Source organism: Olleya sediminilitoris, assembly GCF_016785945.1.
In the GTDB taxonomy this organism is placed as follows: Bacteria; Bacteroidota; Bacteroidia; order Flavobacteriales; family Flavobacteriaceae; genus Olleya; species Olleya sediminilitoris.
In genome coordinates this window covers 1-57,671 of record NZ_JAEMEF010000007.1, presented here as the reverse complement: position 1 = coordinate 57,671, position 57,671 = coordinate 1, and the positions used below count along the sequence as shown (strand labels likewise).

Here is a 57,671-nt window from a genome sequence, read left to right as displayed (position 1 = left end):
TGGCTAGAAGTGCTGGTGCTTTTGCTCAATTAATGGCAAGAGATGGTAAATTTGCAACAATTAAATTACCTTCAGGTGAGACTAGATTAATTTTAGTGACTTGTATGGCAACTATTGGAGCTGTATCAAACTCTGATCATCAATTATTAGTTTCTGGTAAAGCAGGACGTAGTAGATGGTTAGGAAGAAGACCAAGAACAAGACCAGTTGTTATGAATCCAGTTGATCACCCAATGGGAGGTGGTGAAGGAAAATCATCAGGTGGACATCCACGTTCTAGAAACGGTATACCTGCTAAAGGATATAGAACACGTTCTAAAACTAAAGCGAGTAATAAATATATTGTAGAACGTAGAAAGAAATAATAAATCATGGCAAGATCATTAAAAAAAGGACCTTACGTTCACTATAAATTAGAGAAAAAAGTAGCTGCTAATGTAGAATCTAACAAAAAAACCGTTATTAAAACTTGGTCAAGAGCAAGTATGATAACTCCAGATTTTGTTGGACAAACTATTGCAGTGCATAACGGTCGTCAGTTTGTTCCAGTTTATGTTACAGAAAACATGGTTGGACATAAATTAGGAGAATTTTCACCAACAAGATCTTTTAGAGGTCACGCTGGTGCTAAAAATAAAGGTAAAAAGTAAGCTATGGGAAGTCGTAAAAAACAAATGGCAGACGCTATCAAGGAAGGTAAAAAGCAAATCGCTTTTGCTAAACTTAATAACTGTCCTACGTCACCAAGAAAAATGCGTTTAGTAGCCGATTTAGTAAGAGGTGAACGCGTAGAAAAGGCACTTAATATTTTGAAGTTTAGCCAAAAAGAAGCATCTAATCGTTTAGAAAAGTTATTACTTTCTGCGATCGCTAATTGGCAAGCTAAAAACGAAGACGCTAGCATTGAAGATGCAGAGTTATTTGTTAAAGAAATAAGAGTAGATGGTGGATCTATGTTAAAAAGATTACGTCCAGCTCCACAAGGACGTGCTCACAGAATAAGAAAACGCTCAAACCACGTAACAATCGTAGTAGCAGCTAACAATAATACACAAAGCTAAGATAGATATGGGACAAAAGACAAATCCAATCGGAAATCGCTTAGGAATTATCAGAGGATGGGAATCTAACTGGTACGGAGGAAACGATTATGGTGATAAACTTGCCGAAGACGATAAGATCAGAAAATACGTTCACGCGCGTTTATCTAAAGCTAGTGTATCTCGTGTAATAATTGAAAGAACTTTAAAACTTGTAACCGTTACTATCACTACTGCTAGACCTGGTATTATTATCGGAAAAGGTGGTCAAGAGGTAGACAAGTTAAAAGAAGAGCTTAAGAAGATTACAGGAAAAGAAGTTCAGATCAACATTTTTGAAATAAAAAGACCTGAATTAGACGCATTTTTAGTAGCATCTAGTATTGCTCGTCAAATTGAAAATAGAATTTCATACAGACGTGCTATTAAAATGGCTATTGCTGCAACAATGCGTATGAACGCTGAAGGAATAAAGATCCAAATTAGTGGTCGTTTAAATGGTGCTGAAATGGCACGTTCTGAACACTACAAAGAAGGACGTATTCCTTTATCAACTTTCAGAGCCGATATTGATTATGCTTTAGTTGAATCTCATACTACTTATGGTAGATTAGGGGTTAAAGTATGGATCATGAAAGGTGAAGTATATGGTAAAAGAGAGCTTTCTCCTCTTGTTGGCTTAGCTAAGAAGCAAGGAAAAGGTGGACGTCAAGGTGGAAAACCACAACAACGTCGTAGAAAGTAATTTTTTAAAGAACAGAAAAAATGTTACAGCCTAAAAGAACAAAATTTAGAAAAATGCAAAAGGGACGTATGAAAGGGAACTCTGGTAGAGGTCACCAACTTTCAAACGGAACTTTTGGAATAAAATCATTAGATTCTAACTTTTTAACATCACGTCAAATTGAAGCAGCACGTATTGCAGCTACTCGTTACATGAAAAGAGAAGGTCAACTTTGGATTAAAATATTTCCAGATAAACCTATTACAAAAAAGCCTCTTGAAGTACGTATGGGTAAAGGTAAAGGTGCAGTCGAGTATTGGGCAGCAGTTGTTAAACCAGGAAGAATCCTTTTTGAAGTTGGAGGAGTGCCTTTAGATGTTGCTAAAGAAGCATTAAGACTTGCAGCTCAAAAATTACCAGTAAAAACTAAGTTTGTAATCGCTAGAGATTACCAAGCATAATTTATTTGATATTATGAAACAATCAGAAATTAAAGAATTATCTGTAGCTGAGTTACAAGAGAAACTTAGTGAAACAAAGAGAAGCTATTTAGATTTAAAAATGGCTCATGCAGTTTCTCCTTTAGATAATCCAATACAAATACGTCAAGTAAGACGTACGGTTGCAAAAATTGCAACAGAATTAACTAAAAGAGATTTAAAATAATTCTGCTTACAAGATGGAAAAAAGAAACTTAAGAAAAGAGCGTATAGGGATAGTTACTAGCAACAAAATGCAAAAATCAATTGTAGTTGCCGAAGTAAAAAAAGTAAAACACCCTATGTACGGAAAGTTCGTGTTAAAAACTAAAAAATACGTTGCACACGACGAAACAAACGATTGTAATATTGGAGATACTGTAAAGATCATGGAAACTAGACCTTTAAGTAAATCTAAATGTTGGAGATTAGTTGAAATAATTGAAAGAGCGAAGTAATTATGGTACAACAAGAATCAAGACTAAGAGTAGCAGATAACACTGGAGCAAAAGAAGTATTAACAATACGTGTTCTAGGTGGTACTAAAAGAAGATATGCATCTGTAGGTGACAAAATTGTTGTTACTGTAAAAGACGCAACTCCTAATGGAAACATTAAAAAAGGAGCTGTATCTACAGCAGTTGTTGTTCGTACTAAGAAAGAAGTTAGACGTCCAGATGGATCTTATATAAGATTTGATGATAACGCTTGTGTACTTTTAAACCCAACGGGTGAAATGAGAGGTACACGTGTTTTTGGACCTGTAGCTAGAGAACTTCGTGATAAACAATTCATGAAAATTGTATCATTAGCACCAGAGGTGCTTTAATTGATAAAAAGATGACAAAGCTAAAAATTAAAACAGGAGATACCGTAAAGGTTATTGCTGGAGACCATAAAGGTTCTGAAGGATTAGTACAAAAAGTATTTATCGAAAAGAACAAAGCTATAGTTGAAGGTGTAAACATGGTTAAGAAACATACTAAACCAAGTGCACAAAACCCTCAAGGAGGTATCGTAGAAAAAGAGGCTCCTATTAACCTTTCTAACTTATCATTGTTAACTTCTAAAGGAGAAACAACAAGAGTAGGTTACAGAGTAGAAGGTGATAAGAAAGTCAGATTTTCTAAAAAATCTAATGAAGTAATATAGTTATGGAATATTCACCGAGACTAAAAGAAGAGTATAAAAGCAAAGTAATTGCTGCTCTTACAGAAGAATTTGGATACAATAATGTAATGCAAGTTCCTAAACTAGAAAAGATTGTACTTTCTAGAGGAGTTGGAGCTGCTGTTGCTGATAAAAAATTAGTTGATTACGCTGTTGATGAACTAACGACTATAACAGGACAAAAAGCAGTATCAACTTTATCTAAAAAGGATGTTGCTACATTTAAATTACGTAAAGGAATGCCTATTGGTGCAAAAGTTACTTTACGTGGTGAAAGAATGTACGAATTTTTAGATCGTTTAATCACTTCAGCACTTCCACGTGTTAGAGATTTTAACGGTATAAAAGCTACAGGATTTGACGGAAGAGGTAACTACAACCTAGGAGTTACTGAGCAAATAATATTCCCTGAAATAAATATTGACAAAGTTAATAAAATTGACGGAATGGATATTACATTTGTAACATCTGCTCAAACAGATAAAGAAGCTAAATCATTATTAACAGAATTAGGGTTACCTTTTCAAAAAAACTAAGTTATGGCTAAAGAATCAATGAAAGCCCGCGAGGTTAAGAGAGCAAAAACAGTTGCTAAATATGCTGAAAAACGTAAAGCTTTGAAAAAAGCTGGAGATTATGAAGCATTACAAAAGCTTCCAAAAAATGCTTCACCTGTACGTCAACATAATAGATGTAAATTAACTGGTAGACCAAAAGGTTACATGCGTACTTTTGGTATTTCTCGTGTAATGTTTAGAGAAATGGCTAACCAAGGGTTAATACCTGGTGTTAAAAAAGCAAGTTGGTAAAATTTTAATTGGTCTTAGGTTCGATATATTTCGAAAACCAAGCCCGCAAATCAATACATATGTATACAGATCCAATAGCAGATTATTTAACTAGAATTAGAAACGCAGTGCGTGCTAATCACAGAGTAGTTGAAATACCTGCTTCAAATTTAAAAAAGAACATTACTAAAATATTATTCGATCAAGGATATATTTTAAGTTATAAGTTCGACGATTCTACTGTTCAAGGTACAATCAAAATTGCCTTAAAATATAATAAGGAAACAAAAGAACCAGTAATTAGAAAGTTACAAAGAATCAGTAAGCCTGGTTTACGTAAATATTCTAGTTCTACAGAATTACCACGTATCCTTAATGGATTAGGTATTGCTATAGTTTCTACTTCTCATGGAGTAATGACAGGAAAGCAAGCACAACGTGAAAACGTTGGTGGTGAAGTTTTATGTTACGTTTACTAATTTTTAAATCCAGAAGAAAATGTCAAGAATAGGAAATAATCCAGTTGCCATTCCAGAAGGAGTAACTGTAACAGTAGATAATAGCGTAATAACAGTAAAAGGAAAATTAGGAGAACTTAATCAACCTTTTGATACTGTTGACGTAAAAGTTGAAGATGGAAATGTATTAGTTACACGTTCTGCAGATACCAAAGATCAAAAAGCTAAACATGGTTTATACCGTTCATTAGTTTTTAACATGATTGAAGGTGTATCTAAAGGGTGGACTAAAGAATTAGAACTAGTAGGTGTTGGATATAGAGCATCAAATCAAGGTAATGTCCTTGATTTAGCTTTAGGTTTTTCTCATAATATAGTGTTAAGTTTAGCTCCTGAAGTTAAAGTTGAAACAGTTTCTGATAAAGGAAAAAATCCAATAATCAAATTAACTTCTCATGATAAACAATTAGTAGGACAAGTTGCTGCTAAAATTAGAGGATTTAGAAGACCTGAACCATACAAAGGAAAAGGTATTAAATTTGTAGGAGAAATATTAAGAAGAAAAGCAGGTAAATCAGCATAATAATTAGTTATGGCGTTAACAAAAAACGAAAGACGAATAAGAATTAAAAACAGAATCCGTAAGGTTGTTTCTGGTACAGAAACTAGACCTAGATTAGCTGTTTTTAGAAGTAATAAAGAAATTTATGCTCAAATAGTAGATGATGTTAATGGTAAAACATTAGTTGCTTCATCTTCTAGAGATAAAGATATTGCTGCAAAAGGAAACAAAGTAGAAGTAGCTGCATTAGTAGGTAAGTCTATAGCAGAAAAAGCCTTAAAGGCTGGTGTTGAAACTATCGCTTTTGATAGAGGTGGTTACTTATATCATGGTAGAATAAAATCATTAGCTGAAGGAGCTAGAGAAGGAGGACTTAAATTCTAAGAAATTATGTATCAAAAATACAAAAGCGCAGAGTTAGTAAAACCAAGTGGATTAGATCTTAAAGATCGTTTAGTTGGTGTACAGAGAGTTACTAAAGTAACAAAAGGTGGTAGAGCATTTGGTTTTTCAGCAATCGTAGTGGTTGGTGATGAAGCTGGTGTTGTAGGACATGGTTTAGGAAAATCTAAAGATGTTGCTAGTGCTATCGCAAAAGCAATTGAAGATGCTAAGAAAAATTTAGTACGCATTCCTATCATGAAAGGTACATTGCCACATGAACAAAAAGGTAAATTTGGTGGAGCAAGAGTAAACATTATACCTGCAGCTCCTGGTACAGGAGTTATTGCTGGTGGAGCTGTAAGAACAGTTTTAGAAGCAGTTGGTGTACATGACGTATTATCTAAATCTCAAGGATCATCAAATCCTCATAACGTTGTAAAAGCAACTTTTGATGCTTTATTACAATTAAGAGATCCAAAGACGATTGCTCGTGAAAGAGGTATCTCTTTAGAAAAAGTTTTTAACGGTTAATCACAACAGCAATGTCTAAGATAAAAGTAACAAAAGTTAAAAGCGCAATCAACAGAACACAAAGACAAAAGAGAACTTTATTAGCTCTTGGTCTTAAAAAGATTGGGCAAACTATAGAACATGAGGCTACTCCTAATATTTTAGGTATGGTAGCAAAAGTAAATCACTTAGTTTCTGTTGAAGAAACTAAATAACAATACTGAAAATGGATTTAAGTAATTTAAAACCTGCACAAGGTTCAGTTAAAAGTCAAGGTAAAAGAATAGGTAGAGGACAAGGTTCTGGTAAAGGTGGTACTGCTACACGTGGTCACAAAGGTGCCAAGTCTAGATCTGGTTATTCTAAGAAAGTAGGTTTCGAGGGAGGGCAAATGCCACTTCAACGTAGAGTACCTAAATTTGGCTTTACTAATATAAATCGTAAAGAATATCAAGGTGTTAACCTTGATGTTATTCAACAATTAGTTGACGATAAAATTATTAATGACACTTTAGATTTTGATACTCTAGTAGAGTTAGGATTAGCTGGTAAAAACGAGCTAGTTAAAATTTTAGGAAGAGGAGAATTAAAAACTAAACTAAGTGTAACAGCTCATAAATTTACCGCTACTGCAAAGGCTGCAATTGAAGCAGCAGGAGGTGAAGCTGTAACTTTATAAGAACAATTGATCGCATGAAATTTATAGAGACATTAAAAAATGTTTGGAAAATTGAAGAACTGAGAAACAGAATCCTAGTCACTCTAGCTTTGTTATTAGTTTATCGTTTTGGAGCACAAGTAGTATTACCTGGTATTGATGCAACACAATTAGAAAGTTTACAATCTGGAACATCAGAAGGTATCTTTGGAATTTTAAATGCATTCACAGGAGGAGCATTTGCAAATGCTTCAGTATTTGCACTTGGTATTATGCCATATATTTCTGCTTCTATTGTAGTACAATTAATGGGAATTGCTATTCCTTATTTACAAAAACTGCAAAAAGAAGGTGCTAGTGGTCAGAAAAAAATCACTCAAATAACTAGATGGTTAACTATTGCAATTTGCTTAGTACAAGCACCAGGTTATTTAGCCAGTTTACAACCGATGTTTGGTATTCCAAGCTCTGCGTTTTTATTAGGACAAGGAGGAATGTTTTATTTTTCATCAATTGTTATTTTAGTTACAGGTTGTATCTTTGCAATGTGGTTAGGGGAAAAAATTACCGATAAAGGTATTGGTAATGGAATCTCATTATTAATTATGGTAGGTATTATTGCTACTTTACCTAAATCTTTTTTACAAAATGCTGCTTCTAGATTAGAAACAGGTAATAATGTAATGATGATTTTATTTGAAATCGTTATTTGGTTTGTTATTATCTTATTATCAATCTTATTGGTAATGGCTGTTCGTAAAATTGCGGTACAATATGCAAGAAGATCTGCAACTGGTGGATATGAAAAAAATGTTTTTGGTTCAAGACAATATATTCCTTTAAAGCTTAATGCTTCGGGAGTTATGCCAATCATATTTGCTCAAGCAATCATGTTTGTACCTGGTCTAATAGGTGGTTCATCTTTATTAAAAGATACTGCTTCAGGATTATGGTTACAATCTAATTTTTCAGATATCTTCGGATTCTGGTATAATTTAGTATTTGCTTTATTAATTATAATATTTACATATTTCTATACAGCAATCACAGTACCAACTAATAAGATGGCTGATGATTTAAAAAGAAGTGGAGGTTTCATTCCAGGCATTAGACCAGGATCTGAAACATCAGAATATTTAGATAAAATCATGTCACAAATAACTTTACCTGGTTCAATATTTTTAGCATTAATTGCTATCTTTCCTGCCTTTATTGTTAAGTTATTAAATGTACAACAAGGTTGGGCCTTATTTTTTGGAGGGACATCTTTATTAATTATGGTTGGAGTTGCAATAGATACTATGCAACAAGTAAATTCTTACTTGTTAAATAGACATTATGATGGCTTGATGAAAACAGGTAAAAACAGAAAAGCAGTAGCTTAATTTTTTCACTATGGCAAAACAAGCAGCAATAGAACAAGACGGAACAATAATTGAAGCATTATCAAATGCTATGTTCCGTGTAGAATTAGAAAATGGTCATATTGTGACCGCACATATTTCGGGTAAGATGCGTATGCATTACATTAAGTTATTACCTGGAGATAAAGTAAAATTAGAAATGAGCCCTTACGATTTAAGTAAGGCTCGAATAACCTATAGATACTAATACGATGAAAGTAAGAGCATCAGTTAAAAAAAGAAGTGCAGATTGTAAAATTGTACGCAGAAAAGGTAGACTTTACGTCATTAACAAAAAGAATCCTAGATTCAAACAAAGACAAGGGTAATTATGGCAAGAATAGCAGGTGTAGACATACCAAAACAAAAAAGAGGAGTTATTTCTTTAACTTATATCTACGGTGTAGGTAGAAGTAGAGCTCAAGAAATTTTAGCAACAGCTAAAGTTGACGAAAGCATTAAAGTACAAGATTGGACAGATGATCAAATAGGAGCAATCCGTGACGCTGTTGGAACTTTTACTATTGAAGGTGAATTACGTTCTGAAACACAATTAAACATTAAGCGATTAATGGATATTGGATGTTACAGAGGTATTCGTCACAGAGCTGGTTTACCTTTAAGAGGTCAACGTACTAAAAACAACTCTAGAACAAGAAAAGGTAGAAGAAAAACTGTTGCTAACAAGAAAAAAGCAACTAAATAATAATTTGGTCTTTAGTATTTAGACGTTGGAAGGAATCTGTTTGAAATTATAATGGTTTAGGATTCTAACGACTATCAACTAAAACAAAGAACAATAAGAATATGGCAAAGACAAACGCTAAAAGTACAAAAAAACGTAAAGTTATTATTGATGCGGTTGGTGAAGCACACATTACAGCTTCATTTAACAACATCATTATTTCTCTTACCAACAAAAAAGGTGACGTAATTTCATGGTCATCTGCTGGTAAAATGGGATTTAGAGGATCTAAGAAAAACACTCCTTATGCAGCTCAATTAGCAGCAGAAGATGCTTCTGAAGTTGCAAAAGAAGCTGGATTGAAAAAAGTGAAAGTTTACGTTAAAGGACCAGGAAATGGTAGAGAATCTGCTATCCGTTCTATTCATAATGCAGGAATTGAAGTAACAGAAATTATTGATGTTACTCCATTACCACACAATGGATGTCGTCCTCCTAAAAGAAGAAGAGTTTAATCACGTTATAACGTAATTAAGTCTAAGCTCAGCATTTAAAATTAATATCATCTGTATTCAGATGATATTAATTTTTTGTGTATATTTGCAAACTGAATTTAAAAACAAGTATCAACAAGAGATTAACGATTATCGAAGGATAAGATTAAGACCTTAATTCATAATCACTCTTAAAACAAATTAAAAATGGCAAGATATACTGGTCCTAAAACTAAAATAGCTCGTAAATTTGGAGAAGCTATCTTCGGAGATGATAAGTCTTTCGAAAAAAGAAATTACCCACCAGGTCAACATGGAAACAACAGAAGACGTGGTAAAAAATCTGAATATGCAATCCAGTTAATGGAGAAGCAAAAAGCTAAGTATACTTACGGTGTATTAGAGCGTCAATTCAGAAACATGTTCAAAAGAGCTACAGCTGCACCAGGAATTACAGGTGAAGTTTTATTACAATTATGTGAGTCTAGATTAGATAATGTAGTTTATAGAATGGGAATCTCTCCTTCTAGAAGTGGAGCAAGACAATTAGTATCTCACAGACATATTACTGTAAATGGTGAGTTAGTAAACGTACCATCTTACCAACTTAAAGCTGGTGATGTAGTTGCTGTAAGAGAAAAGTCTAAGTCATTAGAGGCTATTGATAGATCTTTATCTAACTCTAGCAATGTTTTTGAATGGATTACATGGAATAGCGAGAAAAAAGAAGGAACTTATGTTTCTGTTCCTGCTAGAATCCAGATTCCGGAAAACATTAATGAGCAATTCATCGTAGAATTATACTCTAAATAATATATATTAATCACATTGGTATTTAGCCAAAGGGTTTATTTGTGATCTTCAAGCTTATAAACCGCGCAACTAAATAACAATTAAAACGAAGACATATGGCAGTATTTAATTTTCAGAAGCCCGACAAAGTAATCATGATTGATTCTACTGATTTCGAAGGTAAATTCGAATTCAGACCATTAGAACCAGGTTACGGTCTAACAGTAGGAAATGCTTTAAGAAGAGTTTTATTATCTTCTTTAGAAGGATTTGCTATCACATCTGTTAGAGTAGAAGGTGTAGATCACGAATTTTCAGCAATCGCAGGTGTTGTTGAAGATATGACAGAAATAATTTTAAACTTAAAACAAGTTCGTTTTAAGCGTCAAATAGAAGATGTTGACAATGAGTCAATTTCTATTTCTATTTCTGGTCAAGACAAAATTGTAGCAGGTGACTTTCAGAAGTTTATATCTGGATTTCAAGTTTTAAATACAGATCAAGTTATCTGTAATCTTGATTCTAAGGTTAACATTAACATGGAAATCACTATTGAAAGAGGAAGAGGTTACGTTCCTGCAGAAGAAAATAAAAAAGCTTCAGCACCTATTGGAACAATCTTTACTGATTCAATTTACACACCAATCAAAAATGTTAAGTATAGCATTGAAAATTACCGTGTAGAGCAAAAAACTGACTATGAAAAATTAGTTTTTGAAATTCAAACTGACGGATCAATTAGTCCTCAAGATGCCTTAACAGAAGCTGCTAAGACTTTAATACACCACTTTATGTTATTCTCTGATGAGCGTATAACATTAGAGGCTGATGAAATTGCACAAACTGAAACTTATGATGAAGAATCTCTTCATATGAGACAGTTACTTAAAACTAAATTAGTTGATATGGACCTATCTGTTCGTGCTCTTAATTGTTTAAAGGCTGCAGAAGTAGATACTTTAGGAGACTTAGTATCTTTTAATAAAAATGATTTAATGAAGTTCCGTAACTTCGGTAAAAAATCTTTAACTGAGCTAGAAGAATTAGTAAATGTTAAAGGTCTTAATTTCGGAATGGACTTATCAAAATATAAACTAGATAAAGACTAATACATCATATTTTGCTCCTCAAAAGAGTAGAAGCAAGATGATGATTAAATTTTAAATGTCATGAGACACGGAAAAAAAATTAACCACTTAGGTAGAAAAACAGCTCACAGAAAATCAATGTTAGCTAACATGGCTTGTTCTTTAATAGAGCACAAACGTATTAATACTACGGTTGCAAAAGCTAAAGCATTACAAGGATTTATTGAGCCAATGATTACTAAGTCAAAAGATGATACTACTCATAATAGACGTATCGTTTTTTCAAAGTTACGTCAAAAAGAAGCTGTAACTGAATTATTCAGAGACGTAGCTGCTAAAATTGGTGATCGTCCAGGTGGATATACAAGAATTATCAAGTTAGGTAACCGTCTAGGTGATAACGCTGATATGGCTATGATCGAATTAGTAGACTACAACGAAATCTACAATGCTGATAAAAAAGCTAAAAAATCGACTCGTAGAAGTAGAAGAGGAGGAAGTAATAAAACAGTTACTCCACCTGTAGCAACTAACGAAGAAGAATAAATGTTAATAAGCATTTAATATAAAAAGGATAATCTATTTTAGATTATCCTTTTTTTTATGCAATTTTGCTAAACTTTTTTAAAGACTATGAAGTATCAAAAATTAAAAAAAGCATTAATCTTATTAGAAGATGGTACCATTTTTCATGGTAAAGCTGTAGGTAGAGAGGGATCTGCATTTGGAGAAGTCTGTTTCAATACAGGTATGACTGGTTATCAAGAAATTTTTACTGATCCATCTTATTTTGGTCAGTTAATGGTAACGACCAATGCACACATAGGTAACTATGGTGTTAATGATGAAGAAGTAGAATCTGATTCAATTAAAATAGCTGGTTTGATTTGTAAAAATTTCAGTTATGATTATTCTAGAGAAGACTCTAATGGTTCATTAGAAGATTTCTTAAATGAAAATAACCTATTAGCTATTTCAGATGTTGATACGCGTGCATTAGTAAGCTATATTAGAGATAATGGAGCCATGAATGCTGTTATTACAACTGAAGTTGATGACGTTGATTCTCTTAAAAAACAATTATCAGAGATACCATCTATGAATGGTTTAGAGCTTGCCTCTAAAGTATCTACTAAAACGCCTTATTTTGTTGGTGACGAAAACGCTTCAATTAAAATAGCAGCTTTGGATATTGGAATCAAAAAAAATATACTACGTAACCTTGTTAAACGTGATGCTTACGTAAAGGTGTTTCCTTATAACTCTACTTTTGAAGATTTAAAAGCATGGAATCCTGATGGATATTTTTTATCAAATGGTCCTGGTGATCCTCAACCTCTGGTAGAAGCACAAACATTAGCAAAACAAGTTATTGAAAATGATTTGCCTTTATTTGGTATTTGCTTAGGTCATCAAGTTATTGCTTTAGCTAACGGTATTTCAACTTACAAGATGCATAATGGTCATAGAGGTATTAATCATCCTGTAAAAAATCTAGTAACAGGTAAAGGTGAAATAACTTCTCAAAATCACGGTTTTGCAGTCAATAGAGAAGAGGCAGAAGCTCATCCTGATTTAGAGATTACACATGTTCATCTAAACGACAATACAGTTGCTGGTTTAAAAATGAAATCTAAAAATGTGTTTTCTGTTCAGTATCATCCAGAAGCGAGTCCTGGTCCACACGACTCTTCTTATCTATTTGATCAATTTATAGAAAATATAAAAAATAAGTAATACTAAAAAGACAACGATTTTAAATATTCGTTGTCTTTTTTCTTTTACTAAATCGTTATAGATAAAATTTTATGTATTTCTTGTATATTTCCTATTTATAGCTGAAAATTTAATATTAAATTTGAAATTAATAAACTAAAAATCACATATATGAGTATTATAATTAATGTTCACGCGAGACAAATTTTTGATTCAAGAGGAAACCCAACTGTTGAAGTAGATGTAGAAACAGAAAATGGTTATGTTGGTAGAGCAGCAGTACCATCAGGAGCATCAACAGGAGAGCATGAAGCTGTAGAACTTCGTGATGGTGGAGAAAAATTTATGGGAAAAGGCGTAACTAAAGCAGTTGATAACGTAAATTCAGTACTTGCTGAAGAGTTATTAGGTGTTAATGTTTTTGAACAAAATTATATAGATACCTTAATGTGTAAAATTGATGGTACACCTAATAAATCTAAATTAGGAGCTAATGCTATTTTAGGAGTGTCTTTAGCTGTAGCTAAAGCTGCATCTGCAGAGTTAGGTATGCCATTATACAGATATGTTGGAGGTGTTAGTGCTAACACACTACCTGTACCAATGATGAATATTATAAATGGAGGATCACACAGTGATGCACCAATTGCATTTCAAGAATTTATGGTGATGCCTGTAAAAGCTAAAAACTTTTCACATGCATTACAGATGGGAACTGAAATTTTCCATAACCTTAAAAAGGTATTACATGACAGAGGTTTAAGTACAGCTGTTGGTGATGAAGGTGGTTTTGCACCTAACCTTGAAGGTGGTACAGAAGATGCTCTAGAAACCATTGCTTTAGCTGTTAAAAACGCTGGTTATACATTAGGAGATGATGTGATGATTGCTTTAGATTGTGCTGCTGCAGAATTTTTTGTTGATGGTAAATATGATTACACAAAATTTGAAGGTGAAGCTGGTAAAGTAAGAACAAGTAAAGAGCAAGCTGATTATTTAGCTGAATTATCTAAAAATTATCCAATTATTTCTATTGAAGATGGTATGGATGAAAATGATTGGGAAGGTTGGAAATATTTAACAGAACAAATAGGTGATAAAGTACAATTAGTTGGTGATGATTTATATGTCACTAATGTAGAGCGTTTATCAAAAGGAATTTCTCAAGACATTGCAAATTCAATATTAATTAAGGTAAACCAAATAGGTACATTAACCGAAACAATTGCAGCTGTAAATATGGCTCATAATGCAGGTTATACGTCAGTTATGTCCCACAGATCTGGTGAGACCGAAGATAATACAATTGCAGACTTAGCAGTTGCTTTAAATTGTGGTCAAATTAAGACAGGATCTGCATCTAGAAGTGATCGTATGGCTAAATACAATCAGTTATTACGTATTGAAGAAGAATTAGGAGATGTAGCTTATTACCCAAAAGAAAATGCATTCAAAATTAAACGATAATTTAATTTTAAATTAAAACTTTATTAAAGTCTTTCAATTAATTTTGAAAGGCTTTCTTGTTTTAAAGTCAATAATAAAAATTTCTTATACTAAAATTGTTAAAAGCATTATAAATACGTTTTCTAAATCGTTATAGTTTTTGTAAATTTACAGACCAATTGAACATCAAATAAATCAATATATATGTCAAATAAAGCAACGCTTGAAATTAATGGAGAAAAACATGACTTTCCATTAATTGTAGGTACTGAAAATGAAATAGGAATAGATATCAAAACACTTAGATCTGCTACTGGTGGAGTTACTACAATTGATCCAGGTTTTAAAAACACAGGATCTTGTGAAAGTGCTATTACCTTTTTAGATGGAGAAAAAGGAATCTTAAGATATAGAGGATACTCTATTGAAGAATTAGCTGAAAAAGCAGATTTCCTAGAAGTAGCTTATTTGTTAATATTTGGTGAATTACCAGCGCAAGATCAACTTGACAAGTTTCATAGTGATATTAAAGAGGAATCTCATGTTGATGAAGACTTAAAGAAAATCTTAGAAGCTTTTCCTAAGTCAGCTCACCCAATGGGAGTTTTATCTTCATTAACCAGTGCTTTAACAGCATTTAATCCTTCTTCTGTAAATGTAGATTCTGAAGAGGATATGTACAAAGCCATTGTTAAAATATTAGGTAAATTCCCTGTATTAGTAGCATGGACAATGCGTAAAAGAAAAGGACAACCTTTAAATTACGGAAGCAAAAACTTAGGTTATGTAGAGAACATCTTAAAAATGATGTTTGAAAAGCCAAATGAAGATTACGTACAAAATGACATCTTGTTAAATGCTTTAGATAAGTTATTAATCCTTCATGCAGATCATGAGCAAAACTGTTCTACATCAACTGTAAGAGTTGTTGGATCATCTCACGCAGGGTTATTTGCATCTTTATCTTCAGGTATTTCTGCACTTTGGGGTCCATTACATGGTGGAGCAAACCAAGCTGTATTAGAAATGTTAGAAGCTATTAAAGAAGATGGAGGAGACACTAAAAAGTTTATGGCAAAGGCAAAGGATAAAGAAGATCCTTTCCGTTTAATGGGCTTTGGACATAGAGTTTACAAAAACTTTGACCCAAGAGCAAAAATTATTAAAGTTGCTGCAGACGAAGTTTTAGGAGATTTAGGAATTGAAGATCCAGTGTTAGATATCGCTAAAGGTTTAGCATCAGAGGCTTTAAGTGATGACTATTTTGTTAAAAGAAAACTATATCCAAACGTAGATTTTTATTCAGGTATTATTTACAGATCTATGGGGATTCCTGTAGAAATGTTTACTGTAATGTTCGCTTTAGGTCGTTTACCAGGTTGGATTGCACAATGGAAAGAAATGAGACTTCGTAAAGAACCAATTGGACGTCCAAGACAAATTTATATTGGTGAAAACTTAAGATCTTTCAAGTCAATTTCTGACAGATAAAATCTAATAAATTATACAACAAAAAGCTTCATAAATATTTATGAAGCTTTTTTATATCTTTACTTTATGTTAAAAATTAATGTAAAAAACGAAACCTCTAGACTAAGAGCTGTCGTTTTAGGAACAGCAGTTAGTAATGGTCCAACTCCAAAATTAGAAGAGGCTTACGATCCTAAATCTTTATTACATATCAAAGCCGGTACTTATCCAATTGAAGCAGATATGGTTAATGAAATGGAAGCTGTAGCAGCTATTTTTGAAAAATATGATGTTAAAGTTTATAGACCAGAATTAATCAAAGATTGTAATCAAATTTTTGCTAGAGATATTGCGTTTGTTATTGATGATGTTTTTATTAAAGCAAATATTCTTCCAGATCGTGAAAACGAATTAGAAGCAATACAATATGTTATAGACCAAATAGATCCAGAAAAAGTAATAAGACCTCCAGAAGAAGTACACATTGAAGGTGGTGATGTAATGTTATGGAATGACTATATTTTTGTAGGTACTTACAGAGGTGAAGATTACTCAGATTATATTGTTGCAAGAACAAATAAAGCTGGAGTTGATTTTATTACCCAACAATTTCCTGATAAAAAAGTAATGAGCTTTGATTTAAACAAATCTCAAACTAATCCTTATGATAACGCTTTACATTTAGATTGTTGTTTTCAACCTATAGGGACAGATAAAGCGATTTTACACAAAGAAGGTTTTAGAGACGAGTCTGAGTTTGAATGGCTATTAAACTTTTTTGGAAAAGACAATTGTTTTATTATTTCTAAGGAAGAAATGTTTAATATGAATAGTAATATATTTAGTATTTCTGAAAACATTATTATTTCAGAACAAAATTTTACTAGACTTAATACTTGGTTAAGAGACAAAGGATTTACAGTTGAAGAAGTGCCTTATGCTGAAATAGCAAAGCAAGAAGGTTTGTTAAGATGTAGTACAATGCCTTTATTAAGAGATTAGATAGTTGTTTGAAAATTTATAAAAACGTCCAAAATTAGATTTTGGACGTTTTTTTATTTAAAAATTTTGCATTAAACCAATGCACCATTGGCACCAATAACTTGTCCAGATATCCATTTAGAGTCATCACTTGCTAAAAATAATACAACATTTGCAATATCAATTGGTTTAGCTAGCCTATTAAAGGCTGTTTTAGAAGCTAGATTTTTAATAGTCTCTTCAGATTTACCTTTTAGAAATAGTTCGGTTTCTGTTGCTCCAGGAGCAATTGCATTTACAGAAATACCACGACCAATTTCTTGAGAATATACTCTAGTAATTTGTTCAACAGCTGCTTTTGTTGCTGAATATATAGAATAGGTTGGTAACATTAGTTTTGTAGTACTTGATGAAAAATTAATTATAATTCCATTATCAGCAAGCTTACTATCAGCTTCTTGTAATGTATTAAATATTCCGCCAACATTAACTTCAAATTGTCTTTTAAAATCTTGTTCTGTCGTATCTTTTAAGTGTTTTGAAATCATAATTCCAGCGTTGTTTACTAAAACATCTACTTTTCCATAAGTTTCAATAGTTTTATCAAATAACTTAGTGACTTCATCTTTATTGCTTACGTCGGCTTGTATTGTTGTGGCTAAACCTCCATTATTTGTGATAGTGTTTACGGTGTTATTAGCTTCTTCTTCGCTATTTGAATAATTAACAATTACTGTAGCACCATTTTTTGCTAGTACGATTGCGACTTCTTTTCCAATACCTCTAGAAGATCCTGTTACAATTATGACTTTATTTTTAAGTTTCATATGCTTTTTATTTTAGTTTTATTAGTTGCTCTGCAATTAATTTTAAATTAGATTCATTTATTTCTGGTGGATTAGCTAAAGGATAAAGTTGAGCTCCTGGTCTACTAATAAATGCAGTTCTCCAGTTAGCCCAAATGGCTCCAGCAATGTCCCAACCATGTGCTGCAACTAACATACACTCGTTTGGATTTAAACCACTTTTTCTAGCAGCCCAATCATAAGCATCAGTATGTGGTTTAAATTTACCAATATCTTCAATACTATACCTATCATCAAAATATTGAGTTAAGCCAGCGTTTTCAAATTGTGTTTTAACACCTTTGTTAGATGAGTTTGTAAAAGATATTAATTTATAACCTGCATCTTTTAGTGCTTGTAATGATGCTTTAACTTCTGGATGAGCAGGTAATGATCTAATAGGTCCTAAGATGGAGTTTTTTGCATCGTCTTCTGTAATAGTAATCCCGTTATTTTGAGCGACCATTTGTAAAGCTGCAGCACCAATAATACCAAAATCATTATACTGTCTTCCAACAGTTGATACTAATGAATATTGTAGCATTGTGGTAAACCATAATTTTAATAAATCTTTTCTGCCACCAAGTGCATCTGCTACACTTTTTTTCATGACTGTTAGGTCAAGTAAAGTTTCGTTAACATCAAAAAATAAGACTTTTGGTCTTAGATCTGTTATTATTTTAGAATTTGAATTATTGTCTGTTGAATTAGCCATTCCAAATTGTGGTATTGCAGCTCCACCTAAACTTAATAAAGCTGTTTTTTTAATAAAATCTCTTCTTTTGTTACTCATTTTATTTGATGTTTTTAAAAACATACTTATTGGTATGTTTTGGGTTAAAAAAAATTAATATTTAACTTGTTGTAGATAAATAGATAGTCCTAGAAGGTAGTCATCCAGTATTAAATCATCATTATACAATTTTCTAATACCTCTAATACCTTCAAACGCACTAATTAAGTAAACAGCGATTGCTTTACTTGAAAGCGTGTTTTTAATAGTTTTTTCAGCTTGACCTCTTTCTATTAAAGTCATTAAAGATAGTTTCCAGTTTTCTACTATGTTTTTAAGGGCTAATTGATAAGCAACTTCATGATCACCAATTTCGTTTATTAAATTATTCATAGGACAGCCATGTTGTTTTTCAAAAAAAGGAAAAGATTTTAAGCGATTTAAAAATACATTTTCCAATATATTAAAAGCATTACCAGTTTGTTTTAAAGGTAAAATCATTCCATTAACAACTCTTTTTTCAACTTTTAAAGTTATGACTTCTAATCCAAGTTGTTTTTTGTTTTTGTAATGATGGTAAAATGCTCCTTTACTTAAAGTTGTAGCTTTCATTATTTTATCAATACTAGTAGATTTAAATCCAGACTTGTAAAAAAGATTAAAGGCGTTATCCAGTATTAATTGTTTAGTTAATTCTGATTTTAATTCTTGCTGCATGACGTAAAAATATAAAAAACACCAGTTAGTATGTTTTTGTAAGTTATAATAGTTTGTTAATTAATTTTAAGAGAATTTAAAACCAAATTCTAAAACTCACATTTTGAGTCAGTCCTAAAGACACGTTTTCGATTTTAGAAATCTCATTATTATTTATGGTGTAGTAGGTATTTAAGATATTTTCTTTGTTTAAAATATTCCAAATTGAAGCTCCAAATTCGGCTTTATTTTGTCCTAATTTAAATTGATAAGTAGAGGATAGGTCAGCTCTTATATAATCATCCAAACGACTACTATTTGGTTTTTGATAGTTGATGGTGTTATTTAATATTGGATTTTGAGCATTTGGTTGAGTGTAAGGTTTTCCTGTATGCCAATTTACACCAAATGCAACTTTTAATTGTTGCCAATTATAGGTGCTACCAAAGTTTATTTGATGTTGTACATCAAAATTACTTGCAAATTTTTGACCTTGATTTAGGGCTTTAAATACATTGTTGTTATTACTGTAACTGTAGCTAACCCAAGTACTAAAATCTTTTATTTTTTTATTTATTAAAACATCAATTCCTTTGACATCATAGCGACCTAATGCATTGGTGTATTGGTATTGATTTTGAAATCCTTGATTACGTGTAGTAATACCATCGACTAGTTTGTAATAGCCTTCTGTACTAATCAACCATTTATTTTTATTAAAGGATAGTCCTAAACTAATTTGTTTACTTTTTTGAATTGGTATTGTGTTATTGTTGGCTAAAACCCATCGTCTTTTTTCAACACCTAAAAAGTCATTTTGGAAATCTATAATTTGTGAAGTACTTTGACTTTTATGTTCACCCGTAATTTCGGCTTTAAAATGTTTTAAAAAATGATGACTTAAATATAGTCTTGGTTCTGTAATAGAAATATTGAATTTCCTGAAATAGTTATGTCGTACTCCTAATTTTAATACTGTTTTTTTGTTTTTTGTACGAAGCTCAGTTTCCGCGAAAGCGCTAAAAGTACGAAGTACACGTCTAAGATTACGTTTAAATAAAGGAGTGTTGATTTCTTCTATATTACTTACTGCTATTTGACTAAATTGAAGCCCAGTATTAACGTTAATTAAAGGAGTGAATTTATAATTGGCATCAAGATTAAATCCATTATCAATGACCTTGTTTTCTTGTACTAAACGTTGATTATTGGTGATGTCGTAATCTGTAGATTTTAAATCGTAATTGGTGTAATAACCACTAAAATTAGTTGTAAACTGATGGTTCCAATCTCGTTTATACTGTATGGAAGATGCTCGGTTTTGTTGTGTTAATTGGTTACTTGTGTTTTGTGAAGTATCACTGTTATAGGTTTCTTCAAAATCTAATTGATTGAAGATGTTTAAAAGAGTAAATCTAATCTTGTCTTTGGGACTTAAATCATGTAATAATTTTAGTGCAATATCACTAAATCTAAAAGCGTCTTTACTGGTAGTATAAGTTTCGTTATTTGTTACGTCAGAATCTTGAAAGACACGTTTAAAATATTGATTATAAGTAGGTGTGGTTAATACATCTGTTAAAGATCTTCTGGTTGCTAATTGTAGTTGTGTGTCTTTGGCTAACGGAATGACAGCAAAGCCATCTGCTGTAATCATATTTACACCAATTCCTGCATTTAAATCTTGATTTGTGTTGTCTAACAATTGCATGTCTACAACACCCGAAACTCCGTCGCCAAATCGTGCAGTAGTACCATTTTTAATAACCTCAACGTGTTTTGTTAAATAAGGGTTAAATGCAGATATTAGTCCAAAGAAATGACCAGATTGATACATTTTTATTCCATCGTAAAGTATTAGATTTTGGTCGTGTGTACCACCTCTTACATTAATGTTTGAAACGGTTTCATCTACACTTAAAACACCAGGAATAGCTTGAATGGTTTGTAAAATATCAGGTTCTATCAGACCTGGTAATAGTCCAAAGGATTTAGGACTAATAGTTATGTTACCAGATTTGTTTTTATGGATACCTTTTGTAAGTATATTGGAGACAACAACCTCGTCTAGTTTTTGAAAACTAAAATTATTTTTTGTTGTGGAAACGGTAATAAAATGATCATCTAAGAGATTGAATTTTAAACCTGTTTGATTTTCTATGTTATTTAAAATACTAGATAATTCGTCTTTACTATCATAGGTAACCATAACACCTTTTATGGTTTGATCTGCATAAGAAAAACTAACCTTAAATTGATACTCTAAGGTTGATAATACATCTAAAAGAGGCTGCTTTTTTTGGCCATAAACAGAGTAGCTAAAAACCAGTAATATAAATATTTGTACAGTAGCTTTTAACGATTTACTCACGCGTTAAAATAATAGTGTTGTTAACTTTTTTGTATTGTAACTGCAATGGTTGTGTTATGGATTGTAATGCAATTGTAATATCATCATGCGTAAATTTACCAGAAAACAATACGTTTTGGTCAAAGTTTTTAGCATCAATTTTAACGTTGTATTGTCTTTCAAATTCTGCTAATACTTGGTTTAACGGAACACTAATAAAGCTACTAACATTGTTGATCCAATCAGGATTATGTTTTGTAACAGGATGACTATTTATGGTTTTATTATTGATAATTAAAAACGATTGACCTGCATTTAATATTGTTTTTTTATCATTTGATTGTACGCTTACAATACCTTCAAAACAAGTAACTTCAAAATAATTTAAACGTTGTTTTACATTAAATTGTGTACCAATAACAGTAACTGTACCTGAAGGTGTTATGACATCAAAAGTGCTACCTTTTTCGACTTTAAAAAAGGCTTCTCCTTTTAGTGAAACTTCACGTGTTTTAGAGGTCCATTGGTTTGTATTGTAAGTTATACTTGATTGTGCATTTAAATTTACAGAAGAATTATCAGGTAATTCAATGATACTTTTTTCAGCTAATTGTGTTACAATAACAGTATCTAAAGTAGTTGTGTAATAATAAGCACCAAAACAAATTGCTAAAATTGCAGCAATTTTTAAAACAGGTGTCCACCAATTTTTGTTAGCTTTAGGTGTCTTGTTTAGTTTAGATAAAACAGCATTATAATTTGCTTCGGTATCAAAATTAGGAGCTTTAAAACCTTGACTATAATTAGATAATTTAATAATAGCTTCATAATCCTCAAGAGCTTTAAATGCTTCAAGCTCTTGTGGTGTCAGGTTATTATCTAACCATTTTAAGATTAATTGTTCTTTATCCATAACTTCAATTCAACAATAAAACAAGTTAGTAGCGAAAAATCCTACCCTAAAGAAATAAATTTTTTATTTATAATTCATCAATTTCCTGACGTAATTTTTTCAAGGCACCATAAATACGCTTTTCTACTGCTTTTGTGCTAATATCTAGTAAGGTAGCAATTTCTTTAAATCTTTTACCTTCAACTCGATTTAATAAAAATGCCACACGTTGTGCTTCGGTTAAATTTGCAATAGCTTGTTCTAGTTTTTGTCTGTATTGTTTTTCTTCTAATAAAAATTCAGGAGACAAATTTGTGTGGTGTGTGGTTATTGTTTTTTGATGTTTTAGTACAACCTTTTGATGCGCTACTTCGTTTAACATTAAATTATTTGCAATTGTAAACACATAACTTTTAGCTTTATTAGGTGGTACTTTTTTACAGTTTTCCCATAATTTAACAAAAGCTTCTTGTGCTTTATCTTCAGGATTTAAATGCGTTCCAAATTTATAAAACAAAAAGTCATGTAAGTTTTTAGCATGCGTTTTAAAAAACGATTCAAATAAAGATTTATCACAAATATTTTGATGTAACTGTTTAGGCATTAAATAACTTTAGATAATTAATTTACAATAATAGAACTATTTTTTTTTAATTAGGGTAGGATTATTTGTACATGAGTTGTTTTATATTCAGCAAGTTATAAGTATTGCTATGAAAAGAAGAAATAACCAAAAAAAAATCAAAATGAAGACCTTTAATTTTAAACCGTTCAAATTTTATTTTTACTTACCAATATTGTTTTTAACCTTAGTGTTGTCCTGTCAAGACGAAGTTTCTGATATTGTAAACCCTGAGCAAGAGGATGTTATTGAAGCTAATTCTGACACAGCCAACCTCATGTCTATGGTTGCTTTAAATGATGGATCGATAGACAATATCATAGATTATGCTAACTGTGTAGAGGTGGTCTTACCTGTAACAATTACAACAAATGGTGTTACAATAACAATTCAGAGTATAGAAGAATACGCAGAACTAGAAACAATGTTTCAAACCTTTACAATGGGTCAAGAGGCTATTCAGTTTAGCTATCCTATAACGTTAACACTTAATGATTATTCAACAATAACTATTAATACTGAATCAGAATTATTAGCACTTATTAATACTTGTAATGATGAAAATGAAGTTGATGATGATATTGAATGTATAGACATCCAGTATCCAATAGCATTTTCTATTTACGATACAGATTTCCAAGTTAGCGAAACAGTAACCGTAGATAATGACGAGGCTTTATACCTGTTTTTAGAAAGCTTAAACGCATCAGTAATAACTAGTTTAAATTTTCCTGTAACTTTAATTTTAGCAGATGGCAACACTATAGAAGTTAATAGTAATCAAGAGTTAGAAATTGCTATAGCTGAAGCTGAAGATGATTGTGATGAAGACGATGACTTTAATTTTTATGATACTGATTGTACAGATCAAGCAATAGAATTAGCCTTAAAAGAATGTATATGGAATTTACCAGTGTATAATACAACAGATCCATTAAATAGTTATTACATTCAATTTAATGTAGACTATAGTTTTGTAACATATAACCTTTATGGTAACTCAGTACATGATGGTGTTTGGACGGTTAGTCAAAATGATGATAATCAATTTATATTAGATTTAGATACTAATTGGGAAGATTTATCAGGATCTTGGATCATAGACAATTGTAGTCAAACAAATCTATTTGAATTATATAATATGAATACCCAAACCTTAGTTGTTTTAGAGCAAAATTGTGATGTTAATTTCGCTTACAGTTGTTTTGAAGATATAACATTTACAGTTTGTGATGACGACGGAAGTTTGGACCTTCAAACTACAATTGTATTAGACGAGCTTTATCCAAACTGTACATCAAGTGATCTAAATATTTATTATTTTAATACAGAAGCAGATGCTAATGCTAGTGTAAATCCTTTAGCTTCTCCATACACTAATATGTCAAGTACTGAAGTGATTTATGTAAGAGTAGAGCATGTAAATAATCCAAACGAATTTCAAATATTTACTGTGAATTTAATTGTACAAAATTGTGCTTCATCTTGTACTGAAGGTGATGTTGACGGTATTTTACAAGATTGTAAATGGGTAATTTCAAATTATGAAGGTGATTCTAGTTTTAACATTTTCAATATAAATTTTGAAAATGATCAAAACATGATTATAAATTCAGATAACGAAAACTACACAGGTAACTGGTCTACTTCTCAAGATGGAGGACAAGTTGTGGTTACTTTATCAGATATTTCAGGAGGAAATGTACAGATTTTAGATGGAAACTATTATGTGGTAGAGTGTACTGCAAATCAAATAATATTACATGAAGTAACAAATAGCAATATTGAAGTTGTTTTAGATAAAGATTGCGATTAAAAATTTAGTTTTAGTTAAGTTGATTAAGGGTTGCTAATTTTAGCAGCCTTTTTTTATGTAATTATTTATAATCTAAACTTCGTAAATACGCTTCAAATTCCTATTTTTGTGCTTCTTAAAATCAGAAAATTTATGTTTAATAATTTAAGCGAAAAGTTAGATAAAGCGTTACATGTACTTAAAGGTCATGGTAGTATTACAGAAGTAAACGTTGCCGAAACCCTAAAAGAAGTACGTAGAGCACTTTTAGATGCCGATGTTAACTTTAAAATAGCCAAAAATTTTACTAATACCGTTAAAGAAAAAGCGCTTGGTCAAAACGTATTAACAACGTTACAACCAGGACAGTTAATGGTTAAGATTGTAAAAGATGAGCTAACACAATTAATGGGTGGAGATGTTGAAGGCATCAATATGTCTGGTACACCAACCATTATATTAATGTCAGGTTTACAAGGATCTGGTAAAACTACATTTTCTGGTAAGCTTGCTAATTTCTTAAAAAACAAAAAAACTAAAAAACCTTTATTAGTTGCCTGTGATGTGTATCGTCCAGCAGCTGTTGATCAATTACACGTAGTAGGAGATCAAATAAAAGTAGATGTTTACAGTGATAAAGGTAATACAGATCCAGTTGCTATAGCGCAAGCAGGTATTGCCCATGCAAAGCAAAATGGACATAATGTGGTGATTATAGATACAGCTGGACGTTTAGCTGTTGATGAAGCCATGATGACAGAAATCTCTAACATCCATAAAGCTATACAACCACAAGAGACATTATTTGTGGTAGACTCAATGACAGGTCAAGATGCTGTAAATACAGCAAAAGCCTTTAATGATGTCTTAAACTTTGATGGTGTTATCTTAACTAAGTTAGATGGAGATACACGTGGTGGAGCAGCAATATCAATTAAATCTGTAGTAAATAAACCAATTAAATTTATTGGTACAGGTGAAAAGATGGAAGCTATTGACGTCTTTTATCCTTCACGTATGGCAGATCGTATTCTTGGAATGGGAGATGTTGTATCACTTGTTGAAAGAGCTCAAGAACAATTTGATGAAGCTGAAGCTAGAAAACTTCAGAAGAAGATTGCTAAAAACCAATTTGGTTTTGACGATTTCTTAAAGCAAATCCAGCAAATCAAAAAAATGGGTAACATGAAAGACCTGATTGGGATGATTCCTGGAGCAGGTAAAATGATGAAAGATATAGATATTGATGACGATGCTTTTAAAGGTATTGAAGCCATTATCCACTCCATGACTATTAAAGAAAGAACTAACCCTTCAATTATCGATGCCAGTCGAAAAAAACGAATTGGAAAGGGATCTGGAACTTCGGTTCAAGAAGTAAACCAATTACTTAAGCAATTTAATCAGATGAGCAAGATGATGAAAATGATGCAAGGAGGAAAAGGAAAAGCAATGATGAATGCAATGAAAAACATGAGGTAACTCATGTTTTTTTATTTTATATAATTAACTAACACACAACTAAAAAAATGACAATTTTAGACGGTAAAAAAGTCAGCAACGATATTAAAAACGAAATCAAAGCCGAAGTTGATAAAATGAAAGCTAACAATGAGAAAGTTCCTCATTTAGCAGCAGTTATTGTCGGTAATGATGGAGCAAGTTTAACTTACGTAGGAAGTAAAGTTAGAGCTTGTGAACGTGTAGGTTTTGAGTCTACAATGGTAAGATTATCTAACACAACAAGTGAGGTTGAATTGTTAGATAAAATTGAAGAACTTAATAATAATAGTGATATTGACGGTTTTATTATCCAATTACCATTACCAGAACAAATAGATACCCAAAAGGTATTAATGGCTGTACATCCTGATAAAGATGTGGATGGTTTTCATCCAATGAATTTTGGTAAAATGGCACTAGACATGTCTACTTTTATACCTGCAACTCCTTTTGGTATTTTAGAGTTGTTAGATAGATACCAAGTTGATACTAAAGGTAAGCATACTGTCGTGATTGGACGTTCTCATATTGTAGGAAGACCAATGAGTATTTTAATGGGACGTAAAGGTTTTCCTGGTAACAGTACAGTGACTTTAACACACAGTCACACCAAAAATATAACGCAAATAACAAGTCAAGCAGATATTATCATTTCGGCATTAGGTGTGCCTAATTTCTTAAAAGCAGAAATGGTAAAAGATGATGCTGTAATTATAGATGTTGGTATAACACGTGTACCAGATGAGACCAAAGAAAGAGGTTACCGTATTACTGGAGATGTTGACTTTGAAAACGTTAGTAAAAAAGTAAGTCACATCACACCTGTACCTGGTGGAGTAGGACCAATGACAATAGCAATGCTGCTTAAAAATACACTATTGGCTAGAGAAAGACACAATAATAGATAATTGTTATTTATAAATAACAGATCAAATATTCTTTACAATGAAATATTTTAGCGTACTCACACTTGTTTATCTTTTAATAACAAGTGTGAGTTGTAAAGATGAAGTTTTAGAAACAAGCTCATTAAAAAGTTTTCCTAAAAAAAAAGCTGAAAAATATTATGTTTCAGCAGAATCTGGTCTAAATTATAGACAATCTCCAAAAGATAAAATATTAGGAAAATTTGATTTAAATCAAACGGTTTCTGTTATATATCGAACAGGTGTTTTTCAAGACATTGAAGATAATAACAAGATAATTAAAGGAGAATGGGTTGGCATTCAAAAAGCGAATGATACTGTATATGTGTTTGATGGATTTTTAACTAAACAAAAATTTTTTCTAGACACTAATGTTAGTAATCATATTCTTAATTACTATAATGTAAACTATGGTAAAGAAACCATTTTAGTGGATACTAAAAGTGATAGTTTACGCTCTTTAATATATTATGCAAAACCAGAAAATGACGATGAGAAATATGGTTTTTTTCAAATGGCTGTTACACTACCTAGAGTTAGAGATAAAAAGTTTTTGTACTACGGAGATTTAAATAATGATGGGTTAGAGGATATGATTATTCCTGTTAATACAGAAGGTGGTGGAGGTGGAGGTAATGTATGGTGGATAGATTTATTTGTTTTTTTACAACAAAAAGATGCTAGTTTTTCATTTTTAACCACTAAATCTAATTGGGAAATTACTGAATGTCAAGGTTTTATTCAATTAGATAAAATAGAAAATAATTTAATATATGGTAAGTCTTCTTGCTATGCAGAAGATGATGGACGATGTTGTCCATCATTAAACTATTTAACCACACTTAAATTACAAAATAAAGATTTGATTGTAGTTAATTCTACTCAAACATTTGATAATTAGTAATTAATTTTAAAGTACTTTATTTAGCAAATAACTGCGATTGATCCCTAAAGGTTTTAAACTCTAAAGCATTACCAGAAGGGTCTTTAAAAAACATGGTTTTTTGTTCTCCCACTAGACCTTCAAATCTAACATAAGGCTCAATAATAAAGTTGATGTTTTTGGTTTTTAAATCGTTTTCAAAAGTTGTAAAAACGTCCCAATCTATAACCACTCCAAAATGTGGTACAGGCACTTGTTTTCCATCTACTTCATTACCCGAAGTGTCTTCATCTGTTTTTTCTTTAAAATGAATAACTAACTGATGCCCAAAAAAGTTAAAGTCAACCCAATGGTCACTACTACGTCCTTCTTCACAGTTTAAAATATCTCTATAAAAAATACGACACTCTTGAAGGTTATGTACAGGAATTGCTAAATGAAAAGGAGATATACTACTCATAATTAATCTTTTTTACGTCTGTTTCTTATAGGTCTATCTTGATTAGATCTTGATCGACTTGTATCTTCTCTTTTAGATTGTTCAGCTTCAGGTTTATTTTTGGATTGTCTATCTTTACTAGCTTTGCTAATCCTAGAAGAGTTTTCGTTGTTAGTTTTAGTTTCGTGTACTTTAGTCGAGTCTTCTAAAAGTAAGTGTAATGTTTTTAATTCTTTTTCAGTAAACTCACGATACTCTCCAACAGGAACATCAAGCTTTATATTCATAATTCTAACACGTTTAAGTGAGGTCACTTCGTAGGTTAGATATTCGCACATACGTCTAATTTGTCTGTTTAGACCTTGGGTTAAAATAATGCTAAAGGTATGCGAGTCTATTTTTTTTACTACACATTTTTTTGTGGTTCTATCCAAATCTTCAAGATATATACCTCCAGCCATTCTTTTAATAAACGTTTGCGATATTGGTTTGTCAACCGTCACAATATACTCTTTATCATGATTGTTACTGGCACGTAATATTTTGTTTACAATGTCACCATCATCTGTCATAAAGATTAATCCATCACTTAATTTATCTAATCTTCCAATTGGAAAAATACGTTTAGGATAATTTATAAAATCTATAATGTTGTCTTTTTCTACATTAGTATCTGTAGTACAAACAATTCCAACGGGTTTGTTAAAGGCTAAGTAAACCGGTTTTTGGTTAGATTTTGTAATAATTTCTCCATCAACTGCAACCACATCATTTGGACTTACTTTAGTGCCCATTTCTGGTACAACACCATTTATTGTGACACGTCCAGCATCAATTAATTTATCGCCTTCACGACGAGAACAATAACCAGCTTCGCTGAGGTATTTATTAAGTCTTGTTAGTTTTTCTTCCAAAATATTAGGCGTTTATAAAGTTTACCACAGCTTGATTTACACTTTTATCGCGTAATCCATGACCAAAACCTTCAGTTGTTATTAATGTTGAATTTTTAAAGTTAGATGAAATTAACTTAGCTTCATCATATTTAATAATCTTATCTTGTGTATCGTGAATTATTAATCCTTGTAAATTAATTTCTTTTGAAAACTTGGCAGCCGAAAAATGTGAAGGTTTATAATTGAAACGTTCTAGTACAATTTGGTTTAAACCATTTTCTATACGTTTATTATAACCTAGCATATTAACGTAGTTTTTAAATACTTTGGTAAACTCTGAAGGAGCACCAAGTAACACCATTTTTTCTAGACTTTTATTTTGATATTTATGTTGAAAAAATATTGAAGACATACCTCCAACCGAATGTCCTACAATAACATTTGGATTATAATGATTGGCTACTACATTTATAAACTCTGAATACAAAATAGCATTAAATTGTTTTCCAGAAGATTGTCCATGTGCAGGACCATCTAAAGTTACAATATTATAATCTTGAGCTTGTAAATCTGTTATAATTTGCTTCCATCTAAAGCTATTACTTTCCCATCCATGGGCTAATAAAATAGTTTCTTTAGTACCTTTCCAGTTATAGGTTTGTATTTTTAAATCGTTATAATCTAAAGAGGATTGGGTTGCAGTGTTTAGAAATGCTTTTTGTTTTGGATTTAAACGTCCTTTTTTAGGGGTTGCAAATATATCTAAAGCTTTTACGCTTGCATATTTTGGAGCTATGTAGCTTATAGCATTTAAACTGTTACCAATTATTTTAGGAAGTACTTTAGCAATTGTTTTTTTCATTATGTTTTTTAATCTTCTCTGTTTACTAAATCCATCGAAAATGCTGGTGTGCAAATCGCAATATATTCGCAAGCCACAGTAAATGGATTAGAGTATTGAACACGTGTGTTTTTTTCTATTTTAATAGATTGTCCAGCTTCAAGTACAATTTGTTCATCATCAATTATAAATTGTTTTTTTCCGCTTATAATATAGGTGTACTCATCAAATTCTGGTGTTTGAAATGGTTCACTCCAACCAGCAGGAGCTACCATATGTGCAATACTGATGTCTTTATTACCATCGGTTGCTAAACCTACGTGTTCTTCTATTAGTTTTCCGTCTGTTGTTGGAACAACAAAAGGACTGTTTTGTATTGTGTATTTTTTATTTTTCATATTAAAATAGATAAAAATAATAACTGACTACATTGGTATAAGTAATCAAACAAGCAATAAATAAACCTAGTGTTAAAAATAGTGGTCTATAGTTGTGTAGTTTTAGTTTTCCTTTAAAATAGTACAAATCAAAAATTTCTACTAATGTTCCTAGGCTAAAAAAAATATTTGCTCCAATTCCCCAGATAATTATTCCAATACATTCAAAAAATCCAAAATGTATTGGTTGCATTATTAATATAGTAATTAACCCAACTAATCCAACAATAATATTGTAAATCAATCTTTTACTTTCCCACCATTTTACAGTGTCATTAAGTATTGATTTGGTATTCATTTTTAATTATATTTTACCAACCTAAGATAAAAGATTTTATTGCTGCAGTTTCAGGTATATTAGCTTCTTCAATAGTTTTAGTCATATTAAATCTAAATTCAGCTGGCAATTCATTTTTATCAATTAAGAAAAAAGCATCTGTTTCTTTTACAAAAATAGAGGCGCTTTTAAAAGAGTTTTGAATTTTAGTAATCGTATAGTTGGCTTTAATATCTCCAAATGTACTTTTACTGTTTATGCCTTTGTCTGTTTTAAATCTTGGGTCTTTAATTTTGATGCTAGATATTGTAGCTGTTGAGTCTAGCGCTTGTTTGGGAGTTAAGCTTAATAATAGTTTTCCTCCATTTTCATAAATATCAATAGTATTTAATGTGCCTGAAAACTCGTCACCAGCTATTGGGTTTATTAATGAGTCTTCCGCAAAAATATTTTTTAAATCTTTAACTTGAGTAGAGTCTGTTAATAATCCAATGTTTTGATTGGTAACTAAAAATTTATCAGCTTCGTTGTTACAAGATGATAATATTAAGGTTAATAAACTTAGGGATAATATTGTTTTTTTCATTGTTATTGTTGGTTATGTGATTTCCGCGAAAGCGAAAAATATTATTTCATTACTCGTTTTAAAATACCAAAAACACTTCTTATAAATGTTGCACTGGTTAAAACCTTTATTATTGGGTTTTGTGCTGTGCTACGACGACGTGTTGAGGTTGTTTTGGTTTGCTTGCTAGCCTTTTCTTTTTCGGCTTTTGCATCTTCTTGCGCTTGTAAAGCTTCGGCTTTATCAATTTTTTTGTTTAATAGCTCGTATGCGCTCTCACGATCTATGGTTTCGTTATATTTTAAAACTAATTTAGAATCGTCTAGTAAATTTTGTAATTCGTTGTTTGTTAACACGTCCATTCTACTCATTGGTGCACGCATCATTGTTGCAGCTAATGGTGTTGGTCTACCTTTTTCATCAAGTGCAGACACCAATGCTTCACCAGTACCAAGTGCGGTTAGGATTTCTGCAGTGTCATAATAATCTGTATCTGGATAATTTTGTGCAGCTAATTTAATGGCTTTTCTGTCTTTGGCTGTAAAGGCACGTAAAGCATGCTGAATTTTTAAACCTAATTGACTTAAAACACCTTCTGGTACATCTGTTGGGTTTTGTGTTACAAAATATAGTCCAACCCCTTTACTACGTATAAGTTTTACGATGCTTTCTATTTGGTTTAATAATGCTTTTGAAGCTTCGTTGAAAATTAAATGTGCTTCGTCTATAAATAGGACTAATTCTGGTTGTCCAGAGTCTCCTTGTTCTGGTAAGGTTTCGTAAATTTCAGCTAGTAAGCTTAACATAAATGTAGAAAACAACTTAGGTCTGTCTTGTATGTCTGTTAGCCTAATAATGTTTATATAACCTCGACTATCTCTTGTGGTGCGTAGTAAATCTTCGACTTCAAAACTTTTTTCTCCAAAAAATAAATCACCACCTTGTTGTTCAATTTCAATTACTTTTCTAAGAATAGCTCCTGTTGAAGCTGAAGAGATGCGACCATATTCTTCTTTAAATTCGTCTTTACCTTCATTGGTACAGTATTGTAATATTTTTTTAAAATCTTTAAGGTCTAAAAGCGGTAGTTTGTTGTCATCACAATACTTAAAAATAACAGCAACTATACCAGATTGTGTATCTGTTAGGTCTAAAATTCTAGATAATAAAACAGGTCCAAACTCGCTAATAGTTGCACGAAGCCTAACACCATCTTGTTCTGATAGCGACATAATTTCTACAGGAAAACCTTTGGCTTCAAAGTCAAGTCCTATTTTAGCGTGACGTTCGTCAATTTTTACATGACCAGGACTAGGTTGTGCTAATCCACTTAAATCACCTTTTATATCCATAAGTAAAACCGGAACCCCTTTGTCACTTAAATTCTCTGCTAAAACCTGTAATGTTTTTGTTTTACCAGTTCCTGTTGCACCTGCAATTAGACCATGTCTATTCATGGTTTTTAATGGGACATTTACAAAAGCATCTTTAACCGTTTGACCATCTAACATGGCAGATCCAAGTGTAATAAAGTCTCCTTTACAAGTATTTCCTTCTGTGATGTGTTTAAAAAACTGGTCTTGTTTACTCATTTTAAAAAATATTTGTTGTAAAAATACTAATTGTAGCTCAAAAACTTTCAACTTTAAATATTTAAAACTTTCAACATATAAGATTATCTTTGCAAGCTATGAAGCAAGAGACGCAAGATTTAGTAAACAAAGGATTGATGTTGCCTTTAATGGAAGAGTTTTATACCATTCAAGGTGAAGGATATCATAAAGGAACTGCTGCTTATTTTATAAGAATTGGTGGTTGCGATGTTGGTTGTCATTGGTGTGATGTTAAAGAAAGTTGGAATGCAGATTTACATCCTCCAACAAGTACAGATGTAATAGTAGCAAATGCAAAAAAATATAGTGACACTGTTGTGGTTACTGGTGGTGAGCCTTTAACTTGGGACATGACAGCGTTAACTGATAAGCTTAAAGCCGAAGGCTGTAAAATACATATTGAAACCTCTGGTGCTTATGAGTTAACTGGTCAATGGGATTGGATTTGCTTATCTCCTAAAAAAATGAAACTACCAACTCAAGGCGTTTATGATAAGGCTCATGAGTTAAAATGTATTATATACAATAAAGACGATTTTAAATTTGCTGAAGCCCAAGCCGAAAAAGTAAACGATAATTGTATTTTATATCTGCAACCAGAATGGAGTAAACGTGACACAATGATACCTATGATTGTTGATTATGTTATGGCTAACCCAAAATGGAAAGTATCTTTACAAACGCATAAATACCTAAATATTCCGTAAATAGTTGTATTATTGCACTATAGCTATTAATCATGGCGTAAATAATCTTTATAATTTTTACAATATGATTAGAAATTTTTACAATGAAAATTGGAAACTCATAACCTTTGACGATAAGATTTCCGAACAGATGAAATTTAAAATATCTAACTATGGTCGATTAATTAAAATTGATCATGGTGAAGAAGTTTTAATAGAAAAACAATACCTTGTAAATGGATATTGTACAATACCTGTGATTAAAAAAGACGGTAAGCGTACAGCAAGATATATTCATAAATTAGTAGCCGAGCATCATTTAGAAAAACCAGAAGATGCCAAATATGTATTGCATTTAGATTACAGTAAAACTAATAATACTGTTGAAAATCTAAAATGGGCTACTAAAAGAGAAAAAGAAATCCATCAGTTTAGTAATCCTCATTACCTAACCAGAAAGAAGGTTATACCAACATCTAAATTAACAGAAACTCAAGTAATCAGGCTTAAAAAACGACTTTTTGATCCTAAAAGGCGTACAAGGTTAAAAATTTTAGCACGACAGTTTGGTGTTTCAGAGATGCAATTACATCGTATTAAAACAGGAGAAAACTGGGGACACATTAAAGTGTAATTATTGTTTAATAAATTTTACGGTTTGTCTTCCGCTGTTATTATGAAAATCCAAATAATAAATTCCACTAGCTAAATCTTTAACATTAAAGCTGTAATTTTTATTATCATTGGAAGTTGTAATATGCTCTCTAGTTAAACGTTTTAAATATTTACCATTGGTATTATAAAGCTCAATCAGTAAATTGTCATTTGCTTTAAAATGTATAGTGAACTTTAAAAAATCATTCACTGGGTTTTTTGTCAGTTTGATTTGTAAAGGCGATTTCGCTTTAACAGCTAGATCTGTTGTGCCTAAAGTTTGGTCTGTGTACTTGTAAATAGTTGTTCCTGCTGCATAGGCTAAAGTTGATGAGACTATAAAAATACGGTTAAGATTATTACCTATATTTAAATTGGTCCAAGTTAATCCACCATCTGTAGTTTCATAAAAACCAGTAGTGTGTCCTCCAATCCAACCATGTGTCTCACTTACAAAGCCTACAGCTTGTAATTGTGTTTCTGGAGCATCTGCTGCAAACCAAGTGTTGCCAGCATCAGTAGATTTAATAAATTTACCAAGTGCAGTTGTAGTAGACTCAACAGCTCCAAAAATATAATCGGTATTACTCTCTAAAACTTGTATTTTCCATACGTAATCTCCAGGTGTGTTTGAGTTGTAAATTTCGATCCATGTATTTCCTCCATCTTCTGTTTTTAATAATGTGCCTCCATTACTATTTTGTCCAGCAACATAGCCAACGGTATCATTTAGAAAATAGATTTCAACCAATGCATCAGCATAAACAGACATATCAATATATTGCCAAGTCAAACCACTATCTGTAGATTTAATAATAAAAGCTGGGTTAAAATAAGCACCACAACCATAAATTGTATTTGTTCCAACAGTATCTAAACCACAAATAGCAGCAGGATTTGGTGCTATAGTAGTAACGCTGGTCCAGGTTACTCCACCATCTATTGTTTTGTAAAATAATCCATTTAAGGTACCTAAAAAACCAATGTTTTCATCCAAAAACTCTATGTTTCTAAAGTAATGACTACTACCTAGATCTGTTTGGTTTAGTTGTTCAGACCAAGTTAGTCCACCATCAGTAGTTTTATATACAGCTGCGTAAAATCCATTTGCAGCCCAACCTAAGTTGTCGTTTAAAAAAAACACATCATCAAATCTCTGGTTATTTGTATTGTTTATACTGTTTGGTGTTGGTTGCCATGACGTTTGTGCGTTTAATTGTATGCAAAATATTATAATAAGTAGCTTTGTTAGTTTCATTTTATCAGGCTTAGGTTGTGATGTGTAAAGTTAATAATACTTTTACTTAGTATTTTAATTTCATTTTTTTATTAAAAATTGTTTTTTAGTTAAAATATGTAATCATTAAAGTCTTTAGTGTTTTAATATTGAAACATAAAACCAATATTTGCTATATCAATTAGAATTAAAGATATTAAAATATATAAAATTATGTGTGGAATTGTATGTGCTTTCGACCTAAAACAAAAAAGTGAAGATTTAAGACCTCAGGTTTTAGAAATGTCTAAAACAATACGTCATCGTGGACCAGATTGGTCAGGTATTTATAGCGACGATAAAGCTATCTTGGCGCACGAGCGTTTAGCAATTGTAGATCCTGCTTCAGGAAAACAACCATTATTTAGTCCAGATAATAAATTAGTATTGGCTGCAAATGGAGAAATATACAACCACAGAGATTTACGCAAACAATTTGAAGGTAAGTACCAATTTCAAACAGAAAGTGATTGCGAAGTTATTTTGGCTTTATACCAAGAAAAAGGTGTTGATTTTGTAGATGAAATGAATGGTATTTTTGGTTTTGCAATTTATGATACCGAAAAAGATGAATATTTTATTGCTCGTGACCACATGGGAATTATTCCATTATACATTGGTTGGGATCAAAACGGAACCTTTTATGTAGCTTCAGAGCTTAAAGCTTTAGAAGGTATATGTACTAAAATTGAATTGTTTCCTCCAGGATATTACATGTCTAGTAAAGATGGTGAGTTTGTAAAATGGTATAACAGAGATTGGAGCGAGTATGAAGCTGTAAAAGAAAACGAAACAAGTATTGCTGAGGTAAAAGAAGCTTTAGAAGCTGCTGTGCATAGACAGTTAATGAGTGATGTGCCTTATGGTGTTTTGCTTTCAGGAGGATTAGATAGTTCTGTTACTTCTGCAATAGCAAAAAAATACGCGCAAAAACGTGTAGAGTCAGATGACCAATCAGATGCTTGGTACCCACAATTACATAGTTTTTCTGTTGGGTTAGAAGGATCTCCAGATTTAGCTGCTGCGCAAAAAGTAGCAGATCATATCGGGACAGTTCACCATGAAATTAAATTTACAATCCAAGAAGGTTTAGATGCCATTAAGGATGTAATTTATAATATCGAAACTTATGATATAACAACAATCCGATCATCAACACCAATGTATTTAATGGCTAGAGTTATTAAGTCTATGGGAATTAAAATGGTACTGTCTGGTGAAGGTGCAGATGAGATTTTTGGAGGCTATTTATACTTTCATAAAGCACCAAATGCACAAGAGTTTCATGAAGAAACAGTACGTAAGTTAGATAAATTACACATGTATGATTGTTTAAGAGCAAACAAAAGTTTAGCTGCTTGGGGAATTGAAGGACGTGTGCCATTTTTGGATAAAGAATTTATGGACGTTGCTATGCGAATCAACCCACAGGATAAAATGATAAATGGAGAACGTATGGAAAAATGGGTAATCCGTAAAGCATTTGAAGACATGTTGCCAGAAAGTGTGGCTTGGAGACAAAAAGAACAATTTAGTGATGGTGTTGGTTATAGTTGGATAGATACTTTAAAAGAAGTAGTAGAGAAAGAAGTGAGTGATGAGCAAATGGAAAATGCAAAATTCCGTTTCCCAATACAAACACCACAAAACAAAGAAGAGTTTTATTATCGTTCTATTTTTGAAGGACATTTTCCAAGTGATGCAGCAGCTTTAAGCGTGCCTCAAGAAGCAAGTGTGGCTTGTAGTACAGCAACTGCGTTAGAGTGGGATGAGGCTTTTAAAAACATGAATGAGCCAAGTGGTCGTGCCATTGCTAATGTGCATGATAAATCATATGCAACGTCTTAAATGGATGTATTCGAATTAAATAAAATTAGATTTTTAACTTCAAAACCTCGCTTCTGCGAGGTTTTTTGCAATTGTTTTATTATAATAATATAACCAGGAATTAAATTTAATATGTTTTATTTTTCTATTAAATGTTTTGTGTCATTTTATTTTTTTTAAATTCACTCCCAAAAATTTAAAAAATTAATCAACTTATGAAATTAAAATTACTTTTTATTACCTGCTTTTTTACAATCACTAGTATTTTTTCCCAAACCTTAGATCAATCTCACTCTTCAGGAAGTAGTATTAGCTCAAGCACAAACGAAACAAATCCACTTGGCCAATCTTTTACAGCTGGTATAACAGGAGATTTAAGTCATATCAGCCTTAAATTAGGAGATACTGGAGCTTTTTCGCCTGGAACTTTTCAGCTTAGAATTTATGATGGAAATGGTTATGGAGGAACATTACTTAACACAACGCTTTTAGATATCACATCCACAACATCTGGATCTACTGATGAAGTGATGGTAGCATTATCTACTTCAGTTCCTGTAATTTCCGGAAGTATGTACACCATAGATTTTAGAGGTTTAGGTTCTGCATCAATTAATTTCAATCTCACGTTTGGAGGGTACAGTGGTGGAGGTTATTTCTTTGATAATGGAGATACTGGTCTTTATAATACCTACGATGTTTGGTTTAAAACGTTTGTTATCATACCAGTTCCGGCAACCCACTTAAATTTTGATGGTATAGACGATCGCGCAAATACCAGTAATAGTTCGTTACCTTTTGGAAACTCAACAAGAACAGTAGAGGCGTGGGTAAAAACCAACACAACAATAACAGGTACCATAGTTAATTATGGAAACCAAAGTAGTAACCAAAGGTTCGGTTTGTTAGTATTAGGTAGTGGTGAGCTTTATGTTGTTGGAGAGTTTAATGATTATAATGCAGGAGGAACACTTAACGATAATAATTGGCATCATGTCGCGGTTTCTTTTAATGGCTCTACATTAACAGCTTATATAGATGGGGTTAGTGTTGGTTCAATTAATACAACTTACGCAACAACAGGTGACTTATTAGGTATAGGGTCGTCTTATAGAACATCTTTTTGGGGTGAGCATTTAAATGGAAGTGTAGATGAGGTTAGAATTTGGAATACAGCTAGATCACAGACGGAAATTCAAGATAAAATGAATTGTGAATTAATGGGTAATGAAATTGGTTTAATATCGTATTATAGGTTTAATCAAGGTAATGGTGCAGCTAATAATGCTACAATAACAACTGTTGTAGACGCTTCTCCCTCTGCAAATAATGCAACTCTTAACAACATGGCATTGAATGGCACAACATCGAACTGGTTAGCAGGAAGCGCAGTTGCCACAGGTAACATTTGTGCTACACTATCTATAGCCAATTTAAATTTAAGTAATGATGTCAAAATTTATCCAAATCCAACACAAAACAGGGTAACTATTTTAAGTGGTATTAATGAAAAAGGATTAATAAATGTATATGATATAAATGGACGCTTGTTAAAAGCGGAAAGATTAAATTCAAAAACACAAATAGAGTTATCTTCTTTTCAAAGTGGTGTATATCTATTTAAAATTCAAACTGAACTCGGTGTAACAACTAAGCAAGTAGTAAAATATTAACATTTTAATCAAATAAAATCTTTTTTAAAGGCCGATTCTGTTTAAAGTCGGCTTTTTATTGTATTTAAAAATATCTGTTTTAAGCGATTTTGTATATCAATCTTAGTTGTTTAGTATAAAATGAATGCTCAACATTTAATATAGCTGAGTTTTAATCCCTTTTAAGGCGTTTTACTATTAATCAACAAATGTTAATAATTTTTATCAAATGCGCTTAAAACCACTTGAAAAACAGTTTTTATTTTGTATATTTGGTTGTATTCAAAAGGATGCTGTAAAGCATCTTTTTTTATGCACAAAAAAGCATGATTTTTTAATTAAAAATAGGCTTTTTGAGATTTCGTTTTTAAAACGCGATCTTATTAATATTGATTAGAAATAAAACGTATTTAAATAATGAGCGAAAAAAAAGAAGAGTTTAATAAACACAATTACTCGGCTGATAGTATCCAAGCGCTAGAAGGTATGGAGCACGTACGTATGCGTCCATCCATGTATATTGGAGATGTCGGAGTGCGTGGTTTACACCATTTAGTATATGAGGTTGTGGATAACTCGATTGACGAAGCTTTAGCTGGTCATTGTGATAATATTACTGTAACTATTAATGAGGATAACTCGATTACCACAGAAGATGATGGTCGTGGTATTCCTGTAGGAATGCACCAAAAAGAAGGCGTTTCTGCACTAGAAGTTGTAATGACTAAAATTGGAGCAGGAGGTAAGTTTGATAAAGATTCTTATAAAGTATCTGGTGGACTTCACGGAGTTGGTGTAAGTTGTGTTAATGCATTGTCAGAACATTTACAAGCTACGGTTTACAGAGAAGGTAAAATTTGGGAGCAAGAGTACGAAAGAGGTAAAGCCTTATATCCTGTAAAAGCAATTGGTGATACAGATAAAAGAGGAACAACAGTTACTTTTAAACCAGATCCAACAATTTTTAAGCAAACGTTAGAGTATAATTACGATACTTTAGCTAGTAGAATGCGTGAATTAGCGTATTTAAATAAAGGTATTACTGTACATTTAGTTGATAAAAGAAGTAAAAAAGAAGATGGTTCTTTTGAAGGTGAAACGTTTCATTCTGAGGAAGGATTAAAAGAATTTATCACGTTTTTAGATGCTACTAGAGAGCCTTTAATGAAAGATGTAATTTCTTTTGAAGGTGAGAAAAACGGAGTTCCTGTTGAGGTTGCAATGGTATATAATACTAGTTATGCAGAAAACCTTCATTCTTATGTAAATAACATTAACACGCATGAAGGAGGTACTCACCTTTCAGGTTTTAGACGTGGTTTAACACATACCCTTAAAAAGTATGCTGACGAGTCTGGAATGTTGGATAAACTTAAGTTTGATATTGCAGGAGATGATTTCCGAGAAGGACTAACAGCAATTGTATCTGTAAAAGTACAAGAGCCACAGTTTGAAGGTCAAACCAAAACTAAATTGGGAAACAGAGAGGTTTCAGCAGCAGTAAGCCAATCTGTTTCAGAAATGTTATCAGATTATTTAGAAGAAAACCCTGAGGATGCCAAAACTATTGTGCAAAAAGTAATACTTGCAGCACAAGCACGTCACGCAGCACAAAAAGCGCGTGAAATGGTACAGCGTAAAACGGTAATGAGTATTGGTGGTTTACCAGGAAAATTATCTGACTGCTCAGAGCAAGACCCTTCAAAATGTGAAGTGTATTTAGTCGAGGGAGATTCGGCAGGTGGAACTGCAAAACAAGGTCGTGATAGAGCATTTCAAGCTATTTTACCATTACGTGGTAAAATCTTAAATGTTGAGAAAGCAATGACTCATAAGGTTTTTGAAAACGAAGAGATTAAAAATATCTTCACAGCTTTAGGTGTCACTATCGGAACAGAAGAAGACAGTAAAGCGCTTAACCTTTCAAAATTAAGATATCATAAAATTGTAATCATGTGTGATGCCGATATTGATGGGTCTCACATTGAAACTTTAATTTTGACTTTCTTCTTTAGATATATGAAAGAACTAATCGAAAATGGTCATATTTATATTGCAACTCCACCTTTATATTTAGTTAAAAAGGGAGCTAAAAAACAATATGCTTGGAATGATGAAGAACGACAAGCTATTATGAATGAGTTTGGCGAGTCTGCAAAAATACAACGTTATAAAGGTCTTGGAGAGATGAATGCTGAGCAACTTTGGGATACAACAATGAATCCTGAGTTTAGAACATTACGTCAAATCCAGATAGATAATGGTGTGGAAGCAGATCGTGTGTTTTCTATGTTAATGGGTGACGAAGTTCCTCCACGTAGAGAATTTATCGAGAAAAATGCTATTTATGCAAATATCGATGCTTAAACAATAAATATATTTTTATATTAGAAGGAAACATTTATATAAATGTTTCCTTTTTTTATGCTTTTACAAATCCCTCTATTGTAAAAACTAAAACATATTTTTTTACGTTAATATTTAAAATAATAGCAATGAAAAAAACAATAGTTATACTTGGATTATTACTGACAACTCAATTAAGTTGGTCACAAGAGAATTTAAACGAATTACTAGCAGCAGGTGTAGGAGATGCAAAAAGGTTTGCTTCAGATTACTTGTTACCAGCTACAGATGGTTTAGCTTATGGGATAAGCTCAGGTTGGTTTAATAATGCAAAAGTCCGCAAAAAATACGGGTTTGAATTATCTATAGTCGGAAATGCTTCATTTATTAAAGATGAAAATAAAGCATTTGAAATGAATGTTAGCGATTATGAAAACATTAGATTTCCTGATAATAGTTCATCTAAAAACGTAGCAACAGCGTTAGGACATAATGATCCTGATGTAACAGTTTTGGTTACTTATGACGATCCAATTTTTGGTAGTCAAGAGGTCGAATTGACTTTGCCAACAGGTATAGGAGCTTCAAATGTAAATTTAATTCCGACTGCTTTTTTACAAGGAAGTTTTAATGTGTTTGAAGGGACTCAGATAAAAGCAAGATTTTTTCCAAAGGTAGAGACTGAAGATGTTAAAGTAGGTTTGTATGGTATTGGTATTCAACAAGAATTTACAGCATTGTTACCAGCAGATAATTTGTTTCCAGTAGCAATTTCTGGATTAGTTTCATACACTCATTTAGATGCAAATTATGATTTTACCAATACAGAAGTTGTTGATGGCGAAAACCAACAAGTACAAACTAATGTCAATAGTTTGCTATTTCAATTAATTGCAGGTACTAAATTTGAAGTTATCAATGTTTATGGTGCTTTGGGTTATTTAAGTGCAGATTCTAAAACAGATTTATTAGGTACATATCGCGTGTCAGATGGTGTTTTGTTTTCAGAAGAAATTGTGGACCCTTTTACAGTAGATTCTAAAACATCAGGTATCACAGCAACTTTAGGTGCTAATCTTAAATTAGGTGTTTTTGGTATAAATGCATCTTATACTTTAGCCGAATTTGATACAGCTTCATTAGGATTAAATTTGATGTTCTAGATTTATAGTTTTCTTAATAAAAAGTAATTTTAAAATGTTAATTTTGTAAAACAAGAAAAAACACACTTAATTTAATTAATTTATAATAATATGAAAGTAACAGTAGTAGGAGCAGGAGCAGTAGGAGCAAGTTGTGCAGAGTATATTGCAATCAAAGACTTTGCTTCAGAAGTTGTGCTATTAGACATTAAAGAAGGTTTTGCAGAAGGTAAGGCAATGGATTTAATGCAAACAGCATCATTAAATGGTTTTGACACAAAAATAACTGGTGTAACAAATGATTACAGCAAAACAGCAGGATCTGATGTTTGTGTAATTACTTCAGGTATACCTCGTAAACCAGGAATGACTCGTGAAGAGCTAATTGGTATTAATGCAGGAATTGTAAAAACAGTATCATCTAGTTTAATTCAGCACTCTCCAGACACTATCATTATAGTTGTAAGTAACCCAATGGATACTATGACTTATTTAGTACACAAAACTACTGACTTACCTAAAAACAGAATTATCGGAATGGGTGGAGCTTTAGATTCTGCACGTTTCAAATACAGACTAGCAGAGGCTTTAGAAGCACCTATTAGCGACGTCGACGGAATGGTAATTGGTGGACATTCTGATAAAGGGATGGTTCCATTAATTAACAAAGCAGCAAGAAATAGCGTTAAAGTATCTGAGTTTTTATCAGAAGAAAGAATGGAGCAAGTTGTGCAAGATACTAAAGTAGGTGGAGCAACACTTACAGGTTTATTAGGTACATCTGCTTGGTATGCACCTGGAGCTGCAGTATCAGGAATGGTACAGGCAATTGCTTGTGATACTAAAAAGATTTTCCCTTGTTCAGCATTATTAGATGGAGAATTTGGATTAAGTGATTTATCAATTGGTGTACCATGTGTATTAGGTGCAAACGGAATCGAGAAAATTGTAGAAATCAGTTTATCTGATGCGGAAAAAGCGAAGTTAGCAGAGTCTGCAGAAGGTGTTAAGAAAACAAATGGGTTATTAGAATTATAATAATTACCAATATAATTTTTAAAAAGACTATCCTAATCGATAGTCTTTTTTTTTGTTTAAAAAAAATAAATAGAAAGCTATTATTGTAGCTTTCTATTTATTGTTGTAAAATTGTTGTGGCAAGGTATTTGTCATTAATAAGACAAACAACATAACCGCATTTAATCATAACAACATTTATAAAATGAAAAAATTAGTATTTTTATTATTAGCAACGTTTAGTATTTCTATGGTTGCTCAAGAGAAGATAACCGAAGGGGTTATTGCTTCAAAAATGACAATGTCAAGTCCTAATGAACAGATGAATGCTCAGCTTCAAATGGTAGGAGATATTAATATTATAACATACTTTAAAGATGACAAAACAAGATCAGAAACAAATAACCCAATGTCAGGTGAGTCTGTTTCTATTATTGATACTGAAGCTAAGCAAATGTTAACATTGCTTAATAACCCAATGATGGGTAAGAAGTTTACTTTAAGTGATATTAACGAAACTCCAGATACCTCAGGAATTGAAATCACTAAAGGTGACGAAACTAAGACTATTTTAGGATATAATTGTGAGCAATATAACATCACAATGAATCAACAAGGTGTCGCTATGACAATGAAAGTTTTTACTACTGAAGCTATTGAGGCATCAAATCAACAAACTGTAGAGTTTGGAGAAAAATTTAAAGGCTTTCCTTTATTAATGACTATTAATGTTAGCCAAGCAGGTCAAGATATGGCAATGACTTATGAAGTAACAGATATCAAAAAAGAATCTGTATCAGATGATAAGTTTAGCTTAACACCTCCAGAAGGATATGAGAAAATGGAAGGAATGTAATCTGCATTTTTTCTAATATTTAAAAGAGCAACTATTTAGTTGCTTTTTTTTTGTTTAAAAATGGTTTTAATCATCTAAAGATTATATAAATATCACCTTATTTTTTATATTTGGCGCATGAAGTCAAAATGGTACTTTGGTACATTACTTGCTACATTTGCGTTTTTTGTTGCTAGTCAACAACAAATTGCTGTACCCAATCAGCAAATAGACTTTCATTTTTCTGACCAACAAGCTACTGTTTCTCAAACAGAAGTGGTTATAAGTGCCATTAAAAATCAGCTTCAGGTAATAGGTGCTAAAAACACACAAGTTACAGAGCAAAATGGCACACTTAAAATAACATATTATAGTGATGTTGATGTAGAAAATGTCAAAGCTATATTGTTACACAACCAAGAAACAGTATATCTTGATGACAACAAGTCTTCTAATCAAAGTTATAATTTAGATGTTTCTGAAATAAAAACATCAACGCCTTCTGGAGCAGGTTTTGATGGAGATTATATGGTGGAAGCTAAGCAAGAATACCTTAGAGCTTCACAAGTAGTTTTAACTTTTTCAGCTATAGCTGAAAATACTTTACAACTAACATTACTATCATTTACAACACATAAAGTAAATACTAATATCTCAATTAGTATAGATAAAGGGACCTTTAATATTCCTGAAGGTAGAGCTGGACCAATAGCTTAATTACATTTCAACACTTATTTAAAACACCACTTCAGTTGACCAATTGAAGTGTATAAACAATTCATTTTATATAAATAAAAAAATTGTCAAGCCTTACGTTAATTATATGCTAACGTAATTTAAAATTTGACATTAAATAAACAAAACCATGCAAAATAAAGGATTAGTAAAACTATTTGCAGTATTGTTTGGATTGGTAAGTATTTACCAATTGTCTTTCACATTTAAAAATAATGCGATAGAAAACAATGCAGCACAATTGGCTGAAAGCAAAATTGAAGCTTCAGCATCAGATCGTACAGCAAAAGTTAACGATTATGCGACAAGTTATTTAGACTCGTTAGCAACATCAAAAGAAAGTGTTTTTTTAGGTAACACTTATGAGGATGTAAAACAAAACTCAATGAAGTTAGGTCTTGACCTTAAAGGTGGTTTAGAAGCAATACTTCAAATATCTGTAAAAGATCTTTTAATTGGATTAGCTAACGATAGTAAAAATCCAACTTTCAGAAAAGCTTTAGATGATGCAGACGAAATTCAAAAAAACAGTCAAAACACGTATTTAGAAGATTTTTATGTAGCTTTTGACGCTATCAAAGGAGATAAAAAATTAGCCTCTCCAGATATCTTTGCTAACAGATCTTTAGTTGGAGAGATAGACTTAAATATGTCTGATAGTGATACTAAACGTGTATTAGAAACAAAGGTAGACGAGTCAATCGTTTCTGCTTTTGAGGTATTACGTAAACGTATTGATGAGTTTGGTGTAACCTCTCCAAACATCCAACGTTTAGGTAACTCTGGACGTGTATTATTAGAATTACCAGGTGTTAAAGACGTAGCACGTGCTACAGATCTTATTACTCAAACAGCACAATTAGAGTTTTGGGAAGGTTTAAAAGCAGATCAATTCAATCAGTTTTTAATTCAAGCTAATGACTTACTTAAAACTAAATTAGAAGCTAAAACAACTTCAGAAGAAACTACTGAAGCTAAAGAATTAACTGAAGAAGAAAAAGCTATTGCAGCACTTACAGGTGAAGAAAACGAAACTGTAAACGAGGTTAACCCATTATTAGACCTAATGGCTGGTCCTGGTTTTGGAGCAACTTTAGCACAATTTAATATTGCAGACAGAGAGCAAGTATTAAGTTACTTATCTATGCCAGAAGTAAAGGCATTATTACCATCAGAATTAAAACATACTAAATTTGTTTTTGGTAAACCAACAGAAAATAGTGAGTTAGTAGATCTTTTTGTCCTAAAAGGAAACAGAGACAATGAGCCACCATTAAATGGAGCGGTTGTAACAGATGCACGTCAATCTTATAACCAAGCAAATAAGGTTGTAGTTAGTATGCAAATGAATAGTAAAGGAGCTAAAATCTGGGAAAAAATGACAGGTGAGGCTTTTAAAACGCAAGGTCAAATAGCTGTAGTTTTAGATAATACTGTATACTCTGCACCATCATCATCTACTGGACCAATTGCAGGAGGAAGTACTGAAATTTCTGGAAGCTTTAGCTTAAGTGAAGCAACAGATTTAGCTAACGTTTTACGTGCAGGTAAATTACCAGCTCGTGCAGAGATTATTCAAAGTAGTATTGTTGGACCATCTTTAGGTCAAGAAGCAATTGATAGTGGTACAATGTCATTTGGTATTGCATTAGCATTAGTATTAATCTGGATGGTATTTTACTATGGTAAAGGTGGATTATTTGCTGACATAGCAATGTTATTCAACATCTTATTAATCTTTGGTGTATTATCAGGTATTGGAGCAGTATTAACACTTCCTGGTATTGCAGGTATAGTATTAACTATTGGTATGTCTGTGGATGCAAACGTTCTTATATTTGAGCGTATCAGAGAAGAACTATCCAAGGGTAAAGATCAAAAATCTGCTATTCAAGACGGATTTAGTAATGCATTATCATCAATTTTAGATGCCAACATTACAACAGGATTAACTGCATTAATATTATTTGTATTTGGTACAGGACCAATTAAAGGTTTTGCAACAACATTATTAATAGGTATTGGTACATCACTATTTACAGCAATCTTTATTACAAGATTATTAGTAGACTGGTATTCAAACAGAGGTGGTCAATTAGATTTCTCAACAGGTTTAACTAAAAACTTATTTAGAAACATCAATATCGAGTTTCTTAAAAAACGTAAAGTTGCTTACATCATATCAGCAGTAGCATTAGTATTAAGTTTAGGATCATTATTTACAAATGGTTTAGATCAAGGTATTGATTTTGTTGGAGGACGTACAACGCAAGTTAGATTTGCAGAGCCAGTAAGCGCAGTGGAGATTGAAGGTATTTTAGCTTCTCAAGACGTATTTGGTAGTGCAACAGTAAAAACAGTTGGAGACGATAATAATTTAAAAATCTCAACTAAATATAAAATTAACGAAACAGCTAACGAGGTTGATGAAGAAGTAACAAGTAAGCTATACACAGCATTACAACCTTACCTTAAAGGTGTGTCTTTTGAAGATTTTAAAGACTTATCAAAAGCAGACAAGCAAATTGGTATTATGGATCAATACAAAGTAAGTCCATCAATTGCAGACGATATTAAACAAGCCTCTTTCTGGGCAGTTTTAGGATCATTAGTAGTTGTATTCCTTTATATTCTTTTCCGTTTTAAAAGATGGCAATTCTCCCTTGGTGCAGTAGCAGCAGTATTCCATGATGTAATTATCGTATTAGGTGTATTCTCTATTACATACAAGTTCATGCCATTTTCAATGGAAATTGATCAAGCATTTATTGCAGCAATCCTAACAGTAATTGGATACTCATTAAATGACACCGTTGTAGTATTTGATAGAATTCGTGAGTTTTTTAACGAGTACACAGGTTGGGAATTTGATAAAGTAATAGACAGCTCATTAAGTAGTACATTAAGTCGTACGTTAAATACATCTTTAACAACCTTAGTGGTATTATTAGCAATCTTCATTTTTGGAGGAGAGTCTATTAGAGGATTCATGTTCGCATTAATAGTTGGTGTAATAGTAGGTACCTACTCATCATTATTTATTGCAACACCAATCATGTATGACTTTGTTAAAAAAGGAAATGCAGCAGACGCATTAAAAAAGAAAGAAGTAGTTGTGGACGAAACAGTAGTTAAGTAGTCAAACACTAGTCTTAATATTAAAAAGCCTTTCTATTAATTTAGAAAGGCTTTTTTATGTTTACAGTAATTTGTTTTTTAGGCGTTACCCACTTTTGCTTTTAGTTGCAAAAGTGCGTCAGGCTTTCCGTTACAATCTTTTTGCTCGTGCCTCACAAAAAGGATTTCCACATCAATCCTTAACGCAACCTATCCGTAAATTTACGTCTCTAAAAAGGGTTGTTTTCTCTTTGTTATGGTAAAACAATTAGTCCTCTTAAAATAGTATTTAAACGGTTTAAGTTTGATTTTAGTAAGGTATATAAATCCAGTCAGGTTGGATTAAAAATTACGTTGTGTAAGTAAGGTAGTTGTCAAATTTTTCAATAAAAAAAGGCTAATTGTACAATTACAATTAGCCTTTTATTATAAAATAAGCCTTTTATTTTTCTAATAAATACTCAAAGTAATCCATTTTATCTCCAACATCAAGTAAAAGTTTTTGAGCCATTCCAGCGTTAAGTTCTAGTACAAATTGAGCAGGAGTGTTAGACGGTAAGCTAGTTTCATCCATTGGTTTTGCGTTTTCCTGAAAACTAACAATACGTTTATTATGATCAAAAAATATTAAGTCTAAAGCAATACGTGTGTTTTTCATGTAAAAAGAGCGTTCTCTAACCTCAGGAAACACAAATAACATACCTTGGTCATCCTTCATGTTATCACGATACATTAACCCTGTTTGTATTTCGTAATCACTTTTAGCAATCTCAATATTAAATACCTTTACAATAGTGTCTGTAGTGCCTTTAAAAATGGTTAATTCACCTTCTTTTTTAAAATCAACTTTTATAGGATCAACTGTTTTATCATCTTTACAAGCATTAAAAACAAAAGCTAGGCTACAAAATAAGGCTAGAGTTAAAATTTTGGTATATAATTTCATTATTTAGTAGTCGTTTTTGGTTTAAAAATAAACATAAAGTACAATCCAATTAATATAAACGGAACACTTAACCATTGTCCTGTGTTAAGACCAAACCAGTTAATAAACTCGTCACCTTGTGGTTCTTTAACAAACTCGACAAAAAATCTAACACTCCAAAGTAGTATTAAAAATAAACCAAATAAAAATCCTGTTTGATCTTTTTTAGTCGTCTTTGTGTAAACAAACCAAAGGATTAAAAACACAAAAATATAACTAAACGACTCATACAATTGTGCAGGATGTCTAAACGGAACAGCTTCTAGTAAAGAAGCCATATTTGGATTGTCAGTAATAGAAGCGTAGGCTTTTTTAACATCCTTAATTCCTGTTTTTTGAACAATTTCATATTTGTTGTAGTACTCTTGCACAAATCTAACACCAAAGTCAGAGTCTGTTATTTTACCAATAATTTCAGAGTTTATAAAGTTTCCAATTCTTATAAAAACAGCTCCAGAGGCTACAGGTATTACAATACGATCTAAAATCCACATCATAGATTTGTATTGGTATTTTTTACGGTATAAATACATACCTATTATTATACCAATTGCTGCTCCATGACTAGCTAGTCCTTGAAACCCTTGAAACTCAAAACCACCTACAAATTTAAATGGCAAAATAACACTTAAAGGATCTTGGCCAATTAATTCTGGCTGATAAAATATTACATGTCCTAATCGTGCACCAAGCATGGTAGCTAAAACGGTGTAAATAAATAATGGATCTAAAAATTCTAGATTTACTTTTTCGCGTTTAAAAATACGTTTCATTATAGCGTGTCCAATCACAAATGCTGCGATCCACATTAGGCTATAAAAATGAATTTTAAAATTTCCTATTATATCGATTCCTGTTAAAGGATTCCAATCGAATTTAAGTATATACATAGTTTGATTTTTGGAGTTGTAAATATAGTATTTATGCTTTATTAATTAGAATTACTTGACAAAGGTTTAGCAATAAATTAATGTTTATGCTAATTTTTGGCGCAAGTGCGTTAAGGATGGAAGTGGCATCCTTTTTTATTTTTCTTAAAAAAGATATAGCGGACAGCCTGTTAAAACGCCCAAATTATTAATAAAAGTATTTATGGTACTGGGTCGTAACCGCTTCCTCCCCAAGGATGACAACTAAAAATGCGTTTAATACTAAGTTTTAGTCCTTTTAATAATCCGTGTTTTTGAAGGGCTTCTTTGGTGTAGTGTGAGCAAGTTGGTTGGTATCTGCAAGTTGCAGGTGTAAATGGAGAGATGAGGTTTTGGTAAACCTTAATGAGAAATAAAAATGGTGCTAATATTATTTTTTTCATGGTATAAAAAATCCTCTCCATTGGAGAGGATTTGATGTATTTAGTTTGTCGTAAAAGTTGTGCCATCTTTACCGTCTTTAAGTTGTATTCCAGCTTCGGCTAGCTCATCTCTTATTTGATCTGATAAAGCAAAATCTTTATTGACTCTGGCTTCTTGACGTAGTTTTATTAATAATTGTACAGCTCCAGATAATTTGTCTGTACCAGCTCCAGCTTCGGTTTTGTCATTTTTTAAGCCTAAAATATCATAAACAAAGGCGTGGATTGTTGTTTTTAAATACTCAAGGTCTGTTGCGTTTAATGTTGCGCTTCCTTCTTTTATCTGATTGATGTATTTAACCGCTTCAAATAAATTGGCAATGACAATAGGTGTATTGAAATCGTCATTCATGGCGTCATAACATTTTTGCTTCCATGTAGCAATGTCTAATGTTGATGTTTTTGAAGCTTTTAAATGATCTAATTGATTAACACCATCCATTAATCTGTTATATCCTTTTTCGCTGGCTAAAAGTCCATCGTCAGTAAGGTCTAAAATACTTCTGTAAGACGATTGTGCTACAAAAAACCTGATAACACTTGGTGTGTAAGCTTTGCTGAAAAATTTGTTGTTTCCGGATAAAAGCTCGTCTGGATTTACAGTGTTTCCTGTAGATTTTGACATGCGTTGTCCATTAAGTTCTAACATGTTGGCGTGCATCCAATAGTTTACTGGAGATTTGCCTAATGCTGCTTGGTTTTGCGCGATTTCACATTCGTGATGTGGGAATTTTAAGTCCATTCCTCCACCATGAATATCAAATTGATCTCCAAGATATTTAGTACTCATTGCTGTACACTCTAAATGCCAACCCGGAAATCCATCACTCCAAGGAGATGGCCAACGCATAATGTGTGTTGGTTCGGCTTTTTTCCATAAAGCAAAATCTTGAGGGTTTTTCTTGTCTGATTGTCCGTCTAAAGCTCTTGTGTTATGGATTAAATCTTCAAGTTTACGCTTGCTTAGTACTCCGTAATTATTAGTTTCATCATATTTGTGAACATCAAAATACACTGATCCATTAACTTCATAAGCAAAACCATTATCTATTATAGTTTTGATAAGTTCTATTTGTTCAATGATATGTCCAGTTGCAGTAGGCTCTATACTTGGAGGTAGAAAATTAAAGGTATTTAATATATTATGGAAATCAACGGTGTAGCGTTGCACGACTTCCATAGGTTCAATTTCTTCTAATCTTGCCTTTTTTGTGATTTTGTCTTCACCTACATCTGCATCGTTTTCTAGGTGTCCAGCATCTGTTATGTTTCTTACGTAACGTACTTTAAAGCCTAAGTGTTTTAGATATCTAAAGATAACGTCAAAAGACATAAACGTCCTAACATTTCCTAAATGCACATTGCTATATACTGTTGGTCCGCAAACATACATACCAATATAACCTTCGTTAATAGGTTTAAAATTGTCTTTTTCGCCAGTTAGCGAATTGTATATTTTTATGTTTTGATGTTTGTAAAGTTCCATTAGTAATTAGTGAAATTTAGTATCTAGTTTAATGTAATCTAAAAATTCGCGTTTAGTTTCTTTGTTTTTAAATTGACCTCCAAATTCTGAGGTCACTGTGCTGCTTTCAATATCTCTGATACCTCTAGAGTTAACACATAAATGTTTAGCGTCAACAATACAAGCAACATCTTCTGTACCTAAAGCTTCTTGCAATTCTTTAACAATTTGAATGGTTAGACGCTCTTGTACTTGTGGTCGTTTTGCATAATAATCTACAATTCGATTCATTTTAGATAAACCTACAACAGTACCATTAGATATGTACGCTACATGAGCTTTACCTACTATAGGTAAAAGGTGGTGCTCACAAGTAGAATAAACAGTAATGTTTTTTTCGACTAACATTTCACCATATTGGTATTTATTGTCAAATGTCGAAGCTTTAGGTTTTTTGTCAGGATGTAAACCTGAAAAAATTTCGTTTACAAACATTTTAGCCACACGATTAGGTGTCCCTTTTAGACTATCGTCTGTTAGGTCTAACCCTAAAGTTTGCATAATGCTGGTCACATCTTTTTTTATACTGTTGATTTTATCAGTATCTGATAGTTCAAAAGCATCTGCTCTTAAGGGTGTATCATGATTTGTACTTATATGGTTATCACCAATTTCATCATGATCATCTATGTTGTTTTCAATCTTCATTTAAATAAAGTCTGTAAGTGATGTTTTTAATAATTTGCAAAGATAAACAATAAATAAATTTGTATTAGGGTAGGGAATTGTTAAATGTACTTGTTATATGTGTAGGAATTGTAAAAATCTTAATATAGATAGCTATATTAACATATTGTTAATTAAAATTTCCTTAATTTTCGACCATAATCTTATTCTTAAAAACAATGAAACTTAGAGTATTCTTAACACTATTATTTGGAATTTTGATGTTTTCTCAGCAAGGAGTAGCTCAAACTAAAACAAAACAAAAAACACAGCTAGTTAAATACGGTAAAAATGTAGACACACCCCTTACTGCTAAAGAAATGTCAATGTTGAAGGAAGTGTATCAAGATAAGTTGAATGAGTATATTTTAAATAATAAGCAAAAAGTTAAAGATTTTAAGCATCTATTAAGGAATAGGATTGAAATCAAACAAATGCCAAATATTAAAGATGAAAATAAATTCACAAGATTATCTTCCGTGGAGTTGTTTGATCATTATAACTTAAATTTAACACGAGATAAGGTTTTTAACAAATCGACTTTTAATCCTTTAAAGTATAACCTTAATTTTTTTATAATAGGTTCAAGTATCTATAAAATTGATAATACTAATTATTTCATAGTTATCAAATCTCAGACAAACAGAAAATAAATTATTCTTTTTTTTAAGAAAACATATATCTTAACTTATATACCAATGAAGAAGTTTTTAGTAGCCCTTATATTATTAAACTCATTTATATCTTTTTCTCAAGACATATTAATGCAATCCACAACAGTAAGTCAATGTGGTGGTGTGTTTTATGATTCTGGTGGATCTGCAGCAAATTACTCAGACGGAGAAAGTTTTATTTTGACAATTTGTCCAGATGTTCCAGGTCAACAAGTTCAACTAGATTTTACAGCTTTTAGTACGGAGTTAAATTCTGATACAATGACTATTTTTGATGGAGATGATAATACGGCAAATGCTTTTGGTCAGTTTTCTGGCGGAGGAGCAGCCAATAATCCTGGTTTTGTTTCTGCTACACCAAATAATCCATCAGGTTGTTTAACTATTGAGTTTACATCTAATGGAACAGCAAATGCATCTGGTTGGGCAGCAAATGTTTCATGTTTTGAACCTTGTCAAACTATAGTTTCACAATTAGATAGTTCTTCTCCAGCACCAAATGGAGATGGGTATATTTGGGTTTGTCCAAACGAATCTATAACGTTAGATGGTAGTGCAAACTTTTCAGTTGATGGTACAGGTGCTACTTATGAGTGGGATTTAGGTGACGGTAACTTTATATCTGGTCAAACAGCTACATTTTCTTATACAACACCTGGTGTATATATTGTAAACTTAAATGTCACAGATACTAATACAGATTCAGACCCTAATGGTTGTTCTAATACAAATTTAATTAATCAAGTTATTCAAGTTGGTACAGAACCAGATTTTACAGGGACAGAAGCTGTCGATAGTGTTATTTGTTTTGGAGAATCCACAACAATAACAGGAGTTGTTACTCCAACTGAATATATTAATGATTGTACTCCTCCAGTTAGTGGTGTGACCGTTTTACCAGATCAATCTGGAGCGACATATGAGACCTCTATAACAGTAGATTGCTATGAGTCTTCTCAAACTTTAACAGATGTTAGTCAGGTAGTAAGTATTTGCATTAACATGGAACATTCTTATTCAGGTGATTTAGATATCTTTATTATTAGTCCAACTGGACAGCAAACTCAGCTATACGATGGAGGTGGAGGAGGTACCTATTTTGGTGGAGCTAATAATTTAGATGATCAAACTCCTGGAGTAGGAGCTGATTATTGTTGGGCATCCACAGGAACAACCACAGTCAATAATGGTTCAACGGTTACAGCAGGAAGTAACCCACCAGGTAACTCATGGGCACCAGGTACTTATTTGCCAACAGGTGATTTTAATAATTTGTTAGGAAGTCCTTTAAATGGAGATTGGACTATTCAAGTAATTGATAACTTATCAGTGGATGATGGAACTATCTTTTCTTGGGGAATAGAGTTTGATCCTAATTTACAACCACCAGAATTATCTTTTACACCAACAACAGTAACTGAAGGATGGGATACAGATCCTTCAATAATTAATGTAACAGGAAATGATATTGTTGTTCAACCAACAACTGCAGGAACACATTGTTATACTTATAGAACTAATGATGATTTTGGATGTGAGTACACTGAGGTTGTTTGTATAGACGTATTGCCAGAAATCGATAATGGAGAACCAAATGATTTGTTTTTATGTAATCCAGGAGCTCCTCCTTATATTTTTGATTTAACTGAAAATGATGCGGTAATGACTGCTTCTTCTGCAATATCTACAGATTTAGTAATTACTTATTTTGAAACTCAAGTAGATGCTGACAATAATACAGCAGCTATAGCTACACCTGATTCTTATAGCTCTTTGGCGACATTAGGTATGCCACAAACTATTTATGTTAGAGTAGAGTATTTAAGTTCAGGTTGTTATGAGACAGAAACTTTTACATTAAACATTACTACTCAACCAATTATTAATCCGGCTCCAGATATGGAGGTTTGCGATGATATATCAAATGATGGATTTGAACCTTTTGATTTAGAGAGTCAAAATACAGCTATTTTAGGTGCCCAGTCGTCAACTGCATTTGAAGTTACATATTACTTAACCTTTGCAGATGCAGATGCAGGTGTGTCAGGAACTGCTTTGGTCAGTGATTATACAAATACTGTAAACCCACAGCCTATATATGTTAGAGTTCAAGTATCAGGAGATGATGCATGTTATTTAGCTTCACCTATACCTGTTTTTGAATTAATTGTAAATCCAAGAGATGATGCTTCATTTATAGTAACTCCTAATTGCTCAGGAGGAACTGTTTCTGGAATAGCAACTCCAGGAGGGGCTTTTGCTTTTAATCCTGATTTAGGTGATGGTGCGATTATTGATCCTACCACTGGAGAAGTGACTAATGCAGTTTCGGGTACAACATATAACATAGATTATACAACAACAGGTACATGTCCTTCTACCAATTCAGAAGAACTTATAATTCCTAATACAGATGATCCGTCGTTTACAATGACTCCAACTTGTGATGGTGGTATTGTTGATACTGAAGCAACTTCAGGAGGAACATACGCTTTTAACCCATTACCTACAGATTCAGCTACTATAGATTCTGCAACTGGAACAATAATAAACGGAACTTCTGGTACGACTTATACTGTAGAATATACTACAGCTGGAACTTGTCCTGATAGTAGTACACAAGATGTGACTGTTTATCCAGTAGAAGATCCATCATTTTCAGTTCTAGAAAACTGTGATGGAGCAACAATGAATATCTTAGGTGATTCAGGAGGTGTATTTGCTTTTAATCCTGCAGTAACAGATGGAGCAGTTATTGATTTTGTTACAGGTGAAATTACTAATGGTGTTTCGGGTGTAACATATACTGTTGAATATACAACAGGAGGACCATGTCCAGAAAATAGTTTCCAAAATGCAACTGTTTTAAATGCGGATGATCCAGCTTTTACTGTGCAACCAAACTGTGATGGAGGTATTGTAGATTCAGTAGTGACTCCAGGAGGAACCTTTGCTTTCAATCCAGCTGTTACAGATTCGGCTATAATTGATGCAAACACAGGAACGGTAACTTTGGCTACTCCAGGAAATTCATACACTATTGAATATACAACTGCAGGAGCATGTATTGCTTCAAGTACACAAATTTTAAATGTATTGTCAGCTGATGATTCTTCATTTACTTATCAACCAACTTGTGATGGTGCAATGGCGACTATTAATGGTTTATCAGGAGGAACATTTAGTTTTAATATTGCTCCTCCAGCAGGAGACACAGCTACATTGGATACTGCATCAGGATTAATTACAGGTGGAGTTTCTAACGCTAGTTATAGTGTTGATTATACTACCAATGGACCTTGTCCTACTACAACTAATCAAACAGTAACAGTTTACCCATTACCCACAGCAGTCACACCAACAGCATTATCAGTATGTGATGATGGTACACCAGATGGATTAACCAGTATAGATTTAAGTATCAAAAACAACGAGATTAGTGGAGGTAACCCAGCGTATTCAGTGACATATTATTTGACGCAGTCAGACGCAGATTTAGAGATTAATCCATTGCCAATACCTTATGATAACATCAGTAATCCACAAATTATATTTGTGCGAGTAGAAGATGTAAATACGACGTGTTATACAACTACGACGTTACAATTAGAAGTAGAGCAAGCACCAGTAACCTTTCCTCCATCAGATCTAACATTTTGTGATCCAGATAGTGATGGTTTTGGATTATTTACACTAACAGATGCAGATGCCGAAATCACAGCAGGCGCACCAGGATTAACAGTAACCTATCATGAAACGTCAAGTGACGCTCAGTTAAATGTTAACCCACTAACTAGTCCTTATAATAACATTGTAGAAAACACTCAATTTATTTATGTACGAGTAGAAAGTACAACCATATCAACAGCATGTGCTAGTTATGAAACGTTAACCCTAATCGTCTACCCAACCCCACAAATCACAGACCCAAGTCCATTAGAAGTTTGTGATAACGATACAGATGGTATTGCGGTTTTTGATTTAGAATTAAATAATGCAGAGATTTTAAACCAGTTAGATTC

The 57,671-nt window shown here is 32.2% G+C and carries 64 protein-coding genes (1 of these 64 running past the window's edge); 45 read left to right on the top strand and 19 right to left on the bottom strand.

The features are described from left to right. From rplB to JAO71_RS09320, 29 genes are all read left to right on the top strand, one after another. Window positions 1-365 carry the 3' end of a 50S ribosomal protein L2 gene (gene rplB, locus JAO71_RS09460; RefSeq protein WP_028606955.1) on the top strand. Its footprint begins 460 nt before the window's first position, so only the last 365 of its 825 coding nucleotides appear in the window; the start codon falls outside the window, past its left edge; its stop codon occupies window positions 363-365. A gap of 6 nt (window positions 366-371) precedes the next feature. Then, window positions 372-650 (top strand): 30S ribosomal protein S19, encoded by a 279-nt coding sequence (rpsS, locus tag JAO71_RS09455; protein WP_054851677.1) that lies wholly within the window; start codon window positions 372-374, stop codon window positions 648-650. A 3-nt stretch (window positions 651-653) separates the two neighbouring features. Next, a complete protein-coding gene (gene rplV / locus JAO71_RS09450; protein WP_054851676.1) occupies window positions 654-1,061 on the top strand; it encodes a 50S ribosomal protein L22 in 408 nt (135 codons plus the stop codon). Between the two features lie 7 nt (window positions 1,062-1,068). Then, complete coding sequence (gene rpsC / locus JAO71_RS09445) at window positions 1,069-1,785, top strand: 30S ribosomal protein S3 (protein WP_028289249.1); 717 nt, start codon at window positions 1,069-1,071, stop codon at window positions 1,783-1,785. 20 nt (window positions 1,786-1,805) lie between these two features. Continuing rightward, window positions 1,806-2,225 carry a 50S ribosomal protein L16 gene (gene rplP, locus JAO71_RS09440; protein ID WP_028289250.1) on the top strand — a complete coding sequence of 140 codons (420 nt, stop codon included), beginning with the start codon at window positions 1,806-1,808 and terminating at the stop codon, window positions 2,223-2,225. Window positions 2,226-2,238: 13 nt separating this feature from the next. After that, window positions 2,239-2,430, top strand: a complete 192-nt coding sequence (gene rpmC, locus JAO71_RS09435; RefSeq protein ID WP_028289251.1) for a 50S ribosomal protein L29 — start codon at window positions 2,239-2,241, stop codon at window positions 2,428-2,430. 13 nt (window positions 2,431-2,443) lie between these two features. Further along, entirely contained in the window at window positions 2,444-2,701 is a 258-nt protein-coding gene (rpsQ, locus tag JAO71_RS09430; protein WP_028283878.1) for a 30S ribosomal protein S17, read from the top strand. 2 nt (window positions 2,702-2,703) lie between these two features. Then, window positions 2,704-3,072, top strand: coding sequence for a 50S ribosomal protein L14 (gene rplN / locus JAO71_RS09425; protein ID WP_028283879.1), 369 nt, complete (start codon window positions 2,704-2,706; stop codon window positions 3,070-3,072). An 11-nt stretch (window positions 3,073-3,083) separates the two neighbouring features. After that, window positions 3,084-3,395: a 50S ribosomal protein L24 gene (gene rplX / locus JAO71_RS09420; RefSeq protein WP_028289252.1), complete on the top strand. Its 312-nt coding sequence runs from the start codon at window positions 3,084-3,086 to the stop codon at window positions 3,393-3,395. A 2-nt stretch (window positions 3,396-3,397) separates the two neighbouring features. Further along, entirely contained in the window at window positions 3,398-3,949 is a 552-nt protein-coding gene (rplE, locus tag JAO71_RS09415; RefSeq protein ID WP_054851675.1) for a 50S ribosomal protein L5, read from the top strand. A 3-nt stretch (window positions 3,950-3,952) separates the two neighbouring features. Further along, on the top strand, window positions 3,953-4,222 hold the full coding sequence (rpsN, locus tag JAO71_RS09410; protein ID WP_028289254.1) for a 30S ribosomal protein S14: 270 nt from the start codon (window positions 3,953-3,955) through the stop codon (window positions 4,220-4,222). Between the two features lie 59 nt (window positions 4,223-4,281). Continuing rightward, window positions 4,282-4,680 carry a 30S ribosomal protein S8 gene (rpsH, locus tag JAO71_RS09405; protein WP_028289255.1) on the top strand — a complete coding sequence of 133 codons (399 nt, stop codon included), beginning with the start codon at window positions 4,282-4,284 and terminating at the stop codon, window positions 4,678-4,680. Between the two features lie 19 nt (window positions 4,681-4,699). Continuing rightward, complete coding sequence (gene rplF / locus JAO71_RS09400; RefSeq protein ID WP_203000452.1) at window positions 4,700-5,242, top strand: 50S ribosomal protein L6; 543 nt, start codon at window positions 4,700-4,702, stop codon at window positions 5,240-5,242. Window positions 5,243-5,251: 9 nt separating this feature from the next. Further along, entirely contained in the window at window positions 5,252-5,605 is a 354-nt protein-coding gene (gene rplR / locus JAO71_RS09395; protein ID WP_028289257.1) for a 50S ribosomal protein L18, read from the top strand. Between the two features lie 6 nt (window positions 5,606-5,611). Then, entirely contained in the window at window positions 5,612-6,136 is a 525-nt protein-coding gene (gene rpsE / locus JAO71_RS09390) for a 30S ribosomal protein S5 (RefSeq protein WP_028289258.1), read from the top strand. A gap of 11 nt (window positions 6,137-6,147) precedes the next feature. Continuing rightward, complete coding sequence (gene rpmD, locus JAO71_RS09385) at window positions 6,148-6,330, top strand: 50S ribosomal protein L30 (RefSeq protein ID WP_028283887.1); 183 nt, start codon at window positions 6,148-6,150, stop codon at window positions 6,328-6,330. A gap of 11 nt (window positions 6,331-6,341) precedes the next feature. Continuing rightward, window positions 6,342-6,794 (top strand): 50S ribosomal protein L15, encoded by a 453-nt coding sequence (rplO, locus tag JAO71_RS09380; protein ID WP_028289259.1) that lies wholly within the window; start codon window positions 6,342-6,344, stop codon window positions 6,792-6,794. A 14-nt stretch (window positions 6,795-6,808) separates the two neighbouring features. Further along, a complete protein-coding gene (gene secY / locus JAO71_RS09375; protein ID WP_054851674.1) occupies window positions 6,809-8,158 on the top strand; it encodes a preprotein translocase subunit SecY in 1,350 nt (449 codons plus the stop codon). Window positions 8,159-8,168: 10 nt separating this feature from the next. Next, window positions 8,169-8,384 carry a translation initiation factor IF-1 gene (gene infA, locus JAO71_RS09370; RefSeq protein ID WP_028289261.1) on the top strand — a complete coding sequence of 72 codons (216 nt, stop codon included), beginning with the start codon at window positions 8,169-8,171 and terminating at the stop codon, window positions 8,382-8,384. Between the two features lie 4 nt (window positions 8,385-8,388). Further along, entirely contained in the window at window positions 8,389-8,505 is a 117-nt protein-coding gene (gene ykgO / locus JAO71_RS09365) for a type B 50S ribosomal protein L36 (RefSeq protein WP_013305171.1), read from the top strand. Window positions 8,506-8,507: 2 nt separating this feature from the next. Continuing rightward, window positions 8,508-8,882 (top strand): 30S ribosomal protein S13, encoded by a 375-nt coding sequence (rpsM, locus tag JAO71_RS09360; protein WP_028289262.1) that lies wholly within the window; start codon window positions 8,508-8,510, stop codon window positions 8,880-8,882. A gap of 101 nt (window positions 8,883-8,983) precedes the next feature. Continuing rightward, entirely contained in the window at window positions 8,984-9,376 is a 393-nt protein-coding gene (rpsK, locus tag JAO71_RS09355) for a 30S ribosomal protein S11 (RefSeq protein ID WP_028283891.1), read from the top strand. A 186-nt stretch (window positions 9,377-9,562) separates the two neighbouring features. Then, window positions 9,563-10,168 (top strand): 30S ribosomal protein S4, encoded by a 606-nt coding sequence (rpsD, locus tag JAO71_RS09350; protein ID WP_028289263.1) that lies wholly within the window; start codon window positions 9,563-9,565, stop codon window positions 10,166-10,168. Window positions 10,169-10,263: 95 nt separating this feature from the next. After that, a complete protein-coding gene (locus JAO71_RS09345; RefSeq protein WP_028606956.1) occupies window positions 10,264-11,256 on the top strand; it encodes a DNA-directed RNA polymerase subunit alpha in 993 nt (330 codons plus the stop codon). Between the two features lie 60 nt (window positions 11,257-11,316). Further along, window positions 11,317-11,781, top strand: a complete 465-nt coding sequence (rplQ, locus tag JAO71_RS09340) for a 50S ribosomal protein L17 (RefSeq protein WP_028289265.1) — start codon at window positions 11,317-11,319, stop codon at window positions 11,779-11,781. An 87-nt stretch (window positions 11,782-11,868) separates the two neighbouring features. After that, the gene (carA, locus tag JAO71_RS09335; protein ID WP_028606958.1) at window positions 11,869-12,972 is read left to right on the top strand and encodes a glutamine-hydrolyzing carbamoyl-phosphate synthase small subunit; all 1,104 of its coding nucleotides are present in this window, start codon (window positions 11,869-11,871) and stop codon (window positions 12,970-12,972) included. A 150-nt stretch (window positions 12,973-13,122) separates the two neighbouring features. Next, window positions 13,123-14,418 carry a phosphopyruvate hydratase gene (gene eno / locus JAO71_RS09330; protein WP_028289267.1) on the top strand — a complete coding sequence of 432 codons (1,296 nt, stop codon included), beginning with the start codon at window positions 13,123-13,125 and terminating at the stop codon, window positions 14,416-14,418. Window positions 14,419-14,601: 183 nt separating this feature from the next. Further along, window positions 14,602-15,888: a citrate synthase gene (locus JAO71_RS09325; RefSeq protein WP_203000450.1), complete on the top strand. Its 1,287-nt coding sequence runs from the start codon at window positions 14,602-14,604 to the stop codon at window positions 15,886-15,888. Window positions 15,889-15,954: 66 nt separating this feature from the next. Continuing rightward, complete coding sequence (locus tag JAO71_RS09320; protein WP_203000447.1) at window positions 15,955-16,869, top strand: dimethylarginine dimethylaminohydrolase family protein; 915 nt, start codon at window positions 15,955-15,957, stop codon at window positions 16,867-16,869. Between the two features lie 71 nt (window positions 16,870-16,940). Here JAO71_RS09320 and JAO71_RS09315 read toward each other — a convergent pair whose 3' ends face one another. The 6 genes from JAO71_RS09315 to JAO71_RS09290 all read right to left on the bottom strand — a co-directional run bounded on the left by JAO71_RS09315 (window position 16,941) and on the right by JAO71_RS09290 (window position 22,968). Continuing rightward, window positions 16,941-17,675, bottom strand: a complete 735-nt coding sequence (locus JAO71_RS09315; protein ID WP_203000445.1) for an SDR family oxidoreductase — start codon at window positions 17,673-17,675, stop codon at window positions 16,941-16,943. A 7-nt stretch (window positions 17,676-17,682) separates the two neighbouring features. After that, a complete protein-coding gene (locus JAO71_RS09310; protein WP_203000443.1) occupies window positions 17,683-18,486 on the bottom strand; it encodes a haloacid dehalogenase type II in 804 nt (267 codons plus the stop codon). A gap of 54 nt (window positions 18,487-18,540) precedes the next feature. Continuing rightward, window positions 18,541-19,143, bottom strand: a complete 603-nt coding sequence (locus tag JAO71_RS09305) for a TetR/AcrR family transcriptional regulator (RefSeq protein ID WP_203000436.1) — start codon at window positions 19,141-19,143, stop codon at window positions 18,541-18,543. A gap of 76 nt (window positions 19,144-19,219) precedes the next feature. Further along, the gene (locus tag JAO71_RS09300) at window positions 19,220-21,493 is read right to left on the bottom strand and encodes a TonB-dependent receptor plug domain-containing protein (protein WP_317193477.1); all 2,274 of its coding nucleotides are present in this window, start codon (window positions 21,491-21,493) and stop codon (window positions 19,220-19,222) included. After that, entirely contained in the window at window positions 21,486-22,385 is a 900-nt protein-coding gene (locus JAO71_RS09295) for a FecR family protein (RefSeq protein ID WP_203000434.1), read from the bottom strand. Before JAO71_RS09295 ends, JAO71_RS09300 begins: the two co-directional genes overlap by 8 nt. 67 nt (window positions 22,386-22,452) lie before the next feature. Beyond that, complete coding sequence (locus JAO71_RS09290) at window positions 22,453-22,968, bottom strand: RNA polymerase sigma factor (RefSeq protein ID WP_054851668.1); 516 nt, start codon at window positions 22,966-22,968, stop codon at window positions 22,453-22,455. Window positions 22,969-23,110: 142 nt separating this feature from the next. Here JAO71_RS09290 and JAO71_RS09285 point away from each other — a divergent pair, with 142 nt between their 5' ends. From JAO71_RS09285 to JAO71_RS09270, 4 genes are all read left to right on the top strand, one after another. After that, the gene (locus JAO71_RS09285) at window positions 23,111-24,802 is read left to right on the top strand and encodes a hypothetical protein (protein ID WP_203000432.1); all 1,692 of its coding nucleotides are present in this window, start codon (window positions 23,111-23,113) and stop codon (window positions 24,800-24,802) included. 132 nt (window positions 24,803-24,934) lie between these two features. Beyond that, window positions 24,935-26,263 (top strand): signal recognition particle protein, encoded by a 1,329-nt coding sequence (gene ffh, locus JAO71_RS09280; protein WP_116823353.1) that lies wholly within the window; start codon window positions 24,935-24,937, stop codon window positions 26,261-26,263. A gap of 47 nt (window positions 26,264-26,310) precedes the next feature. Beyond that, on the top strand, window positions 26,311-27,192 hold the full coding sequence (locus tag JAO71_RS09275) for a bifunctional 5,10-methylenetetrahydrofolate dehydrogenase/5,10-methenyltetrahydrofolate cyclohydrolase (protein ID WP_028289276.1): 882 nt from the start codon (window positions 26,311-26,313) through the stop codon (window positions 27,190-27,192). 85 nt (window positions 27,193-27,277) lie between these two features. Next, window positions 27,278-28,111: a hypothetical protein gene (locus JAO71_RS09270; RefSeq protein ID WP_036598433.1), complete on the top strand. Its 834-nt coding sequence runs from the start codon at window positions 27,278-27,280 to the stop codon at window positions 28,109-28,111. 19 nt (window positions 28,112-28,130) lie between these two features. Here JAO71_RS09270 and JAO71_RS09265 read toward each other — a convergent pair whose 3' ends face one another. From JAO71_RS09265 to JAO71_RS09235, 7 genes are read right to left on the bottom strand one after another with little or no spacing between them, the layout of a single operon-like run. After that, window positions 28,131-28,553, bottom strand: a complete 423-nt coding sequence (locus tag JAO71_RS09265) for a VOC family protein (protein WP_203000430.1) — start codon at window positions 28,551-28,553, stop codon at window positions 28,131-28,133. Window positions 28,554-28,555: 2 nt separating this feature from the next. Next, window positions 28,556-29,446 carry a 23S rRNA pseudouridine(2604) synthase RluF gene (gene rluF, locus JAO71_RS09260; protein WP_203000428.1) on the bottom strand — a complete coding sequence of 297 codons (891 nt, stop codon included), beginning with the start codon at window positions 29,444-29,446 and terminating at the stop codon, window positions 28,556-28,558. A gap of 4 nt (window positions 29,447-29,450) precedes the next feature. Then, the gene (locus tag JAO71_RS09255; RefSeq protein ID WP_215906982.1) at window positions 29,451-30,290 is read right to left on the bottom strand and encodes an alpha/beta fold hydrolase; all 840 of its coding nucleotides are present in this window, start codon (window positions 30,288-30,290) and stop codon (window positions 29,451-29,453) included. An 8-nt stretch (window positions 30,291-30,298) separates the two neighbouring features. Beyond that, a complete protein-coding gene (locus JAO71_RS09250) occupies window positions 30,299-30,667 on the bottom strand; it encodes a cupin domain-containing protein (protein ID WP_028289280.1) in 369 nt (122 codons plus the stop codon). Window position 30,668: 1 nt separating this feature from the next. Further along, a complete protein-coding gene (locus JAO71_RS09245) occupies window positions 30,669-31,004 on the bottom strand; it encodes a hypothetical protein (protein WP_203000418.1) in 336 nt (111 codons plus the stop codon). Window positions 31,005-31,017: 13 nt separating this feature from the next. Continuing rightward, window positions 31,018-31,569, bottom strand: coding sequence for a hypothetical protein (locus JAO71_RS09240; protein ID WP_203000416.1), 552 nt, complete (start codon window positions 31,567-31,569; stop codon window positions 31,018-31,020). A 41-nt stretch (window positions 31,570-31,610) separates the two neighbouring features. Beyond that, window positions 31,611-33,140, bottom strand: coding sequence for a helicase HerA-like domain-containing protein (locus tag JAO71_RS09235; RefSeq protein WP_028606971.1), 1,530 nt, complete (start codon window positions 33,138-33,140; stop codon window positions 31,611-31,613). Between the two features lie 98 nt (window positions 33,141-33,238). Here JAO71_RS09235 and JAO71_RS09230 point away from each other — a divergent pair, with 98 nt between their 5' ends. Both JAO71_RS09230 and JAO71_RS09225 read left to right on the top strand, forming a co-directional pair. Next, window positions 33,239-33,868, top strand: a complete 630-nt coding sequence (locus tag JAO71_RS09230; protein ID WP_028289284.1) for a 7-carboxy-7-deazaguanine synthase QueE — start codon at window positions 33,239-33,241, stop codon at window positions 33,866-33,868. A 64-nt stretch (window positions 33,869-33,932) separates the two neighbouring features. Continuing rightward, a complete protein-coding gene (locus JAO71_RS09225) occupies window positions 33,933-34,481 on the top strand; it encodes an NUMOD4 domain-containing protein (RefSeq protein ID WP_116823349.1) in 549 nt (182 codons plus the stop codon). Here JAO71_RS09225 and JAO71_RS09220 read toward each other — a convergent pair whose 3' ends face one another. Continuing rightward, a complete protein-coding gene (locus JAO71_RS09220; RefSeq protein WP_203000414.1) occupies window positions 34,482-35,759 on the bottom strand; it encodes a YCF48-related protein in 1,278 nt (425 codons plus the stop codon). Window positions 35,760-35,951: 192 nt separating this feature from the next. Here JAO71_RS09220 and asnB point away from each other — a divergent pair, with 192 nt between their 5' ends. The 8 genes from asnB (at window position 35,952) to secDF (ending at window position 48,470) form a co-directional block, all read left to right on the top strand. Continuing rightward, a complete protein-coding gene (gene asnB, locus JAO71_RS09215) occupies window positions 35,952-37,625 on the top strand; it encodes an asparagine synthase B (RefSeq protein WP_116823347.1) in 1,674 nt (557 codons plus the stop codon). Between the two features lie 194 nt (window positions 37,626-37,819). Beyond that, the gene (locus JAO71_RS09210) at window positions 37,820-39,277 is read left to right on the top strand and encodes a LamG-like jellyroll fold domain-containing protein (RefSeq protein WP_203000405.1); all 1,458 of its coding nucleotides are present in this window, start codon (window positions 37,820-37,822) and stop codon (window positions 39,275-39,277) included. Window positions 39,278-39,673: 396 nt separating this feature from the next. After that, window positions 39,674-41,623 carry a DNA topoisomerase (ATP-hydrolyzing) subunit B gene (gene gyrB, locus JAO71_RS09205; protein WP_116823345.1) on the top strand — a complete coding sequence of 650 codons (1,950 nt, stop codon included), beginning with the start codon at window positions 39,674-39,676 and terminating at the stop codon, window positions 41,621-41,623. Between the two features lie 128 nt (window positions 41,624-41,751). Continuing rightward, on the top strand, window positions 41,752-42,765 hold the full coding sequence (locus JAO71_RS09200; protein WP_203000396.1) for a DUF6588 family protein: 1,014 nt from the start codon (window positions 41,752-41,754) through the stop codon (window positions 42,763-42,765). A 90-nt stretch (window positions 42,766-42,855) separates the two neighbouring features. Then, window positions 42,856-43,782 carry a malate dehydrogenase gene (locus JAO71_RS09195; RefSeq protein ID WP_028289291.1) on the top strand — a complete coding sequence of 309 codons (927 nt, stop codon included), beginning with the start codon at window positions 42,856-42,858 and terminating at the stop codon, window positions 43,780-43,782. Between the two features lie 184 nt (window positions 43,783-43,966). Then, window positions 43,967-44,617 (top strand): DUF4412 domain-containing protein, encoded by a 651-nt coding sequence (locus tag JAO71_RS09190; protein WP_054851653.1) that lies wholly within the window; start codon window positions 43,967-43,969, stop codon window positions 44,615-44,617. A 117-nt stretch (window positions 44,618-44,734) separates the two neighbouring features. Continuing rightward, complete coding sequence (locus tag JAO71_RS09185) at window positions 44,735-45,313, top strand: hypothetical protein (protein ID WP_203000393.1); 579 nt, start codon at window positions 44,735-44,737, stop codon at window positions 45,311-45,313. A 148-nt stretch (window positions 45,314-45,461) separates the two neighbouring features. Continuing rightward, the gene (gene secDF / locus JAO71_RS09180; protein WP_203000391.1) at window positions 45,462-48,470 is read left to right on the top strand and encodes a protein translocase subunit SecDF; all 3,009 of its coding nucleotides are present in this window, start codon (window positions 45,462-45,464) and stop codon (window positions 48,468-48,470) included. A gap of 420 nt (window positions 48,471-48,890) precedes the next feature. On the opposite strand, the gene JAO71_RS09175 is transcribed toward secDF, so the two are convergent. From JAO71_RS09175 to folE, 5 genes are all read right to left on the bottom strand, one after another. Beyond that, window positions 48,891-49,394 (bottom strand): DUF192 domain-containing protein, encoded by a 504-nt coding sequence (locus tag JAO71_RS09175; RefSeq protein ID WP_203000389.1) that lies wholly within the window; start codon window positions 49,392-49,394, stop codon window positions 48,891-48,893. Then, the gene (gene lgt / locus JAO71_RS09170; RefSeq protein WP_203000387.1) at window positions 49,394-50,323 is read right to left on the bottom strand and encodes a prolipoprotein diacylglyceryl transferase; all 930 of its coding nucleotides are present in this window, start codon (window positions 50,321-50,323) and stop codon (window positions 49,394-49,396) included. The genes JAO71_RS09175 and lgt overlap by 1 nt, the downstream gene beginning before the upstream one ends. Window positions 50,324-50,523: 200 nt before the next feature. Next, the gene (gene yidD / locus JAO71_RS09165) at window positions 50,524-50,745 is read right to left on the bottom strand and encodes a membrane protein insertion efficiency factor YidD (protein WP_054851649.1); all 222 of its coding nucleotides are present in this window, start codon (window positions 50,743-50,745) and stop codon (window positions 50,524-50,526) included. 40 nt (window positions 50,746-50,785) lie between these two features. Continuing rightward, window positions 50,786-52,270, bottom strand: coding sequence for a cysteine--tRNA ligase (gene cysS, locus JAO71_RS09160; protein WP_203000385.1), 1,485 nt, complete (start codon window positions 52,268-52,270; stop codon window positions 50,786-50,788). 6 nt (window positions 52,271-52,276) lie between these two features. Continuing rightward, window positions 52,277-52,957, bottom strand: coding sequence for a GTP cyclohydrolase I FolE (folE, locus tag JAO71_RS09155; protein WP_028289300.1), 681 nt, complete (start codon window positions 52,955-52,957; stop codon window positions 52,277-52,279). Between the two features lie 197 nt (window positions 52,958-53,154). Between folE and JAO71_RS09150 the strand changes: the two genes are divergently transcribed. Next, a complete protein-coding gene (locus tag JAO71_RS09150; RefSeq protein ID WP_203000383.1) occupies window positions 53,155-53,628 on the top strand; it encodes a hypothetical protein in 474 nt (157 codons plus the stop codon). Window positions 53,629-53,673: 45 nt separating this feature from the next. Continuing rightward, window positions 53,674-57,671: PKD domain-containing protein (locus tag JAO71_RS09145; RefSeq protein ID WP_203000381.1), on the top strand; the 3,998-nt coding region annotated here is incomplete at its 3' end.

Excerpts from the sequence above, each read along its gene's own strand:
- rpsQ (WP_028283878.1), top strand. The coding sequence starts at position 2,444 with ATGGAAAAAAGAAACTTAAGAAAAGAGCGTATAGGGATAGTTACTAGC.
- rplF (WP_203000452.1), top strand. The coding sequence starts at position 4,700 with ATGTCAAGAATAGGAAATAATCCAGTTGCCATTCCAGAAGGAGTAACT.
- rpsH (WP_028289255.1), top strand. The coding sequence starts at position 4,282 with ATGTATACAGATCCAATAGCAGATTATTTAACTAGAATTAGAAACGCA.
- JAO71_RS09310 (WP_203000443.1), bottom strand. The coding sequence starts at position 18,486 with ATGAGTAACAAAAGAAGAGATTTTATTAAAAAAACAGCTTTATTAAGT.
- rpsS (WP_054851677.1), top strand. The coding sequence starts at position 372 with ATGGCAAGATCATTAAAAAAAGGACCTTACGTTCACTATAAATTAGAG.
- rplR (WP_028289257.1), top strand. The coding sequence starts at position 5,252 with ATGGCGTTAACAAAAAACGAAAGACGAATAAGAATTAAAAACAGAATC.
- JAO71_RS09225 (WP_116823349.1), top strand. The coding sequence starts at position 33,933 with ATGATTAGAAATTTTTACAATGAAAATTGGAAACTCATAACCTTTGAC.
- JAO71_RS09345 (WP_028606956.1), top strand. The coding sequence starts at position 10,264 with ATGGCAGTATTTAATTTTCAGAAGCCCGACAAAGTAATCATGATTGAT.
- yidD (WP_054851649.1), bottom strand. The coding sequence starts at position 50,745 with ATGAAAAAAATAATATTAGCACCATTTTTATTTCTCATTAAGGTTTAC.
- JAO71_RS09190 (WP_054851653.1), top strand. The coding sequence starts at position 43,967 with ATGAAAAAATTAGTATTTTTATTATTAGCAACGTTTAGTATTTCTATG.
- JAO71_RS09240 (WP_203000416.1), bottom strand. The coding sequence starts at position 31,569 with ATGAAAAAAACAATATTATCCCTAAGTTTATTAACCTTAATATTATCA.
- JAO71_RS09230 (WP_028289284.1), top strand. The coding sequence starts at position 33,239 with ATGAAGCAAGAGACGCAAGATTTAGTAAACAAAGGATTGATGTTGCCT.
- JAO71_RS09290 (WP_054851668.1), bottom strand. The coding sequence starts at position 22,968 with ATGCCTAAACAGTTACATCAAAATATTTGTGATAAATCTTTATTTGAA.
- ykgO (WP_013305171.1), top strand. The coding sequence starts at position 8,389 with ATGAAAGTAAGAGCATCAGTTAAAAAAAGAAGTGCAGATTGTAAAATT.
- JAO71_RS09285 (WP_203000432.1), top strand. The coding sequence starts at position 23,111 with ATGAAGACCTTTAATTTTAAACCGTTCAAATTTTATTTTTACTTACCA.
- rpsN (WP_028289254.1), top strand. The coding sequence starts at position 3,953 with ATGGCTAAAGAATCAATGAAAGCCCGCGAGGTTAAGAGAGCAAAAACA.
- rpmC (WP_028289251.1), top strand. The coding sequence starts at position 2,239 with ATGAAACAATCAGAAATTAAAGAATTATCTGTAGCTGAGTTACAAGAG.
- carA (WP_028606958.1), top strand. The coding sequence starts at position 11,869 with ATGAAGTATCAAAAATTAAAAAAAGCATTAATCTTATTAGAAGATGGT.
- JAO71_RS09255 (WP_215906982.1), bottom strand. The coding sequence starts at position 30,290 with ATGAAAAAAACAATTGCTAAAGTACTTCCTAAAATAATTGGTAACAGT.
- JAO71_RS09185 (WP_203000393.1), top strand. The coding sequence starts at position 44,735 with ATGAAGTCAAAATGGTACTTTGGTACATTACTTGCTACATTTGCGTTT.
- eno (WP_028289267.1), top strand. The coding sequence starts at position 13,123 with ATGAGTATTATAATTAATGTTCACGCGAGACAAATTTTTGATTCAAGA.
- JAO71_RS09150 (WP_203000383.1), top strand. The coding sequence starts at position 53,155 with ATGAAACTTAGAGTATTCTTAACACTATTATTTGGAATTTTGATGTTT.
- JAO71_RS09220 (WP_203000414.1), bottom strand. The coding sequence starts at position 35,759 with ATGAAACTAACAAAGCTACTTATTATAATATTTTGCATACAATTAAAC.
- ffh (WP_116823353.1), top strand. The coding sequence starts at position 24,935 with ATGTTTAATAATTTAAGCGAAAAGTTAGATAAAGCGTTACATGTACTT.
- rpsD (WP_028289263.1), top strand. The coding sequence starts at position 9,563 with ATGGCAAGATATACTGGTCCTAAAACTAAAATAGCTCGTAAATTTGGA.
- JAO71_RS09245 (WP_203000418.1), bottom strand. The coding sequence starts at position 31,004 with ATGAATACCAAATCAATACTTAATGACACTGTAAAATGGTGGGAAAGT.
- rpsM (WP_028289262.1), top strand. The coding sequence starts at position 8,508 with ATGGCAAGAATAGCAGGTGTAGACATACCAAAACAAAAAAGAGGAGTT.
- JAO71_RS09320 (WP_203000447.1), top strand. The coding sequence starts at position 15,955 with ATGTTAAAAATTAATGTAAAAAACGAAACCTCTAGACTAAGAGCTGTC.
- rpsE (WP_028289258.1), top strand. The coding sequence starts at position 5,612 with ATGTATCAAAAATACAAAAGCGCAGAGTTAGTAAAACCAAGTGGATTA.
- rpsC (WP_028289249.1), top strand. The coding sequence starts at position 1,069 with ATGGGACAAAAGACAAATCCAATCGGAAATCGCTTAGGAATTATCAGA.
- JAO71_RS09250 (WP_028289280.1), bottom strand. The coding sequence starts at position 30,667 with ATGAAAAATAAAAAATACACAATACAAAACAGTCCTTTTGTTGTTCCA.
- infA (WP_028289261.1), top strand. The coding sequence starts at position 8,169 with ATGGCAAAACAAGCAGCAATAGAACAAGACGGAACAATAATTGAAGCA.
- folE (WP_028289300.1), bottom strand. The coding sequence starts at position 52,957 with ATGAAGATTGAAAACAACATAGATGATCATGATGAAATTGGTGATAAC.
- JAO71_RS09175 (WP_203000389.1), bottom strand. The coding sequence starts at position 49,394 with ATGAAATTATATACCAAAATTTTAACTCTAGCCTTATTTTGTAGCCTA.
- JAO71_RS09195 (WP_028289291.1), top strand. The coding sequence starts at position 42,856 with ATGAAAGTAACAGTAGTAGGAGCAGGAGCAGTAGGAGCAAGTTGTGCA.
- rpsK (WP_028283891.1), top strand. The coding sequence starts at position 8,984 with ATGGCAAAGACAAACGCTAAAAGTACAAAAAAACGTAAAGTTATTATT.
- JAO71_RS09305 (WP_203000436.1), bottom strand. The coding sequence starts at position 19,143 with ATGCAGCAAGAATTAAAATCAGAATTAACTAAACAATTAATACTGGAT.
- asnB (WP_116823347.1), top strand. The coding sequence starts at position 35,952 with ATGTGTGGAATTGTATGTGCTTTCGACCTAAAACAAAAAAGTGAAGAT.
- secDF (WP_203000391.1), top strand. The coding sequence starts at position 45,462 with ATGCAAAATAAAGGATTAGTAAAACTATTTGCAGTATTGTTTGGATTG.
- JAO71_RS09295 (WP_203000434.1), bottom strand. The coding sequence starts at position 22,385 with ATGGATAAAGAACAATTAATCTTAAAATGGTTAGATAATAACCTGACA.
- rplO (WP_028289259.1), top strand. The coding sequence starts at position 6,342 with ATGGATTTAAGTAATTTAAAACCTGCACAAGGTTCAGTTAAAAGTCAA.
- rplX (WP_028289252.1), top strand. The coding sequence starts at position 3,084 with ATGACAAAGCTAAAAATTAAAACAGGAGATACCGTAAAGGTTATTGCT.
- JAO71_RS09315 (WP_203000445.1), bottom strand. The coding sequence starts at position 17,675 with ATGAAACTTAAAAATAAAGTCATAATTGTAACAGGATCTTCTAGAGGT.
- secY (WP_054851674.1), top strand. The coding sequence starts at position 6,809 with ATGAAATTTATAGAGACATTAAAAAATGTTTGGAAAATTGAAGAACTG.
- rpmD (WP_028283887.1), top strand. The coding sequence starts at position 6,148 with ATGTCTAAGATAAAAGTAACAAAAGTTAAAAGCGCAATCAACAGAACA.
- rplP (WP_028289250.1), top strand. The coding sequence starts at position 1,806 with ATGTTACAGCCTAAAAGAACAAAATTTAGAAAAATGCAAAAGGGACGT.
- lgt (WP_203000387.1), bottom strand. The coding sequence starts at position 50,323 with ATGTATATACTTAAATTCGATTGGAATCCTTTAACAGGAATCGATATA.
- rplN (WP_028283879.1), top strand. The coding sequence starts at position 2,704 with ATGGTACAACAAGAATCAAGACTAAGAGTAGCAGATAACACTGGAGCA.
- JAO71_RS09265 (WP_203000430.1), bottom strand. The coding sequence starts at position 28,553 with ATGAGTAGTATATCTCCTTTTCATTTAGCAATTCCTGTACATAACCTT.
- JAO71_RS09325 (WP_203000450.1), top strand. The coding sequence starts at position 14,602 with ATGTCAAATAAAGCAACGCTTGAAATTAATGGAGAAAAACATGACTTT.
- rplQ (WP_028289265.1), top strand. The coding sequence starts at position 11,317 with ATGAGACACGGAAAAAAAATTAACCACTTAGGTAGAAAAACAGCTCAC.
- rplE (WP_054851675.1), top strand. The coding sequence starts at position 3,398 with ATGGAATATTCACCGAGACTAAAAGAAGAGTATAAAAGCAAAGTAATT.
- JAO71_RS09235 (WP_028606971.1), bottom strand. The coding sequence starts at position 33,140 with ATGAGTAAACAAGACCAGTTTTTTAAACACATCACAGAAGGAAATACT.
- JAO71_RS09275 (WP_028289276.1), top strand. The coding sequence starts at position 26,311 with ATGACAATTTTAGACGGTAAAAAAGTCAGCAACGATATTAAAAACGAA.
- rplV (WP_054851676.1), top strand. The coding sequence starts at position 654 with ATGGGAAGTCGTAAAAAACAAATGGCAGACGCTATCAAGGAAGGTAAA.
- gyrB (WP_116823345.1), top strand. The coding sequence starts at position 39,674 with ATGAGCGAAAAAAAAGAAGAGTTTAATAAACACAATTACTCGGCTGAT.
- JAO71_RS09210 (WP_203000405.1), top strand. The coding sequence starts at position 37,820 with ATGAAATTAAAATTACTTTTTATTACCTGCTTTTTTACAATCACTAGT.
- JAO71_RS09200 (WP_203000396.1), top strand. The coding sequence starts at position 41,752 with ATGAAAAAAACAATAGTTATACTTGGATTATTACTGACAACTCAATTA.
- cysS (WP_203000385.1), bottom strand. The coding sequence starts at position 52,270 with ATGGAACTTTACAAACATCAAAACATAAAAATATACAATTCGCTAACT.